The following is a 57,671-nucleotide window of genomic DNA, read 5'->3' on the forward strand; positions in this document are numbered from 1 at the left end:
GGCACGCACGATGCAGAAGATGCCGTTCATCTGGGATTTATCCGGTTGGCACAGTTGAAAGAGCTGTTGATGCCTTTTGGTGAAAACCCTGTTTATCAAGAGTTGCAAAAAGCATGTATGATTCTGGACCGGACGGATCCGGAAGATCCCCAGTTGAAATACCGGTTAAAAAAAGTGTTTTCCGGATTGATTTCCACGCTGATCACCCACGTCAAAGTGAAAAAGAACGATCTGAATGTCCGGTCGCCGCGATTGAAATATTCGGTGATGTTGCCGGATGATTTGCGGGATTTGTTGGACCGGTTAAAAGAATTGGTATCCGAGAAGGTGATTCTCTCCCAACGGGTTCAAACCATTGCATGGAAGGGGCAACAAATCATCCGTTCTTTGTTTCAGGCATTATTGTCGGAAGAGCGGTTGTTGACCGAACATGACCGGATGCTGTTAAACCAGGCTTCCACGGAAGCAGAGCGGGCTCGCGTAATCTGTGATTATATTGCCGGAATGACAGATTCGTTTGCGATGCGGATGTATGGCCGGTTGTACGGGTTGAGTCGCAATTTTTTTGATTTTTGATCATCCGTCATTGCAGGATGGTGAAAATTGGTGATATAGTAGACGTGATTTTGTCTGGCTGTCCAGGCTCTTCAACGGTTTCTGCAAGAAACAGGGGTGGTGACATGATCTTTAACGTGAAACCGTGCTCCCGTGAATGCAATCCATCCAATGAATTGGGAGAAATTTTGATCGGCATTGATGAGAGTGTCCGCCAGTTGAATGAAGTTTCGGAGTTGCACCGGAAAACGGCACAAATACGCAAGGTTCAACGGAAAGTGGAATGGATGTTGGACCAAGTTCAAAAAAGAGAATGGGAAGGCATTCATCCCCAATTGGAAGAGTTGGTGTATTACTTGGAACTATGTTGTTTCAGCTGGCTGAACATGACGGGTGAATCCTTCCAAACTTACTTGGAAGAAGTGAATCAGCGGTACCGCAAGTTGCTGTGGAGACTGATGACGTTTCACCGGCAACAGAAGAAAAACGATGATTGACAGGAAAATTTTATGTTGTTTCGTTGTATAATCACTCCTTGACAAGGGGATCGATAGTAAGTAGCATAAAATTGCTTTATCCGTTAAAATAGATCGAAAAACTTGTGTTTTGATAGGAGAGACGCTCTGTGAAGTGGTTCAGACATGGTTTGGTTTACTTGCTTGGATTGATGGTTCTTGTGCAACTGACCGGGTGCAGTGTGCAAACCGACAGGGACATGCTGAGTCAGATTAAAGAGAGGGGATCCATCCGGATAGGAACGGAAGGGACTTATAAGCCTTTTAGTTTTCATGATCCTAAAACCAATCAGTTAACCGGTTTTGATGTGGAAGTGGCACAGGAAGTGGCCCAAAGGCTCGGTGTGAAAGCGGAATTTGTGGAAATTCCGTGGGACGGGCTGTTGACCAGTCTGCAAACCGGAAAAATCGATATGGTGGCCAACCAAGTGGGGATTAAACCCGAGCGGCAGGAGAAATTTGATTTCAGCAAACCGTATACCGTTTCATATGCACAGCTGGTGGTGCATCAGGATAATCAAACCATCCGCACGATTGAAGATATCAAAGGAAAAAAAGCCGGGCAAACCCCGACAAGCAACTATGGAAAGATGGCGGAAGAGCATGGCGCTCAAATCGTGGCTTATGAAGATATGATGGGGGCGATGCAGGATGTGGCCGCCAAGCGCATCGATCTCTCCCTCAATGATAAACTGGCGATTGCGGAAATGTTGAAAACGAATGATCTGCCATTGAAAGTCATTGACATCCAAAGTGACCGGGCCGAATCGGCATTCCCGGTGCAAAAAGGCAATGAAGAATTGGTAAAGGCCATCAACAAATCTTTGGATGAAATGGAAAAAGACGGAACGCTGGCGAAAATATCCGAAAAATGGTTTGGCACCGATGTGACCAAATAATGAGAAGAAAGCCCTTTCCTGACAAAGGAAAGGGCTTTTTGTGAAGCGAAACGCCGTCCCGGCAGAAAAAGGGAAACAGGATTATTAAAAAGAGTCAAATGAAGAAAAATTTAAATGAAAAAAGAAAAAACACGCGCATCATGGATCGTACAGGACGGTTGCATTCAGGGGGACATGCAAGGGAGGTGAAGGATGACGGGGTGAAAACAGGAAAGAAGGATTCTTTTATATATTTTTTCTGTAATCAAAAAAACAAGGAGAAAGAATGTTGAGAATTATATGCTTTTCGTTCTTTGAATCCATTGGTTGATGACATTTGTTAGAATTTAAGATACGTGTTTCAGAATGACTTGATCACATGAAACACATATTAAGGATGAATGTTGGTTTCTGGTTGAAAGGAAGGGAGTAGAATGACTTCAAATAGATCTGTCGGTTCTTTTTCTTTGGTGATTTTCGGAGCGACGGGTGATTTGGCGAAACGGAAATTGTTTCCGGCATTATTCAGCTTATATAAAAGAGAGCAATTGCCGGAGGACTTTCAGGTGATCGGAATCGGCCGTTCGATCCGAAACGTCGGGGATTTTCACCAAGCGGTAAAAGATTCGGTTCATTCGTTTGGAAGAATCAAAGCCGAAAATGAAGAGGAATGGTCCCGTTTTATAAGGCACTTCCAATTTGTCACTTCCAGTGTCGACGATCCGGCTGGCTATCAACAAATGAAGGCATTGATTGATGAAAAGGAAAAAGCTTGGCAAGGGGCCGGAAATGGAAATCGCTTGTTCTATCTGGCGATTGCACCGGATTTATACGGTACGGTTTCCTCTCATTTGAAGGAATCCGGATTGACCCGGACCAACGGATGGAAACGAATCATCATCGAAAAGCCGATCGGGCACGATTATGAATCGGCAAAACAGTTGAATGAGCAGATCAAAAAAGCCTTTACCGAAGAGGAAATTTACCGGATTGACCATTACTTGGGCAAGGAAATGGTGCAAAACATCGAAGTGTTGCGGTTTGCCAATTCTTTGTTTGAACCGATCTGGAATCATCAATACATTGAATCCGTACAAATCACGGCCAGTGAAACGGTGGGCGTTGAGCAGCGGGCCGGTTATTACGATCAAGCCGGTGCGTTGAGGGACATGGTGCAAAATCATATGCTGCAGATGCTGATGATGGTCTGCATGGAACCGCCCAGCCGGTTGAAAACGGAAGCGATTCATGATGAGAAAATCAAAGTGTTGCGCTCGCTCAGACGTTACGATCAAGAGGAAGTGGGAAAATATTTTGTGCGGGCTCAATACCAAGAAGGGGTCATGGGGGAAAAACCGGTGCCCGCGTACCGGGATGAAAAAGACATCGATCCCCGTTCCATGACGGAAACATTTGTCGCTGCCAAACTTTTTGTGGATAATTTACGTTGGGCCGGTGTTCCTTTTTATATCCGGACCGGCAAGCGCATGACGGAAAAAGTGACGCAAATTGTGATTCAATTTAAGGAAATGCCCCGGATTTATTTCAACAGGCAAAATAATTTGCGTCCCAATCTGCTTGTCATCAGCATCCATCCCGAAGAAAGCGTCAAATTGGTGCTAAACGCCAAAAAAGCCGGATCCGACCATCAAATTGTGCCCGTTGCATTGGATTTTTGCCATAACTGTGAACAGCGTACGCCGGAAGCATACGAATCATTGATCTATGATGCGATTGTCGGGGATCAGACCTTCTTTACGCATTGGGAAGAAGTGGCGCTGTCATGGAAGTTTATTGATCCGGTGCATCAAGCCTGGACACAGGAACAAGATTCCCTCCATTTTTACAAAAGTGGGACCTGGGGCCCGCAAGCAGCGCATGATTTGTTGGCGGAAGAAGGACACCATTGGTGGCCGCCCATCCTTCAAAACGATCCTCAGGTGGTCACGGCCGATGAATTGAAAACTACATAACAAGGGAGAGTGTGCCATGAAAATTTATGATGTTTCCATGCCGATTGTACCGGACATGCCTGTTTACAAAAACAAAGAAACGAAGAAGCCGTTGATCCAAGTCGTGCAGGATTTTGACACGGCCGCAGCCAGAGAATCAAAAATCACGATGGATGTGCACTGTGGCACCCATGTCGATTCGCCGCTTCACATGCTTCCGGATGGAGGAACGATGGAAACCGTTCCCCTGGAACATTTGGTCGGTAAAGCAAGGGTGTTGGATTTTTCCGATGTGGAAGGAGCTATCGGCAAAGAGGATCTCGAAGCCAAAGACATCCAGCCCGGCGAGTTTTTGTTGCTGAAAACCAAAAACTCCGGGAAAGACGAATTTGATTTTGAATTTGTTTATTTAAAAGAAGATGGAGCCAAGTTTCTGGCAGAGAAGAAAGTAAGAGGCGTGGGGATTGATGCGCTCGGGATCGAACGTTCGCAACCGGGGCATCCCACTCACAAATCTTTGTTTCAAGCCGGTGTGATCATCATGGAAGGATTGCGGTTGAAAGAAGTACCGGAAGGAACTTATTTTATGGTGGCTCTGCCGATTAAATTGATGGAAACGGAAGCCGCTCCGGCGCGGGTGATCCTGATGGAAGGGATTCAGGCATAATGAAAGGGAAAGAGGCGACTTCGTGTCGCCTTTTTTGCTTTGACATGGAGTCAGGGGCTGATTATGATAGAAACATCCACCTTTAAATAAAAGTAAATTGATAGACTTATAATATATTTGCGATGGAGTGTAAAAAAATGGATGTGTTAACGCAAATTCGCTGGGAACAATTATTTGACCTTGAATTGGCGGTCGAAAGCGCGCCTTACATTTTGGAAGGGTTGGCAGCCACGATCTGGATGAGCCTGGTGTCCATGGCAATCGGGCTTTTGCTCGGCTTAATCACCGCCGTCGGCCGCATGTCCAAAAACTTTTTGTTTCAGTGGATCGCCCGCGCCTACATCTCCATTATCCGCGGGACGCCTTTGTTGGTGCAATTATTTATTTTGTACTTCGGTCTGCCGGTGATCGGCATCAAGTTAACGGCCACGCTGGCAGGGATCATTGGTTTGTCCCTCAATGTCGGGGGATACTCCGCGGAAACGATCCGGGGATCTATCCTTTCCATTCCCAAAGGCCAGTGGGAAGCCGCATCCTCCCTCAACATGACTTATTGGCAAACGATGCGTCGGGTGATTATTCCGCAGGCGGCCCGTGTGGCTCTCCCGTCTTTGGCGAACACTTTTTTAAGTTTGGTGAAGGATACTTCTTTGTTGGCGATGATCACGGTGAATGAAATGTTTTATCATGCCAAAATCGTCGGTGCCCGTGCTTTTGATTACATGACGGTGTACATTTTGGTCGCATTTTTCTATTGGGTGATTTGTACATTGCTGAACATTGTCCAGGAAAAACTGGAAAAACGATATGGACGTTATGCGGCATAGAAAGGGGGAGCAACTGTGATCGGGATCAGAGATCTTTATAAATCGTTTGGCGATGTGGAAGTGTTGAAAGGGATTCATTTGGAAGTCCGCCAGGGGGAAGTGGTCTGCATCATCGGGCCGAGCGGATCGGGAAAATCGACCCTGTTGCGTTGCTTGAACCTGCTTGAAACCCCGGACCGGGGGCAACTGACCATTTCCGATGTCACGCTGTCGTTTGGAGACCGGCAAATTGCGCCGGCGGAAGTCCGGAAGTTGCGCGAAAAAACCGGGATGGTGTTTCAGGGATTTCATTTGTTTCCGCATCGCACGGTGCTGGAAAATGTGATGGAAGGGCCGGTGGTGGTCAAAAAGGAATCAAAACAAAAAGCAAGGGAAAAAGCTAAACAATTGCTTGAAAAAGTGGGGTTGTCCGACAAAAAGCATGTTTTTCCGAGCCAGCTTTCCGGGGGACAGCAACAGCGCGTGGCCATTGCCCGGGCGTTGGCGCTGGAACCGGAGGTGCTGCTCTTTGATGAACCGACTTCGGCGCTGGATCCGGAGCTGGTCGGGGAAGTGCTGAAAACGATGAAAGAGCTGGCCCGGGAGCAACAAACGATGCTGATTGTCACCCATGAGATGTCCTTTGCCCGTGACGTGGCGGACCAAATCATCTTTATGGATCACGGACAGGTGATCGAATCGGGATCGCCGGATGAAATTTTTGTCAATCCCCGGGAGGAACGCACCCGTCAATTTCTGTCCAAATTGCTGAATCCGTGACGTGGTTTCTTTTTTAAAAGAAAAGGGAATATAATAATTTCATCATTTCATTACTCACCAAAATGGGGGATGGAGATGGACTGGAATCAAGCTTATGAAACCGGCGACTTTAAAAATTGGGATTTTGGAACAGCTTCATCGGAACTGGTTGCGTTATTTGCCGTCAAAGGTTTGCCGCCTGAAGGAAAGCGTGCGGTGGACATCGGTTGCGGCGGCGGATGGGAATCGATTTTTCTGGCGAAATGCGGATTTGATGTCACCGGGGTCGACTTTTCGTCCAATGCCATTCAATTGGCGAAAAAACGGGCGGAAGACGCAAAGGTTCAAGTCGATTTCAAACAAGGAAATGCTTTGGCGCTTCCCGTTGAGGATGAATCGATTGATTTTGCCAATGACCGGGGTTGCCTGCATGTGATTCCGGAAGAAGACCGTTCCCGGTATGTAAAAGAGATTCTGCGCATTTTAAAACCGGGCGGACAACTGTTATTGCGGGGTTGCCGCGAATTGACCGATGAGCTGAAAGCAGCAGCCGGCGAAAGGGAAATTGCCATCAAACCGTTGGCAAAGGAAACGATTGAGTCGCTGTTTTCACCCGATCATTTCACCCTCGGCCCCATTCTTCCCTTGCGCCTGATGGGAGAGACCAACGGGATTCCGGGGAATATCGTGTTGATCACAAAACGTTAAAGTTACATAAGGACAAACGGAAACAGGGGGTGTGCCGGGGTTCAAGCCACACCCTGTTTTTTCATGATTCCATGTAAAACAGTCCGGCATTGATCACTTCCGCTTCGATGCGGGGATGAAATTGCCAAACCAATTCTTGTTCCCGGTTTTTCTTTTCCTTCCGGATTTCATCGTCTTGTTTCTCCTCCCCCGGATAAAAGGCATTTAATTGCTCCAGTTCCATGTTCAATCGTTCTTTCGCTTCCTTTGCCCATGTCTGGTCTTCTTCTTTCAGCTGCTCTTCCAGATAATATTCCAATTCGCCGACGGCTTCGGTCAAAGACATTCCGTGCGCGGGGAGATAGCGGTGGGGAGGCAGGCGGTTTACCCATTTTCGTTTTTTCAGACAGTCATAAAATGACTCGGCAATTTCCCCGTTCAACAGGTTGATACCAAGCGAACTCAAGCGATTCTTTTTCTGGTCACAAACATAGGAAAGCTGATAATTCACCAACAGCCAGGGAGTGTACGGCTTGGATGGCGAATGGCTAGGTTGCCAACCGGGATCCTCGTACAAACGGACAAATTTTCCGTGTTTTTGCGCGGATTGGAGCATTTTTTGGAAACGGGGGGACCCATAATGCAAAATTTCCCCCCGGATGTCAGGAGGATGGTTCTCCGGATCGAAAATAAAGCAAAGTTGGACCGGTTTGGGCGGAATGTTCATTTTTTCAACGTACATCCAATAGAAGGGGCGGTTGAGCAAATCTTTATCGGCTTCGATCGATAATTGCGTGATCAGATAAGAAGGGCCCGATTCAATGACCGGGCATTGATAAAGCTTCAGGTATTTCTCTGTCCACTCTCTAACTTGGGCTGGATCCATAAAGCAACACATCCTCTTTGTCTTTCTGATCTTTCAGGACCGCTTTTTTCGTTTCGAAAAAGGCATCTCCCCATTTGCTCAGTTGCTTGCGGACTTCCTCGTCATCTTTTGCTTCCAGCCAAACCCGCATGATGTTTTGTTCCACGTCTTTTTCCCAATCCATTTTTTCCAAAATGACTTCCAGCTCGCCGATGACGGACCGGAACAGATCGATTTTTTCATGCAGCAACCAAATGATATGCTCCTCGATGGTGTTTAAGGTGGCAAAATTATAGATATGCACATCGCTTTTTTGCCCCAACCGGTGAATCCGGCCGATTCGTTGTTCCACCCGCATGGGGTTCCAGGGCATGTCATAGTTGATCATATGGCGGCAAAATTGGAGATTGATGCCTTCGCCGCCTGCCTCCGTCGCGACAAGGACCTGGGCCCTTTTTTGGAATAGCTCCATCATCCAGTCTTTTTTATTCCGGTTAAATCCGCCGCGAAAGGGAACGGCCTGAATCCCGGCATTGAGTAATTCACGCATCAGCATTTCCTGGGTTGCGCGGTATTCCGTAAACAACACCACTTTTTCCGGGGACAGGCGGCGGATTAATTCAACGGCGGCTTTGGCTTTGGAAGAGTATTTTATGCTTCTTAAAAGCGTGATCAGATTGGAAATCTCCGGTGAAATTTCGGATTGACCTTTTGCCTCTTTTTGCAGTAGTTTAAATAAAGTATGAAACACTGCATCCCGGCTGCTGCAAATTTCTTTTTGCAAAACCAGAAGGGAAAGCGTGTTTTGCATATCGGATGATTTGTGGTATCTTTGGCGTACGAAGTTTGTCATGCCGTCATACAGAGCCCGCTCGGCAGCGGAAAGTTCGATGGAAATGGTCTGAACATGCCGTTTGGTCAACGGCAATTGTTGATCGGACCGGCGGTTTCGGATCAACACGCGTTGAATTTCCTCTTTCAGTTGGGCCTCATTTTTGGCTTTTCGTTTTCCTGCGACATAATCACTTTTGAAATCGGATTGTTTTCCCAGGTGTCCCGGTTTTAAAAGGGTCACCAGGTTATATAATTCTTGTATCTCATTTTGAATGGGCGTTGCCGTCAGCAACAGACAATATTTCTTTTGCAACTGGTTAATAAATTGCCAGTTTTTTGTGCGCCGGTTTTTCAGTTTGTGGGCTTCATCGATAATGACAAGATCATAATGTTTCTTCAATACATGTTCGCGGTGGGGATCCCGTTTGGCGGTGTCGATGGAAGCGACTAAAAAGTCATATTTGTCCCACATCCAGACTTTTTTTTGGGCCATGACCGGGATGTCAAATTTTTGATTTAATTCCCGGGTCCATTGCAATACTAAAGAAGAAGGCACCAAAACCAAAGCCCGTTTGACCAGTCCGCGAATCAGATATTCTTTGAAAATCAAACCGGCCTCAATGGTTTTTCCGAGTCCCACTTCATCCGCCAAAATGGCGCGGCCGCGCATTTCGTTGATGACGCGCCTTGCGACTTCAATTTGGTGCGGAAGCGGTTCAAACCCTTGAATTTGTTTCAGACATTGGATAGATTCAAAAGAGGGGATGATCTTTTTTTCGGTCGCTTCCACCGCCAATTGGAAGCGTTCCCATGTGGACCAGTTTTGGTCCGTTTCCGCTTGGGTCAGAAAGGATTGAAGCCACGTTCGGTCAAAACGAATCGGGGGTGAATGCATCCGTCGATCCACCTTTCTGATAGTCATTGATCCTGTTATAGTATGGTTCAAACGAAAAAAATGGATGCATAGAAAAATAAAAAACGAACTTTTTTTATAATCATATCGAAAATAATCGTGTATTATGGCAAAATGAGGGGTAGATAACCAAATATTGTTCGGCGGTTGAAGGCGGGAGGAGAGACCACATCCGTGGCGCCGAAGGAGCAAGCCTTGGAAGAAGGCGAATCTCTCAGGCAAAAGGAGGCCCGCTGGACGCACCTCTGGAGAGTGCTGGTCTTTTGGATCACAGCCACCAAAGGGGCAACTTTGCGTTCATTTCGCAAAGCAACTCTCAGGTCGTAAGGACAGAGTGTTTTTCCCGTGACAGGGGGCATTCTGTCTTTTTTTCATGACCCATGATGTAAGGAGGAACCAGACATGAGTGAGCTGAAAAAAACTCCGTTGTATGAAGTTTACAAGGATGATGCCAAGATGGTTGCTTTTGGCGGTTGGGAAATGCCTGTCCAGTTTTCCGGCATCAAACAGGAGCACGAAACGGTTCGCACCAAAGCCGGATTGTTTGATGTTTCCCATATGGGAGAAATCATGGTCAGCGGGCCGGATGCTTTGGATCTGCTGCAAAAGCTGACCACCAATGATGTTTCCAAGCTGAAAACGGGAGCCGCACAATATACCATCATGTGCAATGAGGATGGCGGAACCATTGACGATCTGTTGATTTACCGGACAGGAGAACAAACATTCATGCTGGTGGTGAATGCTTCAAATATTGATAAAGATTACGAATGGATCAAACAACATGCATCCGGACAAGTGGTTGTGGAAAACATTTCCTGGAACGTGGCGCTTCTCGCTTTGCAGGGCCCGCTGGCGGAACAGGTGCTGCAACGCTTGACGGAAACGGACTTATCAACGATTTCATTTTTTAAATTCCAACAGGAAACCGAGATTGCCGGAGTCAAAGGATGTCTGGTTTCACGAACCGGTTACACCGGGGAAGACGGTTTTGAGATCTATTTTGCCGCTGAGGATGCTCCCGGGTTGTGGAAGGCGATTCTGGAGGAAGGAAAGCCGGAAGGAGTTTTGCCTTGCGGTTTGGGAGCACGGGATACCCTGCGCTTTGAGGCCAAGCTCCCGTTATACGGGCAAGAACTGTCCGAAACGATTACCCCGGTCGAAGCGGGATTGGGCTTTGCCGTCAAACCGGATAAAGGGGAGTTCATCGGGCGGGAAGTCCTGGCTTTGCAAAAGAAGGAAGGCGCTCCCCGCAAACTGGTCGGACTGGAAATGACGGAGCGGGGAATCCCGCGCACCGGCTACCCTGTCTATCGGGGAGAAGAAAAAATCGGGGAAGTCACCACGGGAACACAGTCCCCCACGTTAAAAAAGAATATCGGGCTGGCATTGATCCGTTCGGAATATGCCAAAACCGGTGAAGAGGTTGAAGTGGAAATCCGCAAGAAAAAACTGAAAGCGAAAATCGTCAAAACCCCTTTTTATAAGCGCGAGAAGTAAAAGAGAAAGGCGGAGGTCGGATATGACAAAGTTTCGTTATTTGCCGATGACGGATCAGGATCGGAAAGAAATGTTGAAAACCATTGGAGTCGGATCGGTTGAGGAATTGTTTGCAGAGATTCCCGAAGAGGTGCGCTTTCAAGGTGAATTAAACCTTCCCGAAGCGATGAGTGAGCCGGTTTTGGTGAGGCATATGGCCCGTATGGCGGGAAAAAATGCTTCGCTGGACCAATATGTTTCTTTTTTGGGAGCCGGCGTGTATGAACACCATATTCCCAGTGTGGTGAATCATGTCATCTCGCGGTCTGAATTTTATACCGCTTATACTCCTTACCAGCCGGAAATCAGCCAAGGGGAACTGCAAGCCATTTTTGAATTCCAAACCATGATTTGTGAACTGACCGGCATGGAAGTGGCCAACTCATCCATGTATGACGGATTTACCGCCTTGTCGGAAGCAGCCAGTGTGGCAGCGGGGGCATCCCGTCAGAAAAAAATGATCGTTTCCGAAACCATCCATCCGGAGGCCGTCCAGATTCTTCAAACCAATGCCAAAGGATTCGGATGGGAGATCGTCATGGTGCCGACCAAAGACGGGGTCACCGACATCGAAGCCCTGCGGCAGCTGGCGGATGAAAAAACGGCGGCCGTCCTTGTCCAATCCCCGAATTTCTTTGGGAATATTGAAGACTTAAAGGGGATTGAAGAAATTGCCCATGCGCATAAAGGTTTGTTGATTGTCAGCACCAATCCGTTGTCTCTCGGCATTTTGAAACCGCCCGGCCATTATAAAGCGGACATTGTTGTCGGGGATGCACAGCCTTTGGGAATCCCGGCTTCCTTCGGAGGTCCCCACTGCGGGTTTTTTGCGACGACGAAAAAGTTGATGCGCAAGATTCCCGGACGGATTGTGGGACAAACCGTGGATGAGGACGGAGTGCGCGGATTTGTTCTCACCTTGCAGGCCAGGGAACAACACATCCGCCGCGACAAAGCGACATCCAATATTTGTTCCAATCAGGCGCTGATGGCCCTGGCGGCGAGTGTTTACATGTCGGCATTGGGGAAAAAAGGCATGCAGGAAGTGGCCTGGTTAAACACCAAAAAGGCTCATTACGCGCAAAAACGCCTGTCGCGAGTTCCGGGGGTTCGCCCGGTTTATCAGCAACCTTTCTTCAATGAATTTGTGATTGAACTCAGCCGCCCGGCCGGAGAAGTCAATCAAGCCCTCCTTCACCACGGAATGATCGGTGGATATGATCTTGGCAAGTTAAACCCGGCTTGGGAGAAACAGATGCTGATGGCAGTGACCGAAGTGCGGACCAAAGAAGAAATCGACCAGTTGGCAGAAAGATTGGAGGAAATCTTATGAAGAGCAAAGAGAAAGCCTTGATTTTTGAAATGAGCCGCCCGGGGCGTGTGGCATACAGTTTGCCGGAGTCCGATGTGCCCGACGTGGATGATCTGCCAGCAGAGTTGCTTCGGGAAGAACCGGCGGAACTCCCGGAAGTGTCCGAACTGGATTTGATGCGTCACTATACGGAATTGTCCAGACGCAACCATGGTGTGGACAACGGCTTTTATCCCCTGGGATCTTGCACCATGAAATATAATCCGAAAGTGCATGAGGACGTGGCCCGTTATCCCGGATTTGCCAAAATTCATCCTTATCAGCCGGAAGAAACGGTTCAAGGCGCTTTGCAACTCTTGTATGAATTGCAAAACGACTTGGCCGAGATTACCGGAATGGATGCTGTGACGTTGCAATCGGCCGCCGGAGCGCAAGGGGAATGGACCGGCTTGATGATGATTCGCGCTTACCATGAATCGCGGGGGGAAAACGGGAGAAACAAAGTGATTGTTCCGGATTCGGCACACGGAACCAACCCGGCCAGTGCTTCCGTTGCCGGATTTCAAACCATCACCATCCCTTCCAACGAAAAAGGCCTGGTGGATGTGGAAGAATTGAAAAAAGTTTTGGGGGAAGATACGGCAGCCCTGATGTTGACCAATCCCAACACCTTGGGCTTGTTTGAAGAACAGATTCAGGAGATTGCCGATTTGGTCCATGAAGCGGGCGGGTTGCTGTATTATGACGGAGCCAATGCCAATGCGATTTTGGGGATTGCCCGTCCCGGGGACATGGGATTTGACGTGGTGCACTTAAACTTGCACAAAACGTTTACAACCCCGCATGGCGGTGGCGGCCCGGGAGCCGGACCAGTCGGGGTGCGCAAGGAATTGACGCCGTTTTTGCCCACCCCGGTCGTTAAAAAGGATGACGAGGGAACTTATTATCTCGATGAAAATATTCCCGGCTCCATCGGCCGCATCAAAGGGTTTTACGGAAACTTCGGGATTTTGGTCCGTGCGTATGCCTATATCCGGACGATGGGGCCCGCCGGTTTGCGCCGGGTGTCGGAAGATGCCGTATTAAATGCCAATTATCTGATGCGCCGGCTCGAGCCTTATTTCGACCTGCCATATCCGCAACATTGTAAACATGAATTTGTCCTGTCCGGCAAAAAACAGAAGAAATTGGGGGTACGGACCCTGGATATGGCCAAACGATTGCTCGACTTCGGCATGCATCCGCCGACGATTTATTTCCCGCTGATCGTGGATGAGTGCCTGATGATCGAACCGACCGAAACGGAAAGCAAAGAAACATTGGATGCCTTTGTGGAGGTCATGATTCAGATTGCCAAAGAAGCAGAAGAAAATCCGGAGATCGTGCAAGAAGCCCCGCACCATACCGTATTGAAAAGATTGGATGAAGTGCAGGCGGCAAGAAAGCCGGTCGTACGTTGGACGAAACCGGATCAATGAACAAAATGAAAAAGCACAAACGGGGGAGTGCCCTTCGTTTGTGCTTCTTTTTTAATTTAAAAAAACAAAGATTAATAATAATTAAATTAATACCGAAATCCTGATTTTCCAGAGTCTCCGCAATTTCACGTTTATTTGTTGTAAAAAGAGGTATATAAATGGTTGGGAAGGTGAACGGGATGAATGTACCAGCACAAAGAAAATCAACAGGGTTTGGATGCAGGGACACTGGATCGATGGTTGGATCGCAAGGCGGAAAGTCGTTTCAGGCGCAAGTGGCAATCCGTTTCCCGGGGGATCTTTGGCGGTGGCGATTTGCTGAAGAGTCAAATTGGATAAACCAATCAGGTTTTGAGGACGGAAGAGCCCTTTCCAATCGGAAAGGACTGTTTTTTTTGACCGGGGTTTGCCGGTTAATTCTTTTGAAATGCGGATACATTAAGATTAACTGACTGCCAAAAGGAGGAATTGCCGGTTGGAAGAAAAAATGGAGCAAAGAAACCGATTGAGAAAAAAGTTAAAGATGAAGCTGAAAAAAGACGACATTACCGTGGTGGATGCCAAGGAATCCAAGCGTGCGGTCATGGCCACTTCCGCCGGGAATGCGATGGAATGGTTTGACTTCGGGATTTATTCCTACCTGGCAGCCACCATCGGACAAGTATTCTTTCCGGAGGCAAGCGGGGTCATGCAATTGGTCTATTCGTTTGCCACATTTGCCATCGCTTTTCTCGTGCGGCCCGTCGGCGGGATCTTTTTCGGGATACTGGGAGACCGGTTCGGAAGAAAAAATATTTTGTCGGCCACTTAGATTATCATGGCTGTTTCGACATTGAGCATCGGTTTGATTCCTGGCTATGCATCCATCGGATCCACCGCAACGATTTTGTTGCTGTTGGCGCGTTTGGCCCAAGGTTTTTCCACCGGCGGAGAATATGCCAGTGCCATGACGTATATCGCCGAGTCCACGCCGGATAAAAAAAGAGGGTTTATGTCCAGCGGTTTGGAAGTGGGAACCCTCGTCGGATATATTGCCGGGGCCGGATTGGTCACGGCGCTGACTTATCTTTTGGGGGAAGAGACCATGTTGGCGTGGGGATGGAGAATTCCGTTTTTTGTTGCCGCGCCGATCGGACTGATTGGATTTTATCTTCGGAACAAGTTGGATGAAGCGCCGGTTTACGAGGCGATGGAAAGTGACAAACCGGAGGAAGAAAATGATGAACATGCATCTGTCAAAGAGATTCTCCGGCTTCATTGGCGCCCGATTCTCATTGGGTTGTTTGTGGTGTTCTCCTATAATGTCATCAATTATACGGTTTTATCCTACATGCCGTCGCATTTGACCGCCGTGCTTGGATACGGGGAAGCCGAAGGGCTGCTGTTGATTGTGGTTGTGATGCTGATCATGATTCCGATTGTATTGTTGATGGGATATGCCAGTGACCGGATCGGAGCCAAAAAAATCGTACAAGGCGGTCTGGTCGGGTTGATTCTCTTGTCCGTTCCGGCATTTTTGTTAATCGGAAGCGGCAATGCCATCCTTGTATTTGCAGGATTGATGCTGTTGGCGGTCTTTTCTTCCACATTTCAGGGAACCATGCCGTCGGTCTTGCCTTCTTTGTTTTTTACCAATGTACGCAACGGGGCATTGGCCATCACTTATAACATTTCGACCTCCTTGTTCGGAGGGACGACACCGCTTGTTGTTTCCTGGCTCATCAGTCAGACCAATAACCGAATGGTTCCGGCGTATTACCTTATTTTCGCCTCGGTGGTGGGAATTCTGGTGGTCACTTGGTTTGTGAAGGAAACATCCGGAAAAGCGCTCCGGGGATCGTTGCCGGTTGTGGAAGAACATCACGAAATCAAGGAAATTCTGGAAAATCCTGAAGAAGCATTATGGTGGCAGGAAGAAGCCCGTCAAATCCATGAAAAGAAAGAAGAACTGACCGAACAACCATAACGTTTTCCTTGAATTCATCTTGTTCATTTTCCCGTTTGGAAAAAGTTCCTTTCAGGGTGGTTTCCTTGAAAGGAACTTTTTTTATTATCGAGTATGGTTACACTGTTATTGAAAAGAAAATCATGTTCACGTATACTCAAAGCACATAGGCAACGAGTAAAGTGAGGATGGAAAGAGTGAGCGGATTGTTTCGTATAAAAAAAATATTGAATAACAATGTGGTCATTGCCGTTCACCCGGTCTTTGGAGAAACAGTTTTAATCGGGAAAGGCTTGGGATTCCATAAAAGAGCCGGCGCCGTGATCGATGAAAAAACAGTGGAGAAATGTTTTGTCTTATATGATCCGAAGGAACAAGAACAATACAAGCAATTGCTGAACCAAGTGGATGATCGGTTGGTGGAAGTGATGAATGAAGTGGTTCAGCATATTCAGGACCGGTTTCAATCCCCTTTGAATGAGCATATTCATGTCGCTTTAATGGACCACATTGCTTTTGCGATCAAGAGAACCGAGCAGGGACTTTCTTTTCACAACCCTTTTCTGATCGAAACGCGAACGTTATATCAAAAAGAATATCAGGTTGCCGAAGAGATTGTCCGGTGGATCAACCGGCGGCTGGATGTGCATCTGCCGGAAGAAGAAATCGGTTTCATTGCCCTTCACATTCACAGCGCTTTGACGAGGCGGCATTTGGCGGAACTTCAGAAATATTCCAAATTAATCTTAAAATTGATTCGATTTGTTGAAAATACGCTGGGTCAAAAACTGGACAAGCAAAGTTTATCCTATATGCGCTTGGTCACACACTTGCGTTATGCCATTGAACGGACGGAAAAAGGGGAAAGCATTTCCGAACCCGAAGGGATGAATGAAATGTTGCGAACTCAGTATCCTTTGTGTTACACTATGGCTTGGAAACTAGCCAAAGTGATGGAAAAGGAACTGAATAAACCGGTGTATCCTGCAGAGATCAGTTATTTGACCTTGCATCTGCAACAACTTTGGTCTGATAAAAAGTAAATCTTCCTGTTTTTGTTCTTTTACCACGTGTTACTGATTCGATCAGGCATGAGTGGAAAAAGCCGAGAGGGCGGTTTGCACCTTGTGCAAGCGCTTTCCGTCTGCTTTTTTTGCTCATGCCTTTTTGCGTGGAAAGGGCAAAATAGGAGAATCAGAGGAGGTAATTTGCATGTTTAAAAATTTGTTTGGCGTCCTGCAACGAATCGGAAAAGCATTGATGCTGCCCGTTGCGATTTTGCCGGCTGCCGGATTGCTTTTGGCATTCGGGAATAAGCTGGACATCAGCATTTTGGAAAGTGCAGGAGACATCATTTTTCAAAACCTTGCATTGATTTTTGCCATCGGTGTGGCGATCGGTTTGTCCGGCGGGGAAGGGACAGCCGGGTTGGCTGCCGTCGTCGGGTATTTGGTGATGAACACCACCCTGGGGGAAATGGCAAAGTTAAATCAAGTGGAAACCGTCAGTGTGCTGGGGATCCCCACTTTGCAGATGGGTGTGTTTGGAGGAATTATCATCGGGGGGGTTGCCGCCTATTTGTATAACCGTTTTCACGATATCGAACTGCCTTCGTTCCTCGGCTTTTTCGGAGGAAAACGTTTTGTTCCGATTGTAACGGCTGTTTCGGCGTTTTTGCTTGGACTGATCTTCTTCTTTGTATGGCCGCCGATTCAGGAGCAAATTGACAACCTGTCCAGAATCGTGACAACCCAAAATACGGCGGTTGCGGCTTTCATCTTCGGTTTGATCGAGCGTTCTCTCATTCCGTTTGGACTGCACCATATTTTCTATTCGCCGTTCTGGTTTGAGTTTGGACAATTTGTCACCGATTCCGGCGAAGTGATCAAAGGGGATTTGAACCGTTTCATGGCCGGAGACCCGACGGCCGGAACGTTCATGTCCGGGAAATTCCCGTTCATGATTTTCGGTTTGCCGGCAGCTGCGTTGGCAATTTACCACACGGCCCGCAAAGAAAAGAAAAAATTGGTCGGCGGGCTCATGTTATCGGCCGGTTTGACTTCATTTTTGACCGGGATTACCGAACCGATTGAGTTTTCGTTCTTGTTTGTGGCTCCGGTTCTTTATGCCATCCACTGTGTGTTTGCAGGTTTGTCCTTCATGATGATGGATATTTTGGGTGTCAAAGCCGGAATGACCTTCTCCGGCGGTGTGATCGATTTGATCATGTTCTGGGAACAGGATACCAAACCGTGGTTAATCATTCCGGTCGGGCTGGTCTTTGCGGTGATCTATTACTTTGGATTCCGCTTTGCCATCCAGTTCTGGAATCTGAAAACACCGGGCCGGGAAGATGATACGGAAAGTGCGGATGCAACGGATGCGGCACCGACCGGGGAACTTGCGGCCAATGTCTTGGAAGCGTTGGGCGGAAAAGAAAACATCGCTAACCTGGATGCATGCATCACCCGACTCCGGATTTCGGTCCATGATGCCGGTCAGGTGGACAAAGATCGCCTCAAAAAACTGGGAGCTTCCGGTGTTTTGGAGATGGGAAACCACTTCCAGATCATCTTCGGGCCGAAGTCGGATAACATCAAAGAACAAATGAAGCGCATCATGATGGGGAAAAAACCGCAAGAAGCGAAGAAAGACAAAGAAACAGACACCAAGAAAGAAGAAGCGGCACCGGTTCAGAACGACCAAGAGGAGACGTTGGTTTCTCCCATGACCGGGAAACTTCTGCCGATAGAAAAAGTTCCGGATGAAGTGTTCTCGCAAAAAATGATGGGAGACGGATTTGCCGTCGATCCGGCTGAAGGAGTGGTTGTTTCCCCCGTTGACGGTGAAATTATCAATCTTTTCCCGACCAAGCACGCCATCGGCATCCGGACTCCGAACGGCCGTGAAGTGCTGATTCATATCGGAATTGATACCGTGAAGTTGGAAGGAAAAGGGTTTGAAAGCTTTGTTAAGGAAGGCGATTCCGTCAAAGCTGGTCAAAAATTGCTGGAGTTTGATCTCGATTTTGTGAAGGAAAATGCGCCATCGCTTATTTCTCCAATCGTATTTACCAACCTGGAAGAAGGAAAAACCGTTCACATCGAAAAAGAAAATGTAAACCGGGGGGACAAAGAGATCATCTCCTTCAAGGGTTAAGGAAAGGCAAAGCGCTGCATGCACAGGAATGCGGCGCTTTGTTTATTGTCGCTTGTTTTTTGCACAGGACGAATATGAAATAATGGATCTTGGAATATCTTGAATGGGAGGGGTTTGGATGAAAGTGTTGGTCACGGGCGGCACCGGTTTTGTGGGGAGGAATCTAGTGCATTATTTATGTGAACAAGGTTATGATGTAACCGTCCTGCATCGGGAAACATCCCGTTTGCGTGATCTCCCGGAAAAGATTTCGCTTCGCACCGGGGACTTGACCCGTCCGGATACGATTGCCGGTTGTTGTGAAGGGATGGATTGGGTTTTTCATGTTGCGGGGGAAGTGGCGTGGGGAAAAGCCGGGAAAAAGCACATGTTCAAGATTAATGTCAACGGGACACAACATATTGTGGAAGAAGCACTGAAAAGCGGTGTGAAAAAGTTTATCCACACCAGTTCGGCGGCTGCGGTGGGGCTGCCTTTCAATGAAATTGCCGATGAATCCTACCTGTTTAACGGGGACCGCCTGAAGGTCGGGTATTCCATGGCGAAAAGAGCAGGCGAAGAGGTCGTGCTTCAGTATGTCAAAAAAGGGCTCTGTGCGACAATTGTCAATCCCACGGTTATCCTTGGCAGAAGGAATTATGCTTCGAATTTTGTCCGTTCCGTGTTGCAAGGGCGTTTGTTTGTCGCACCGGAAGGCGGCATGAATGTTTGTGATGTGGATGATGTGGCAAAAGGCCATCTTTTGGCAGCATTGCACGGCAAAAAGGGAGAGAGGTATCTTTTGGGAGGAACCAATCTTCCCCTGCGGGAGCTTTTTCAGAGGATCGCCGGCCTCGCAGGAAGCAACCGGACGATTTATACGGTTCCGGCCCCGTTGGTGAAGGGAATTTCGTGGCTGGGTGAAGGTTTTTCCTGGCTGATTGGAAAGGAGCCGCCTTTTGCTTGGGATTTGGCCAAACTGACCGGGAGAAACATTTATTATTCCTCCCAAAAAGCGGTTCAAGAGCTGGGCTATCGCATGACACCGCTGGATGAAATGCTGCAAAAGGTGTTGGAATGGGAGAAGCGGCACCGGTCGCATGCAGATTTCGCATAAGTGTTGTATCATGAAAAGTAAACGGATTTGATGACAAAGGTGTGATGGAAATGACAACATGGCGATTTTTACCTTATCAAGCGTATTCCGCCGCGGAAAATATGGCGATTGATCAAGCGGTCATGGAGCTTGTCTCCGAGAAGAAGGTTCCACCGACTTTGCGTTTTTACGGTTGGCGGGTTCCGACCTTGTCGATCGGCTACTTCCAAAAAGCCAAAAAAGAAGTCAACCTGTCTTACATAAAGGAAAAAAATCTGGGCTTTGTCCGGCGGATGACCGGGGGACGGGCAGTTCTCCATGACAAGGAGTTGACCTACAGCGTGATCGTGCCGGAAGAGGATCCGATCATGCCCAAAACCGTCAGCGAGTCCTACCGGGTCATCAGCCAGGGGCTGTTGGAAGGATTTAAAGCGCTGGGATTGGATGCTTATCTGTCCGATCCGCAAAAGACCAAAAAAGAACACATGTCGGCAGCTTGTTTTGATTCCCCCTCGGATTATGAATTGGTGATCGACGGAAAAAAAGTGGCGGGAAGTGCACAAACCCGGCAACACGGAGTGGTTCTTCAGCATGGTTCGATTTTGATGGACTTCGATGAAGATCTGTTGTTTACCTTGTTGGTATTTCCTTCCGAACGGGCCCGGCAAAGGCTGAAAGAGCAATTTTTGCAAAAAGCGGTGGCCATCAACCGGATTTTGTCTTATCCGGTTTCTTTGGATGAAGTCATCCAGGCTTTTTACGAAGGATTCCAAAAAGGAATCGGCGTCGAATTGCAACCGGGAGAATTGACACCGGAAGAAAAAGAACGGGTCCAAGCCCGTATCCGGGAACGCTATGATTCCGATGATTGGAACCTCCGCAGATAAGAGAGGATGTACGTTTTCGGCTTTCCAACAGAAACGGTTGGAAAGCTTTTTTGTGCGAATATGAAATTTTCATGAAATTTATGTTGCTATTTCTTCTTATTTCGATATATGAATTGATTTATTTTTTTGGACAGAGTATCATCATAATCGTAAGTTTTTTTCTGAATTTTCCTTTGAGATTAATTGGGACAGGCGATATCATCCTGCTTGATTTTTCGAGTTCTTATGATAGCATATAGATTGCTGATTATAATTGCTCTAATTCATTTTTTGATCATAATAAAACTTATATAAGTTAGGGGAAAATGCTGTTGAAACAGGGAAGTCGATTAAATCGTCGTTATTACGAGAGATTTCAAGTAGAAGACGTGATTAATTTCTTTTCCGGACAACTTCTACAAGCAAAATCCCCAGATGGTGCTCAGGTATTCCTGCAATCCATCAAAATCACCCGTCGACCTTTACCGTCCGGTTATCGCGAATCCTTTCGCCGTTTGCAGCATCCTAACTTGGCACCAATTCTGGATGTCATGGAAGAAAAGGACCAAATCATTTTGGTTCATCCGCCGTTTTCTGGGGATCCTTTGCCCTTGATCGTGAATAAAGAGCGGGCGATGGAGCCGGAAGTTGCCGTTCGTGTGGTGAACCGGTGCTTTAAAACGTTGCTTGATTTGTCCCGTTTGCCACTTCCGTTAAGCGCAACGCTGGATCCGAAAAACATTTTGCTCAACGGGCAAAAACCGCTGTTATTGTTCTACTACATGAAAGATCCGGAAAAGCCAAGATATGATGAGAAATGGCGTGAATTGTTATTCTATTTGTTGACCGGCCAGTCACCGATTGGGGGACATAAGTCCGCTGAAAAGATATTAAACGAAAAGAAAATTCCGCAGAAAATTGCGAAATTAGCTTTGTTTGCCTTGAACCGGCAACGTAATTTTGAAGAAGTTGCCGAAAGCATCGAGAATTATCTTCAGCATCATGCGGATGAGGCCGGATTGTCCCGCGCAAGAAAAGAAAAGAATAACCGGAAGAAAGTTTATGCTACCGTGACGGTGGCTGCGGCGGCTTTGGTTCTGGTATCCTTGGCGGTGGCCCAATGGCAGCCGAAGGAAAGCTATTCATCCGACAATCCTTTGGCCGGTTTGTTTGCGACAAGCGGGGAGAAAGCAAATCAGGCAAAAGGGGAAAATCAGGTGATCCAGTTCACGAAAGAAAAGGATCAGTATACCATGTCCGAAAGCATCCAGGGCAACTCCGTTTTAAAAGGGGATTTCATCCTGAAAGAAACCAACACGTTCCTGGGGTATCTGGAAGCGGAAGACAAGTCTTCCATTTACGGTCTGTATATTGATGAAAAAGGGGAAATCGGTCTGTTCCATCAGGTTGGCGGAGATAAAGTCACGACGATTGCAAATTCCGGCAATCAATATCGTATTTCACCCAACAAGAAATATCATTTCGAGATCTATTATCTCTCCGGAAATCCTGTACATATCTCGCTTCAGGAAGAAGGGAAAAAAGAGAAATGGATCGCGGTCGGAATCACTCCGATGCGTGGGGAAATGAAGCTCAAATTCCGTGGCGATGAAGGGGCCCGGCTGAATGCGCCGAAAGTGGATGGCATCAGCGATAAATCATCCGCATTGCGTAACTGGTTGAACCATCAGCCTTGGATCATTGATTTTGGTCAGGCCATTTTGTCGGTGGATGAGCAAAACCGCAATTACTTGGATGTGTTCCCGAAATCCCAGGTCCGGTTGGATGCGGGTGCAGCTTCCGGCTTTTTGATCCAGCCTCCGCCAAATGATTCGTTTGCCATGGATATTCAGTCTGTGGGGGATGAGCGGTTCCGGTTGGTGTGGTCGGATAAAAAAGATCAGGTGGAGCTTTTTGATGTTAACGGGAATATGAAAAAAGTGGCCGAACAGCGGTTGGACAATTATGATGGCAAAACTCCCCTTGAGGTGGCCGTCACAACGACGCTGAATATTTTGAACATCCAGTTGACTCATGGTTCGAATGTCACCGAGCTCAACCATACGGCGGAAAATCCTGTATTGATCAAAGATGTCACGCTCCGGAATACCGGGTTTAAAATCATTGAGGCGAAAAAATAAAAATGATCCAGAAACAGCCAAGGAAGACCAATAAAATCCGGTCTTCCTTGGCTGTTTCTGGAGAAAGTGTGATTTTTCATCTTTTTTGTCATTTGCGGAGCCTCATGAGAAACCGGGCAGGGAAAGCGGGCATTCAAGCTTCGGTTTTTGACGGGATCAGCCGCTTAAAAGCTTCTTGCAATTGTCGGGTAAGCGGACCGGGGCGCCCGTCGCCGATGGTTTTTCCGTCCACTTCCACCACCGGGCAGATTTCCATGGTGGTACTGGTGATAAAGATTTCATCGGCATCAGAAAGGGATTCTTTGCCAAATTTCTTTTCGCTGACAGGAATTTGCAATTGATCCGCTAATTGTAAAGTGATCTTTCGGGTGATTCCGTGTAAAATGAAATGGTCGGCCGGATGTGTGAGGAGCATGCCGTCTTTTACCATAAAGAGATTGGTGGAGCTTCCTTCCGTGACGATGCCGTCCCGGATAAAGATGGCTTCCTTGCAGTGCTTGTCATAAGCTTCTTGCTTGGCCAATACGGCTCCGAGCAGGTTTAAGCTTTTGACGTTACACCAAAGCCAGCGGATGTCTTCCGCCGTGATGGCACGGATTCCTTCCGTTTGTTCTTTGACGGGGCGTTCGGCCGGTTGGGTGTATGCGATGAGAAGAGGGGCGCTGTTTTTCGGGAAAGCGTGGTTTCTCGGAGCGGTTCCCCGGCTTACTTGTAAATAAAGATTTCCTTGTGTAAAATCGTTTTGTTTGATTAATTGATTTAACCGATCCTCCAGCTCATCCAGGGAATAAGGGAGATTTAATCTTATTTTTTTGGCACTTTTTTCCAGTCTTTCTAAATGTTCGTTCAAATAAAAAGGTTTTCCATCATACACCCGGATCACTTCATAAATTCCATCGCCGAATTGATAGGCACGGTCCTCAATGTCAATACGGACATCTTCGCGTTTTTTGAATTGATCATTGTACAAGATCATCATGAGGTTTCATCCTTTCGCGTGTTATATGTATAGTTTGCAAGACAGAAAAAAAAAGAACAAGATATTTCACTATTTTTTTATTTGATGTCTTTTGATTTTCAATATATAGTAGTATTATACTGTTTTTGATACTACATATAGTAGAAAGAAGAGAGGGAAACAATGAAGATCACAAGGTACTTCACCAAAAAAGGCCAAAACCCATATGACACGATTGAATATACAAAACGGGACAGCCGCATCACCAATCCGGACGGAACGGTTGTTTATGAGATGAAGGGTGCCGAAGTTCCGAAGGATTGGTCGCAGGTTGCCACCGATATTTTGGTTTCCAAATACTTCCGCAAAGCGGGAGTTCCCCAAACGGATGAAGAGGGAAATGAAATCCTCGATGAAAATGGAAACAAAGTTCTCGGACCGGAAAGAAGCGTCAAACAAGTTGTGCACCGTTTGGCCGGATGCTGGCGGAAATGGGGGGAAGATCACGGATACTTCGATACGAAGGAAGATGCCCAGGCCTTTTATGATGAATTGGTGTACATGCTGTTGCACCAAATGGCCGCGCCAAACTCCCCCCAATGGTTTAACACGGGTTTAAGTTATGCTTATGGCATTACCGGAAAACCGCAAGGCCATTATTATGTGGATCCCAAAACGGAAGAATTGAAGAAATCGAAAAGTGCATATGAACGTCCACAACCGCATGCCTGCTTTATTCTTTCGGTGGAAGACGATCTGGTCAATGAAAATGGAATCATGGATTTGTGGGTGCGGGAAGCACGGTTGTTTAAATATGGAAGCGGTACGGGGAGCAACTTCTCCAATATCCGCGGGAAAGGGGAAACCTTGTCAGGCGGAGGCACTTCATCCGGACTGCTTTCTTTCCTTAAAATCGGGGACCGCGCAGCCGGGGCGATCAAATCGGGAGGCACCACCCGGCGGGCGGCGAAAATGGTGTGCCTGGATATTGATCACCCGGATATTGAAGAGTTTATCAATTGGAAATTGGTCGAGGAGAAAAAAGCCAGAGCATTGATTCAAGCCGGATATGATTCCTCATTCAACGGAGAAGCTTATGAAACCATTTCCGGGCAAAATTCCAACAACTCGGTCCGGGTTCCCCATTCGTTCTTCATGAAACTGAAAAACAATGAAGACTGGGAGCTGACGTACCGGACGACCGGTGAAGTGTGCAAAAAAATCCCGGCCCGTTCCTTGTGGGAACAAATCGGAAAAGCCGCTTGGGAATGTGCGGATCCGGGAATCCAATATGACACCACCATCAATGAGTGGCATACCACTCCCGCCGGAATGGACGGAAAACTCGGGGCAAGGCACAACCGGATTAATGCTTCCAATCCTTGTTCCGAATACATGTTTTTGGATAATACCGCTTGTAACCTGGCTTCATTGAACCTGGTGAAATTTTTTGATGCCGAAACCGGCAAGTTCGATATTCCCGCTTTCCGTCATGCTTGCCGTTTGTGGACCATTGTTCTGGAAATCTCTGTGTTGATGGCACAATATCCGTCCAAAGAAATCGCCAAGCTTTCTTATTTGTATCGCACCTTGGGGCTTGGATATGCCAACATCGGAACGTTGCTGATGATTTCCGGCATTCCCTATGATTCCAAAGAAGCCTTGGCGATTACGGGAGCAATCACTGCCATCATGACCGGGGTGGCTTATTCCACATCGGCGGAAATGGCCAAAGAGTTGGGGACATTCAAAGCATTCCCGCAAAACCGGGAGCATATGCTCAGGGTGATTCGCAACCATCGCCGTGCGGCATACAATGCACCGGAAGAGGAATATGAAAACCTGGAAGTCAAGCCGATGGGCATTGATGAAAAAGTTTGCCCGGAATATCTGTTGAAAGCGGCCCGGGTTGCTTGGGACGAAGCCCTTGCCATGGGAGAAAAATACGGTTATCGCAATGCGCAAACAACCCTCTTGGCTCCGACCGGAACCATCGGTCTGTTGATGGATTGCGACACAACGGGAATTGAACCGGATTTTGCGTTGGTGAAATTTAAAAAGCTGGCCGGCGGCGGATACTTTAAAATTGCCAACCATTCCATCCGCCCGGCCTTGAAAAAGCTGGGTTACAGCAAAGAACAAATCGACGACATTCTCACTTATGTAACGGGCACGTTATCGCTTGACAATGCGCCTCACATCAACCGTGAAACTTTGAAACAAAAAGGGTTTACCGATGAAGATCTGAACCGGGTGGAAGAAATCCTGCCGACGGTGTTTGAGCTTTCATTTGCTTTCAACCGTTATACATTGACGGATGATTGCTTAAAACGTTTGGGCTTTTCACCCGAGCAGTATGAAAAACCGGATTTTGACGTTTTAAGGTCGTTGGGCTTCACCAAGAAACAGATCGATGAAGCCAATGATGTGATTTGCGGCATGATGACGATTGAAGGAGCGCCACATCTGCGTGAAGAGCATTACCCGGTTTTTGACACGGCCAACCCATGTGGAAAACATGGCACCCGCTTTATCCACTACATGGGACATCTGCGGATGATGGCCGCGGCACAGCCTTTCTTGAGCGGAGCCATTTCAAAAACCATTAACATGCCGAACAGTGCCACCGTTGAGGACATCCTCCATGCTTATGAAGAAGGATGGAAACTGGGCTTGAAGGCCGTGGCCTTGTACCGGGACGGATCCAAAAGCTCCCAGCCGCTCAATACCAAAGGGGACGATCAAAACGATGAGGAAGCCGCGGAAGAAGAGGCGCTGTCTGCCGGCCATGAGTCAAGACAAGCGGTTTCCCAAGGCCGTGTGTCCGGTGTCCGTCGCCAGTTGCCGCGGAAACGGGACGGATTTACTCAAGAGGCAAGAATCAACGGGCAGAAGATCTATGTGCGCACCGGGGAATATGAAGACGGCTCGCTGGGAGAAATCTTTATTGATATGCACAAAGCGGGAAGCACGATGCGGGGCATGCTGGATGCATTTGCCGTTGCCGTTTCTCTCGGCTTGCAATACGGGGTGCCGCTTGAAAAATATGTCAATTCGTTGACGTTTACCCGGTTTGAACCGGCCGGAATGGTGGACCATCCCAATATCAAAATGGCCACTTCGGTGATTGATTACGTCTTCCGTTTATTGGGCATGGAATATCTGGGAAAAACGGATTTTGTTCAAGTCCCGCCGAAGAAAGAAGAATTGCGCTGTTACCTGAACAAGGAGAAGAAAGAAACGGCCGCTGATGCAGCGGAAGCGGAAGCGAAGGCAGGTGAGGAACGGAAAGAATCATCCCAACTGTCGGCCGCGTCCGTGGAAAACAGCAATCTCGATGCCATCCGTGCCAGCAGTGGAGCCCCCTTGTGCATTGAATGTGGCGGAATGACCAAACGGAACGGATCCTGTTATGTTTGCCTGGATTGCGGTGCCACCACCGGTTGCTCCTGATCACCAAAAAAACACCTCCCGATGCGGGAGGTGTTTTTCTTCCGTTTGTTGTGAAAAATTGCTCAAGTGACCGGGTTTTTGTATTATACAATCATAACCGACAAACCGTTACAAGAAGAAAAAGGTGTGAAGATGATTGGCCATTTACGCATTAAGTGATTTGCATTTATCTTTTAACAGGGAAGTCAGTTTGTATGACATTGATCCGGAAAAAGACATCGATAAACCGATGGATGTGTTTGGATGGGATCGGCACTATCATCAAATTCGCGATCATTGGTTAAATACTGTCAATCCGGAAGATACCGTTTTGATTCCCGGGGATATCAGCTGGGCGATGAAACTGGAAGTGGCCCGTTACGATTTTGGCTGGATCCATCAGCTTCCCGGCAAAAAAGTGCTGTCGCCGGGAAATCATTGTTATTACGCCCAGAGCAAAAAGAAAGTCCGCCAGATGCTCCCGGAAGGCATGGAGTGGATTGATGCCGATTATACGCTGGTGGAAGGAAAAGTGGTTGCCGGCACGAGAGGCTGGACGCTGCCGGGAGATAAGTTTTACAACGAAGAAGAAGACCGGAAAATTTATGAGCGCCAAGTGGGAAGGCTGGAGATCGCTTTGGGCATGGCGGAGCGTGAACATCCGGATAAAGAAAAAATCGTGATGCTTCATTATCCTCCGGTCACGCCGATGGCCAGCGAATCGGGATTTATGGATCTCATGAAGAAATATGGCGTGAAACTGTGCGTTTATGGTCATTTGCACGGCAGGGCGCAAGAAGACGCGATGGAAGGAAATGTCGACGGAATCGAATTGCGCTTGGTTTCATGCGATGCCGTCGGGTTTTGCCCGGTGAAGATTTGGGATTGATGACGCAAAAGCAACGGAACAGGAAAGTCCGTTGCTTTTTTATTTGCAGGTCAAACTTCCAGCCTGATCCGGCTTTGGATCAAATCGGTCAGTTGTCCGCTTTGGATGAGGCGGTCGGCCCATTCAATTTCCCGGTAACCTTCCCGGTCTTTTTCCAAGGGAGGGATCGATTGGCGCAGCAGATCGTAAGCCAGCTGAGTGCTTCTGCCCGGTTTTTTCGACTGAAATTCCAAGGCTTGGGCGGCACACAGATATTCGATGGCCAGCACTTTGCGGGTGTTTTCGATCACATGCCGGCATTTTCGGGCACTGATCGATCCCATGCTGACGTGGTCCTCCTGATTGCCGGAGGAGGGGATGGAATCGACGGAGGCCGGATGCGCCAAGGTTTTGTTTTCCGAAACCAGGGAAGCGGCGACATATTGAAAAATCATGTAACCGGAGTTTAAGCCCCCGTTCGGGACCAAAAACGCAGGGAGACCGCTGAGTTGCGGATTGACGAGCCTTTCCGTGCGGCGTTCGGAGATGTTGGCGATCTCGGCCATCGCCATGGTTAAGAAATCCAAAGCCAAAGCAAGGGGCTGCCCGTGAAAATTCCCTCCGGAGACGACTTCTTCTTCATCAGCGAAAAGAAGCGGATTGTCGGTTGCGGCATTCATTTCCCGGAGCACAATCTTTTCGACATAATGGAAGGCGTCTTTGGAAGCGCCGTGCACTTGCGGGATGCAACGAAGACTGTAGGCATCCTGAACCCGTTTTTTCCCGGGCTTGCTGATGCATTCGCTGTCTTGAAGCAGTTTGCGCAAGTTATCCGCGGTGACCATTTGGCCGGATTGCCCGCGCACTTGTTGCAAGCGGGGATGAAAGGCATGCGGGATGCCTTCCAATGCTTCCAAAGTCATGCAAGAAATAATGTCTGCAGCCAGCAAAAGTTTTTTGGCTTCCATTACGGCCAAGGCTCCGAGGCTGCACATCATTTGCGTTCCATTGATGAAGGCCAGCCCCTCCTTGGCTTCCAGTTTGAGCGGCGACAGGCCGATTTCTTTCAATACATCCGACGCGGGCCTTCGTTTTCCCTGATACATGACTTCCCCCTTTCCCAAAAGCGGAAGGCACATGTGGGCGAGAGGGACCAGATCTCCGCTGGCACCGAGCGACCCTTGCGAAGAGATGACCGGATACACTTCCCGGTTCAACAACGTCACCAGAGCTTGCACCGTGGAAGGGCGGATTCCGGAATAACCTTTGGCCAAAGCGTTGATCCGAAGTAGCATCATTCCGCGAACCACCGGCTCCGAAAGCGGTTCACCCGTCCCGCAGGCATGGCTTTGGATTAAATGGTGTTGAAGCCGGGAAGCCTGGCCGGGATCGATGAAACGGCTGCATAACCGGCCAAATCCGGTGGTGATCCCGTAAACCGCTTCTCTTTTTTGAATCAACCGCTTGACAAAATCCAGGGAAGCTTGCATCCGTTTGATGGCTTCATTGTCCAATGTAACCGGGGTTTTTTTAAAAACAACAGCTGAAAATTGAGAAAAATTCAATCCATCCCCTTTAATTTTTACTGTTTGGCTCGCTGTCATTTTATCGCTTTCTCCTTTCATTGTATTATAGTGATCAAGAGAAAGGAGGGTTGGGGAGAATCCCAACCCTCCTTTCATTTGAAGTATTTTTATTATATTTCTATAAAGAAAAGAATGAGCCTGCACCATCTTGGAGAAAGGAGAATACAATGAATTGATCTGAAACAGAAAAGAGGCTGGCAAAGATGGCATGTTCCGGACGGAATATTTTAATCAACGGAGGCTTTCAAAAAGGAAGTGCTCCATGGACGGGAAAACGGATACGCCGGATGAAAAACCCTCTTCGCGCCGGGGATTATTCCATGTGGATGGGGGCAACGAGGGCAGGGGGCGATTCCATCTTGAAACAGACCATTCGCGGTCCTTTCGAAAGAGGTTGTGCTTATTATCTGTACTTTCGCCTGCTGAACGTGACCCCTCCGCAAAGCAAAGCAGAGTTGTATGCCGCGGTTGCTTATTTAAACGAAAAGCGGCAGATGATCCGATCCACTCCGCTTCTCATTCGTCCTTCTTACTTGGGAAACAAATGGTATTCGTATTTTACCATTGTCCCGTCTCCTCCTTTAAACGCCCGGTATGTTTCGGTGGTGTTCTTGCTCAGAAAAGGCTTGTTGTTTGTGGATTATATCCGTTTGGCTTCGCATGACATTTGACGGAAAGGTTCCATGACAGGTATAATGTTTTCGCTTTTCAGAAAAAGCTACTCTTTAAGAGATAGCTTTTTGTTTTTGTAGAAAAGATCGGATGAATTAGGTATACTGAAACGTGCTAAAATGAAACAATACAGGTCTTTTTCAAGGGACATCAATGGCAAGAGGATACATAGAAATGACGGGGGTGCTGATATGGTGAAAATCTTGGCTGTTCCCGGCAGCTTGACGGAAGATTCGACCACCCACAAAGCAGTGGCGATTGTGGCTGAAGCTGCAAGGCAAACCGGAGCCGAAGTGGAAATCTTTGATTTGCGAAAGTATCCGCTTCCCATTTATGATGCCCGCTCCGATGAATCGACGTATCCGGAAAATGTTCACCGGTTTAAACAAAAGATGTTGGAAGCTGAAGGATATATCCTGGCTTCCCCTGAATATCACGGTTCGGTCTCGGGTGTGTTGAAAAATGCACTGGATTTTATCGGAGCGAGAGAATTGGAAGGAAAATTTGTTGCACTGTTGGGAACTTCGGGAGGAGCCTTGGGAGCCACCAATACCTTAAACACCTTAAACATTATCTGCCGGACATTGCATGCCTGGCCGTTGCCATCCATGCCGTCTGTTCCTCAGGCTTACCAGGCATTTCATCCGGATGGCTCGTTGAAAGACGAAAAGCTGGAAAGGCGTCTGAAGAGTTTGGGTGTTGAGCTGGTCAAAACGATCGAGCGGCATTGTGCGTGTATGAATAAGGATAGATAGGGGGCCTCTTCATGCCTACACCAAGCATGGAAGATTATTTGGAAAACATTTATAAGTTGATTGAACAAAAAGGTTATGCACGGGTTTCGGATATCGCCGAGGCTTTAGAGGTTCACCCTTCTTCTGTAACTAAGATGGTGCAAAAACTGGACCAAAATAAATATTTGGTTTATGAGAAATATCGTGGTTTGATTCTCACGCCGAAAGGGAAAAAGATTGGAAAGCGCTTAATGGACCGGCATGATCTCTTGGAACAATTCTTGCGATTGATCGGAGTCAGTGAAGATAAAATTTATCAGGATGTCGAGGGCATTGAACATCACTTGAGCTGGGACTCGATCACATGCATCGAAAATCTTGTGGAGTACCTGGAAAAGAATCCGGAATTGGTCAAGTTTCTCCATTCGTTGAAAAAAGAAGAGCAAGTGGATTCAAAACCCTAAAAACCTTGGACATGTTTCCAGGGTTTTTTCTACTGAGAGACATATTTATGGGAAAAGGAGAATTTTTTCAGGAGGGATCGTATGTGGGCTGATGCTGTGTTTGAAGGCGGCGGTGTCAAAGGAATCGGGCTGGTGGGGGCTTTGTCTGTCGCTGAAAGCAACGGTTATCGCTGGAAAAAAGTTGCCGGTTCTTCGGCTGGTTCGATCATCGCCACGTTGATTGCTTCCGGCTACACCGCCCAAGAAATGGCTGAAATCATGATGGAAAAAGATTTCAGTGATTTTTTGACCCCGAAATGGCCGGAATATTTGCCGTATGTGGGATCCGCCATCCGGTTGTGGTTTAAAAAAGGATTGTTTTCCGGGAATGAATTAGAGAAATGGATTGCCCGGCTCCTCGAGCAAAAAGGGGTATATACGTTTAAAGACTTATCCCGGGAAACGGAGCTTCACATCATTGCTTCAGACATCACGCGGGGACAACTGTTGGTCTTGCCACGGGATTTGGAGGATTATGGCTATCAGGCGGAATATTTTTCGGTGGCCAGAGTGGTTCGCATGAGTTGCAGCATTCCGTTCTTTTTTGATCCGGTGAAATTAACGTACAAACCGACAGGGGAGACTTGCTACATCGTCGACGGAGGCGTGTTGAGCAACTTTCCGGTCTGGCTGTTTGACAAGGAGAATCCCCGTTGGCCCACTTTCGGTTTCCGGTTGTTTTCGGAAAAAGATCATGAGTTTAACAAGATTTCCGGTCCGTTTTCCATGTTGCTTTCCCTGTTTTTTACCATGTTGGAGGCCCATGACAACCGTTATATTGAGGAATTGGAGCAAGTGCGTTCAATCCAGGTTCCTTCCTTGGATGTCAAATTGACTGATTTTTCATTATCGAAAGAAAAAAAGAGGGAATTGTTCTTGTCTGGGGTCAAAGCGGCCGAACTCTTTTTCAACCATTGGACATTCGACGAATATTTGAAAGCAAGGGGCAAGCGAAACAGTCTCCGGAAAAAACGCACGGATCAAGCGGGAAGCTGACAAAAACAAGTCTGAATATTTTAAAATCCACCCCGGAGTCAAGGCCCCCGGCGGATGAGGGCCTGACTTATTTTTTATTTCCGTTGATGACTTGAAACCGGTGTTTTTTACGCTTTTTTTTCGGCGGCTTTTTAGAGGCGCGGGGGCGGGAAGGGCTGACGAGGCGGATGAACCAGCGGGGAGGCGCCTTGTAAAAATACCAGACCAACCCGATGACAAGCACCGGGATGATAAAAGATGTGGGAGAATGGACAAGTCTAGAGATCAAACCGATGGCGGCAAGCCCCAAAATCAGATAATACCATGGAAATTGCGTTCGCCTTGGCACTTTGTAGCCTCCTTTTAATGTATTGGAGAGTTCACCGGGGGTTTCAACGGGGAAGCGGGTGTTTTCTGTTTTTCCAAAAGCGCATCCATTTCCCGCATGCGTTCAAAGGCTTTGATGGCCACTTCCACCTGATCATCGGTCGGTTCTTTGGTCGTCAGTTTTTGCAGCCATAGTCCCGGATAGCCCAAATATTTGAGAACCGGCAAATGGCGCAGAGAATTGGTGAATCTTAACCATTCATAAGATAATCCGATCACCACCGGAATCAAAAGAATCCGGATTCCGATTCTTTCCCATACATTGTCATAACTGAAAAATGAATAGACAATGACTCCGATGATAATGGTGAAAACCAAAAAGCTGCTTCCGCACCGGTAATGAAGCGTGGAATATTTTTGCACGTTTTCCACGGTTAAATTCTCTCCGTGTTCAAAGGCGCTGATCACTTTGTGTTCCGCCCCGTGATATTGAAAAACGCGTTTGACAAGCGGAGTTTGGGAAACGGCCCAGAGATAGCCCAACAGCAAAAAGGTTTTGATGGCACCTTCGATCAAGTTTTGCACGATGAGATTTTGGGTGAAACGGTCAAACAGGATGCTTGCCAGATAAGCGGGCAAAGCGGTGAAGATGACCTTCCCGATCAGAAAAGACAAAATCCCGATGAGGGTGATGCTCACGATCATTTCCCATTTGGATCCGGATTTCGGCTCTTCTTCTGTTTCTTCCAGTTCTTCGGGATCCAGATGATCCAGATCATACTTTTCGGAGGCATATTGCATATGTTTGGCCCCCAGTGCGCTGGATTCAATCAGCGAAACCAGCCCGCGGATGAATGGAAGATGTTTCAGCGGCTTCAGCCAAGCGATTTCATTTTTTTCTATTTCAAAGCACTCAATTTCTCCGTTTTTCCGCCGGATTGCCGTGACTTGTGCATAACGGCCGCCGAACATGACGCCTTCGATGACGGCTTGTCCGCCATAAGCGATTTTGTTTTCGGACACGAAAGGTTGCACCACCTTGTTTTTATGGAATGTTCACAGAAACAGAACGAATGCCGGACGAAGAGGCGGACACGCCACCGGACGGTCCGCTTCTTGCCGTTTGGAGTCCATTCTAACTTGAATTGGGCAAATGAGTAAATAGACAGAGAATGAATCTTACCAACGGTCCCCCTGCGGAATGTCCCAACCTTTGGGGTAAATGAGGTAGACGGTGCCGTTGGAGTGGTTGAGAAAAGCTTTTTCAAATGCTTCGCGCGGATAGGTGATGCGGACTTCCCCGTCGCTGGGGCCGGCCGGGTCATTGGTCAGGACATCCCCTTTTTCGTCAAAACCTCGAATCACCAGCAGATGCCCGTTGGAAGAGGGGATCGGGCTCCCGGGCAGTTCCCCTTTGCCATAAGCAATGCTGGCGATGACGGGGACACGGTGTGCGATCCATTGTTCCGCATCCGCCAGGCTTTTCAGCCGCACCACTTTGGCTTCCAGCCCTGCAGAAGCGGCATAGGCCGTGTTAAAAGCCCAGTTTCCCCCTCCGTCATAAACATAATCCCACACTTTTGTGACAACCTGTGGTACGGGTTGATCCCAACCGGGTTGATTCATCACTTTTGCCCAATAAGCCATCACCATGGAAACAGAGGTGGGGGAACACCAGACTTCTCCGCCGTCCGGATAAACCATTTGGGAACGCATGGGAACATCCAATGAGCTGGTCAAGCCGGTTCCGGGCACTTGGCCGGGCTCATCTTTGCCGGAGGCAACCGAGAGGCCCAAGGAAGTCAGGACGGGGCTTCGGCCGGGCTCGGTCGTAAAGAGGGTGACCCGGGCTTGAACGGCTGAAGCCGTCTGATTTAAAACCAGCGTGTCAACAGAAACCCGTCCGAATTCATCTGATTGGCCGCTGACCGAATGGCGCCGGAAAGGAAGGTCGTTTTCATGCCAAACCCCCATGCTGTACCACGAACTCCAGCGGTTTCCGCTTTGGACGCGAAGCTCCACTTCGATCCAAGTGTTTAAAGGGGTGTTGGCTTCCCATGAGGCGATCGATTCAAGAAAATTCTCATTAATCACAGGAGAAGTCCATGTACCGTAATAGTAAGTGCCGGAATGGTATTTTCCGGATGTGTCCGTTCCTTGTTTGAGATGAGCGGGATGTAAACGAAGCGCAACACCGTCGTAAAAAGTGCCGTCAAAGTTTCCATGGTGAAGTCCGGATGCAAGAGAAATGAACCGTTTGTGGCTGACGGAGGCGCTTGCGGCAAAGACAGCGGAAGGTATAAAGGACAAGACAAGTAAAACAATAAAAAGGGTGGAAAAAAAACGGAGCAAAATGAGGATCCCTCCCAGAATTTTTTGATTAAACAATTCGATTTTTAAAGGGGTTTTCCTCTTCTCCGGGAAGAAACGTAGACAAAAAAACGGGATCATGGGAAAATATAATATTGCGAAGAAATGACTTCTCCTCTGTGGTACAATACGAATATCTACATAACACCAATTGCGGGGCGTTTATCCGTTAAAAAGGGGGAACAGGATGATACGGCGAATTCAACGTTTGCGCGAAGAGATGGCGGCAAAAGGCCTGGAAGCCATTCTGATCAGCCATCCAATCAACCGGCGCTATATGACAGGTTTCACGGGAACGGCGGGAGTTGCTTTGCTGACGGAGAAAGAAGCTATGTTCATTACCGACTTCCGGTATGTGGCCCAAGTCAAAGAACAATGTCCGGATTATACATTGGTCCGGCACGAAGGAAACATTTTCGATGAGGTGGCGGCTTGCTGCAAAAAACTGGGGATTCAACAGCTGGCTTTTGAACAGGATCATTTGACCTATGCCCAAGTGTCCAAGCTGAAGGCACGGTTGAATTCCATCCGCCTGGAGCCGGTCAGCGGACTGATCGAAAAGCTTCGTCTGGTCAAAGAACCCGAGGAGCTTTTGCTGATCAAAGAAGCGGCCAAAATTGCGGATCGTGCTTTTGAACAGATCTTGCAACAGATCCGCCCCGGTATGACGGAAAAGGAAGTGGCTCTGCGTTTGGAAGTGATCATGAGGGAACACGGGGCAACTTCTTCCTCCTTTGACACCATTGTCGCATCCGGTTGGCGCTCGGCTCTCCCCCACGGGGTTGCCAGTGACAAAGTGATTGAAAAAGGGGATCTTGTCACATTGGATTTCGGAGCTTATTATCAAGGATATGCGTCCGATATCACCCGCACCGTCATGATGGGCAAACCCACCGAGAAACAAAAAGAAATTTATCAAATTGTCCTGGAAGCGAACAAAAAGGCGATTGCCGGGGTTCAACCCGGCAAAACCGGGAAAGAAGTGGATGCCATCGCCCGCAATTACATTAATGAGCATGGTTATGGAGATTATTTCGGACACAGCACCGGCCATGGCTTGGGAATGGAAGTCCATGAGGAGCCGCTCGTTTCCACGAGGGGAGAAGAAGCACTGGTTCCGGGAATGGTGATCACCATTGAACCGGGTATTTACATTCCTGATTTGGGTGGCGTTCGGATTGAAGACGATCTGATTGTTACCGAATCCGGATATGAAAACATCACAAACGTTTCCAAAGAAATCATCATGATTCATTAAAGTTTGGGAGGAAAAGAAGGATGATCAGTGTCAACGATTTTCGTACAGGATTAACCATTGAACTGGACAACGATGTTTGGCAAGTGATGGAATTTCAACATGTGAAGCCGGGTAAAGGCGCGGCGTTTGTCCGTTCCAAATTGCGCAATTTGCGAAATGGAAACATCCAGGAACGCACCTTCCGGGCTGGTGAGAAAGTTCCCCGCGCGATGGTGGAAACACGTGAAATGCAGTACTTGTATGAAAGCGGCGGCGAATATACCTTTATGGATAACGAAACCTATGAGCAAATCACCTTGCCGAAGGAACGGCTGGAGTATGAACTCAACTTTTTGCAAGAAAACATGAACATCCAAATCATGGTTTACAAAGGGGAAACCATCGGAATCCAATTGCCCAACACCGTGGAGTTGGAAGTGGTGGAAACCGAACCAGGAATCAAGGGAGACACGGCCACCGGCGGAAGCAAACCGGCAAAATTGTCCACCGGGTTTACCGTGCAGGTTCCCTTGTTCATCAATGAGGGAGACCGTCTCATCATTGATACGCGCAGTGGTGAGTATGTATCCCGTGCCTGAGGGGAAGATGAGACCTCTGTAGCTTTGCTATGGGGGTTTTATCCGTTTTTTAAAGGATTATTTGAAGCAAAGGATGGGATAACATGAGGATCGTATCCATTGAACCGACCCCCAGTCCCAACGTGATGAAGTTAAATATGGATGAGGCGCTTCCGGACGGAGTCAGTTACAATTTTTCCAAGAAGAAAGCGGATGAAGCGCCGGACCACATCCGGGAGCTGCTGGCGATTGACGGAGTGACAAGCGTTTTTCAGGTATCGGACTTTTTGTCTTTGGAACGGCATCCCAAAGCGGATTGGCCGGCGGTTTTGGCCGAAGCGCGCAAAATCCTCGGGGAGGCCGAAGGCAAAAGTGAAGGACAGAGTGAACAAACGGTGGAGGAAGAATCGTCTTCTTTCGGGGAAATCACGGTTTTAATTCAAAAGTTGAAAGAGATCCCCATGCAAGTGAAACTGTTGAAAGACGGGGAAGAGTATCGTTTTGGATTGCCGGATCGCTTTAAAGAAGCAGTGATGAAAGTCCAGGGAACGACCTCCAATTTGATTTTTGAACGGCAATGGGTTGAACAAAAGCCGCGATACGGGGAGATTGAAGAAGTCGGAAACCAAATCGTGGAAGAAATTTCTGCCGCCTATGACAAAGAGCGGCTGGAAAATCTGGTGAAACGGGCGTTTTCCGGGGAGACGGAGACAAAAGATAAAGGAATCAGCCGGGAAGAAGTGGAAAAAGCATTCACTTCTCCAAAGTGGGAAAAACGGTATGCCGCTTTGGAACAATTTGAACCGGAACTCGGGGATCTTGATTTGCTGGAAAAAGCGCTGAAAGACGAAAAGCCGGCAATTCGCCGCCTGGCCGTGGTGTATCTCGGGTTTTTGGAAGATGAGCGGGTGCTTCCGTATCTGGAAGAAGCCCTGAAGGACCGATCGGCCATTGTCCGCCGCACAGCCGGCGATACGATGTCGGATCTGGGGAATCCCAAAGCCATTCCGGCGATGTGTGAAGCGTTGAAAGATCCGAACAAACTGGTGCGCTGGCGTGCCGCCCGGTTTTTGTTTGAGGTCGGCGATGAAAGCGCGATTCCTGCTTTGGAAGAAGCTGTGAATGACGCCGAATTCGAAGTGCGGTTACAAGCCCAAATGGCTTTGGAACGCATTAAGCGGGGAGAAGAAGCCAGCGGAACGGTTTGGCAGCAAATGATGAAGCGGATGGAAGAAGAAAAAAAATAAAACACGGCGCGGATTTTTTTCCTGAAGAAGGCAGAAAGCGGATGGATGCTCAGAGTATGAACATCTCATCCGCTTTTTTTATCTTCATGGCGTTTCTAATCTCCGCCCGGACACCGGTTCTTTCCGGACTACACCGCTTTTTGGGATCCCCGTTTTTTTAGATGGCCGGACGGAAGCGGACGATGCCGTAAGTTCCGGAACATAAGATGATACATAAATGCCCCGGTAAAAGCAATCAAACCCAAAATGGCAAAGGTCCACGGATATCCCACCCATGCCGACAGGGGAATGGCGGCGGGAGCAATGGTTTTTCCGATGGAAAACCGGAGACTGGCCGCGGCAAAATATTGTCCGCGCATGGACTCCGGAGCCAGTTTCGAAATAAAGCTGTCCTGCAATCCGACCACCAGGATTTCAGCGATGGTGAAAATAAAAATGGCCAAAAAGGCGAGCCACCACAGATGTGTCATGCCAAGTAAAATCATGGAAAGGCCGTACAGCAGAGACGAGGTGACAAAAACGTTCTTTTCGTGAAAAGAGCGGATCATTTTGGTGATCCAAACCGTAAAAAGAACCACCATCAAACCGTTTTCCGTAATCAGCCAACTGAAAAATCCAGCGCCTCCCGTTTCGACTTTGAAAGAACCCCATTGAAGCAGGGTTTGAACCGGAATGGATTCTGTGACATAAACGGCAATGATCAAATCCAGTTGCATGAAGGTTTGGGAAACCAGGATGCCTGCCAGGATAAAAAGCATGAAGTTAAAGTCGGAAAAAATAATCCGGTAGTCCCGCAAATTTTGTTTGGCAAATGCAATCCATCTCCCGTTTCCGGACGCAGGGGCGTTTCCTTCCCGGAGCCGGGCCGTTTCCCGGACATATTTTTGGATCAAAACAGATAAAAACAGAGTGGCCAGGCCCGATGCCAGCAACAATTCAAACCGGTGTTGAAAAAAGAAAAATCCGCCCAAGACCGGTCCGACGACCACGGCCAGATTGGACGCGGTGTAAAAGGTGGCAAAAACTTGGTTCCGGTCCTCTTCGGCCACCACATCCGCAATCATGGCGTGACTTGCCGGCCAATAAATGGATTGAAACGCCCCTAAAACGGTAAAGCAGACAAATGACCAACCCGGTGAGGAAAACCAGGGCGAATTGGCCAGTGCAAAGGAGAAAAAGGTGACGGCTTCCCCGACGGAGGCGATAACCATCATTTTTTTCCGTCCGTAGCGATCGGCACAATAACCTCCGGCCAGATTGGCCAGGACACTGACCAATTGCGACAGAATCAACGAGATCCCGGCGGTTTTTTTCCCGTAAGCGTCGGCGAAGAATATGGACATAAACGGGATATACATCCAAAAAAGGATGTGAATCAGCCCTTCTCCGAAGAGCCGGACTTTTAAATTTTGGTCCCAATCTCGAATTCGCACAGCACTCCCCCTTATAAAAAGAAAAAGAAGCCACAGGCAAGAAAATCCTTACCCATGGCTTCTTTTGGAGATAAAAGTCCCAGCAAAAGAAGAATTTATCCGTCATCGGGGCGGAAAGGATTTAATTTGCCTACAGGGGCCTTGCCTTGATGGATCTGTTTGATCACCGGTTTTTTCAGGGGAAACACGTCCGCAATTTGCAGATTTTTCATAATCCTTTCCGCCTCCTTGATTTTTTTGAAAATGATGTACTTTTATTTTAGTGAAAGATCAAACCGGTTGCAATCTTTTTTTACCGGATTCAAAAAAGCCATTTCAAAAGCCGGAGCAAAAAAGCCGTGATTCCTGCGGCCATCAAAGGGCCGACCGGAATGCCGCGCATAAACAAAATGCCGAAGATGGAGCCGATCACAAGCCCCACGATGAGTTGCGGATCCACTTTTAAAAGGTCCAATCCTTTTCCGTTCATATATGTAGCCAAGGCCCCGCCAATGAGTGCCAAAATCCCGGGAAGCGTGATAAAAACGGATAGAACATCTTTGCTTTGGATTCGTCCGGAAGCAAAAGGGACCAAAACGGAAATGGTTAAAAATAACAATCCGAATTCCAGCCCTCTTCGTTCCAAAGCAGGGAAGTACCGCTCCAAATGAATCAATTTAAGAATGAGCAACAAACTGGATGCCGTTGCGATCAACGGCGATCGTCCGATGACGCCAATGATGATAAGGGTCACTAAAAGAAGATCGGGATTCATTCGGTTAACCCCTGTCCTGTCAAGTTTGTACTAAAAATATGTGGGACAGGGTTGATTTATGAATGTTTAAGTGCGGGGGTCGCCCGGCCGGAAGGTATCGGCCCGAAGGCCTCTGCGCAAGCATTCCAGTGACAGGATGTCATGGGGTGAAATGTTTCCCAGATTGGCATTCGGGCCGAGGAGATGAAGAAGTTGGATTTGCTGATGGGTTTGGGGAGCTTCCCATAAAATGGTGTCGGGATCGGTTTGGTTCCGGATGTATTCCAGAATGGACCGCCGGATTTGCCCGTTTTCATCATAGATCCCGACATTTTTTCCTGATTCTCTTCCTTCCACGATCACAAAGGCGGCTCCCGCCTCCCGGTCCCGTTCATAGATGTTTGAAAACGCTTTCAAATCAAGGGGGACGCCTGATGCTTTTTTTCCGATTTCAGTGATGACGCGAAAACCCATTTCTTGCCCCAGTTGGATCAGGCGCGAGCGCTCGGCCGGGGAAAATTCCATCAATCCGTCGGAAACTTCAATCCATTCAAACCCTAATCCGGCGAGGGTCTCCAAGTACGGTTGGAGCTTATTTTGGGCATGGGCAATTTCCAAAAATGTGCCGCCCGGGTAAATGGATACATTGGATTGCCGGGCGAGTTCTATTTTTTTGCGTAAGATACCGGGCGGAGTGATTCCGGCGGTGCCAAAGCCCAACTTGAGAAAATCAATATATTCGCCGGCGAGCTGGAGCAAATCGCAAAAAGCGCTCAACCCCAACCCCTTGTCAATCACCATGGTCAAACCGTTCTGACGGGGTTTTGGCGGGCGCTTTCGGGATGAAACGAGTGCATCCGGCCATAATGACTGATTCATGGATTTCGCCTCCTGAAATGAATTACATCTTATTTTTATGCGCGGCGAATCCGCATGTAACACTTCAGACAGGCGAAAGCTTCTTTTTCCGCAGCAACAACCGGGTTCTTCCGTCTTTTCCCCGCAACCGCTGAGGACGGTCGATAAATTTCCGGGTCAGGAAAATCATGACAAACAATATGGCTGCCAGCCCGAGAAACAAAAGATACGGATGGGATGACAAAGCGCCGAAAACCGGCGGGCCGAGGGCCACTCCGAAAAAGCGGACGCTGTTGTATAACGAAGTGATGATACCGCGCTCCTGCATGCCGACGGCGGAGGTGATCAACGTATTTAAACAGGGGAGGATCAATCCGCTTCCGATGCCGATGGCAAAAGAGCAGAGGATCAGCCAATAGACATTGGGCCACCAGGGAATGGCCGCAGTGGCGATGGTGGTGATGATCAAACCGATCACAATCAAATGATTCATCTGGTGCGTTTTTTCTTTGACATGAGTTCCCGTGAAGTATGCGGTTAAACACAAGGCGAGCAACGGGATGGCCAAAATAAACCCTTTGACCACGCCACCGATGCGGAAGGATTCCTCAAGGAAATCAGAGAGGTAAAACAAAACCCCGAACATGGTGAACATGATCAAAGACCCGGACAAAAAGGTAATGACAAGCCAGGAACCCCTGCGTTGAAAGACTTGGCGGATATGTTGTTTGTATTCCCGCAAAGGTTGGGGCTTTTCTTTTTTGGACGGTTCTTCGATCACTTTCCACAAGGCGATGGCCACCGGCACACACAAGAGAGGAAAAATAAAAAACATGGCATACCAGGTAATCAGTGCAATGAGTGAACCGAGAATGGGACTGATCACTTTCCCGAATGCGTTGGAGGCTTCCAAAATGCCAAGCGATTTACTCCGGGCTTGCCCTTGGTACAAATCCCCCAACAAGACCATGGCAATCGGAGCGGTTCCGGCGGCACCAATTCCCTGGATGATCCTTGAAATCAAAACCATGGTGTAAGATCCGCCTTGAACGATGGACGAAAAGCCGGCCAACAACCCCCCAAAGCCATATAAAAGCAAACTGTAAAAAACAATTTGTTTGCGGCCGATCCGGTCCGCCAGAATCCCGGCAACGGGAATGACGATGGCTGCAGGGATGGAAAACAAAGTAATGAGCAGGCTGACTTGGAATGAATTTACATTCAGTGCTTTTTCGGCTGTCGGCAATACCGGAATCAGCATCGAGTTTCCGATCACCATAATAAACGGAATGGTGCTTAATGTGAGTAAAACCGCAGAATCAGCCGCGGCATTTTTTTCTTTTGACGCCATTTGATGATGAGGCATTCGGTTCACCTCTTTTGTTTTTTATTGGTTTAGAATGTCCCGTTTTCCGAAAAAACTTGTTTCCATTTATTGATTTGTTTGTGTCTCCGGTGAAAAAGACACACTAAGGAAAAATCATCAGGGACGATGAGGTGATTGTATGTATGTCAACTTAAAACGGGATTTGTCTTATATTGAGGGACTTTTGGAAGGTGATGAAAATCACCGGGATCACGTGGAATCCAAAGCGTTGCACCGTCTGTTGGACATTGTGGATCAGTTGGTCGAGTCCGTTGAGCAATTGGACCGGCGACAGTCGGAATTGGAAGAATATGTGGAAGCCGTGGATGAAGATTTGAATGATCTGGAATTATTGGTTTATGACGATGAAGATGACGAAGAGTTTGATGAACCGGTGTATGTGGTTTGCCCCGAATGCGGGGAAGAAGTCGTGGTGGAAGCGGAAGATTTGGAAGACGACTCCATTGAACTTCTTTGTCCCAAGTGTAATACGGTGCTGGAATTACAAGACATACACGATGAAGAAGCCAAAGAAATCATGGATGGCGGGACGGACTGAAAAAGGGCGCCCCGCTCTTTTTTTGCTTTTACGGTCGCGGTGATTTTGTCCGCATTGCTTGTCATATTCAAAACAAGTCCACATATGAATGGGAATAAGAAAAAAGGTTTGGGACAGGAGGTGCTCCATGTCTTTTCAGCCGGTTCTTCAAGTTCTTCCGCTTTCCCTCCGTGAGGTGATCCGGGCGCTTCCTTCTCCGGTATTGGAGTGTTTGGAAGAAGTCAGAGTCCGCCAGGAGAGGCCGCTGGAAATCGTCACCAATGAAGAGTCGTGGTTTGTCAGCAGGTCTTCGCGCCTTTCCAAACAGCCGCACGATGCCATGATTCCGAACAAGGAAGATTGTCTGAATCTCTTAAATCTGATCAGCAACCATTCTTTGTACACCATGGATGAAGAGTTAAGGCAGGGATATGTGACAGTGAAAGGCGGGCATCGGATCGGACTGGTCGGAAAGGTGATTGTGGAGGGAGGGAAAGTCAAATATCTCCGCGACATCACCGGTTTTAATGTCCGGATCGCCCGGCAGGTTCCCGGCGTGGCAGATCCGTTGCTCCCTTATATGTTTCATCACAAAAAAGCGGAAAACGTTTTGATTGTGTCTCCTCCCCAATGCGGGAAGACCACACTGATCCGTGACCTTGCCCGCCGGGCCAGTGAAGGGAGCACGTTGTTTCCGGCATTCAAAGTCGGCATTGTGGATGAACGGTCGGAAATAGCCGGTTGTGTGGCAGGGATCCCCCAGCATGATGTCGGTCCCCGGACGGATGTGTTGGACGGGTGCCCGAAAGCGGAAGGAATGATGATGATGATCCGCTCGATGTCACCGGATATCCTGGTGGTGGATGAGATCGGGCGAAAGGCGGACAGCGATGCCATCCATGAAGCGATTTATGCGGGGGTTCACATCTTTGCCACGGTTCACGGGCAATCCATCAAGGAGATCGCCGCGCGTCCGGTGTTGAAGGAACTTTTGCAGGAAAAGGTTTTCACCCGGATTGTCTTGTTAAGCAGGAGAAAAGGCCCCGGAACGGTGGAAGGCGTTTTTAATCAATTTTTTGAGCGGCTGGATACAAGGCAAAGGGCAGGAAGGCCGGGAACGTTATGTTGAAAGTTTTGGGAGCGGTTTTGATCCTCATGGCGACGTCAAAGCTTGGGTTTGACTCGGCCCGGCAACTCCGGAAGCGTCCGCGGCAAATACAAGAACTCCGTTCCGGTTTGGCAATTTTAAAAACCGAGATCAATTATGGGACAAGGCCGCTCGCCGAGGCATTCGAACGCATTGCCGAAGCGGCAAGCGGCGAATTAAAGCCGGTCTTCCTTGAAGCGGGCCGGAATTTAAAATCTTCGGATGGCAAATCCACCTATGAATGCTTGAAAAAGGCCATTGAGGATAAGTGGAAAAAAACCGTGATGGGGGAAGAGGAGAAAGGCATCGTCCTTAAACTGTGTCAAGTGTTGGGCAGTTCCAACCGGTCGGATCAATTGCATCACTTGGATTTGGCGCAAGAAAACTTGCAAATGGAAGAAAACAAAGCCCGGGAAGAACAAGAAACCTATGAAAAAATGGTGAAAACACTCGGAGTATTGTCCGGAGCCCTTCTGGTGATTTTGATGTTTTAAACTTGGATGAAGGGGTGGTGCTGGCTTTATGCCTTACCATTTGGATTCGGTATTCCAGATTGCGGGGATCGGAATCATCGTGGCCATGATTCACACGGTGTTAAAACAAATGGGCAAGGAAGATTTCGCTCATTGGGTGACCTTGTTTGGTTTTGTCGTCGTTTTGTTTATGGTTGCAATGTTGCTTCAGGATTTGTTTCAAACCATTAAAAATGTCTTTTTGTTTCGTACTTGATGGGAGGCGATCCGCTTGGAAATCATCCAGGTGGCGGGCCTTGGCCTCATCACCACATTCCTTGTCCTGGCCGTAAAAGAACAAAGCCCCGTTTTTGCATTCTCATTGGCGCTGTTTGTCGGCGTGGTTATTTTTATCTTCCTGGCAACCAAAATCGGGGAAGTGATCGGCATCTTGAAGGATCTGGCGCATCTGGCCAAGGTGAATGACCTGTTTTTGGAAACCATCTTGAAAATCATCGGAATTGCTTACATTGCCGAGTTTGGGGCGCAAGTGACAAGGGATGCCGGACAAGATTCCATTGCTTCCAAGATTGAACTGGCAGGAAAAGTTTTGATCATGGTCATGGCCATCCCGATCATTACCGTGATGATTGAGACCATTATCCAAATTCTGCCCGCGTAAGGATGAAGGGGAATGAAGAAAAAGATTTTGCTTGGATGGATTTTGATTTTGATCACAGGCTTTCCTCTCTTGGCTGCGGCTGAAAGCGAGGGGGATTCCCGGATGGTCCATGAGATGATCCGTTCCCGCCTCGATCAGTTGCAAACCGAACAAGTCGAGGATTTTTGGAAACAAATTGCGCAAGATTATGAAAAATATTTGGACGGGCAGAGTTCAAAGGATATTTTTGATTTGATTCTCTCGGGGGAAAACGGTCTCAGCCTCAAGAACGTTTTAAGCGGTTTGATCCGGTATTTTTTCGATGAAGTCCTGTACAACGGGAAATTGTTGGGCAGCATCATCATCCTTACGGTTTTCAGCATGATTTTGCAAACGCTCCAGACGGCGTTTGAACAAAATCAGGTCAGTAAAGTGGCCTATGCCATCGTGTTTATGGTGGTGATCATTTTGGCGGTGAACAGTTTTTATGTCGCCGTCGATTCGGCCAAGCTGGCGATCGGGCGAATGACCGATTTCATGCTGTCGCTGGTTCCGTTGATGATGACGCTGATGGTGACGATGGGCAACGTGGTGTCCGTATCCCTTTTTCATCCCTTGATTGTTTTTATGATCCACATCATCGGAACGTTGATCTATACCGTGGTTTTTCCGCTGTTGTTTTTTTCGGCGGTGCTCAGCATCGTCAGCAGCATCACGGAGAAGTACAAAGTCAATCACTTGGCGGGATTGTTGCGCAAAACCGGTATCACTTTATTGGGAGGGCTGTTGGCCGTCTTTTTGGGGGTGATTTCCATTCAGGGAGCCACCAGTGCGGTGACCGACGGGATTACGCTTCGAACCGCCAAATACATCACGGGGAATTTTGTGCCGGTGGTGGGAAGAACCATTTCCGAAGCGGCAGACACCGTCATGAGTGCTTCTTTGCTGGTGAAAAACACCGTGGGGCTTTCCGGAGTGCTGATCCTCCTGTTTATTTGCGCTTTCCCGGCGTTGAAGATACTATCGCTTGCTTTTATCTATAATTTTTCGGCTGCCGTCATGCAACCTTTGGGAAGCAGTCCCATCATCGAAAGTTTAAACACGATCGGCAAAACACTGATCTATATCTTTGCGTCTTTGGCAACCGTCGGGCTCATGTTTTTTCTCTCCGTAACCATATTGGTAGCGGCCGGTAACATCTCCGCCATGATCAGGTAGGTGAAACAGATGGTCTCCTGGATGAGTGATTGGTTGAAGCAAATTGTCCTCTTGGTTTTGATCGCCACCTTTATTGATTTATTATTGCCGAATAATCGTCTGGACAGATATGTGAAATTGGTGATGGGGCTGCTCATCATTTTGGCGATGTTGTCACCCGTTTTCCAATTGCTCTCGGAAGACCATGATTTAAGATCCTTTGCCTTTCTCAGTTCAAGCCCGGCACTGTCCAAGGAAGTTTCGATGGAAGAAATAAAAAAACAAGGGGAGGCCCTCAAGCAGGAACAACAACAATGGATCCGGCAAGAAGCCGAATCAAGGGCCGGGGAACAGCTGAAAGACGAATTGCAACAGCGCTTCCAAGCCAAAGTGGAAAAAGCGGAAGTGAAATTAAAAATGGACGGAAACGAGCAGGCGATTGAAGGCATCGTGGTGGTCATGCGGCCCCTGGCTTCCCCGGCGACGCAATCGGACCGGTCCGTTGAACCCGTTGAAATCAATGTGGGAAAATCCGGCGATGGTACGCAAGAGAAAGATCAGGAAGCAAACCGGAAAAAACTGCAATGGGATGTGATACATTACCTTGAAAACCATTGGAATGTACCCAGGGAAAACATTCATGTGGAAGTGCAGGGGGAGTAGATGTTTGCCTGTTACGGTCATGGCCACCGGCTTTACATAACCATCAAAGACGGAGGTGAAAAGCAAACATGTTCAAAAAGCTTTTCCAAAACACGGCAGGGGACGGGGAGAAGTCGAAGCGCTTGGGATGGATTTTGATTTTGGGGGCTTCGGGGGTGGCGATCATGATTCTTTCATCCTTCATCCAAGTGAGAGAAGCTTCGTTGCCGCCGGATAAAAAGGATTCTCCCCAAGCGGAAGCCGATGCCAAACCGGCGGCCGTGACCTCTTCCTCAGATGATGCCCTCAGCATGATGGAATACGAGCAGAGGTACGAAAAAGAACTGGAGGAAGTGTTGAGCAAAATCGTGGGGGTGGAAGATGTTTCCGTCATCGTCAACTTGAATTCGACGGTGGAAGAGGTTTTGCAAGTGGATAAAAGGGAATCGCGCCAAGTGACGACGGAAACGGATAAAAACGGCGGGAAACGTTCCGTCACCCAAGACACCGAAGATCAAAAAACCGCTTACTACCGCGGTGAAAACGGGGAGAAGCCCGTGGTCATCAAGAAGTTAAAACCGCAAGTGCGGGGGGTGTTGGTCGTTGCGCGCGGAGTGGAAAACCTGAAGGTGAAAGCGATTGTGATTGAAGCGGTCCAACGGACGTTGGATGTTCCGGTGCATCGAATTTCTGTATTACCGAAAGGATAAAAAAGGAGGAAGTCTGAATGTCGGTGAACAAACAAACGGTATGGCTGGTGACGATGTTGTCCGTCATGGTCGTTTTGTCTGCCTATTATATCGTGACGGGTCCGGTTGAACCGGCTGATCAGGTGGCACAAACCGCCAAGGAAAAACAAGGGGATATCAAAGTGGATATCAAGCCGGTCGATGAACCGTCTTCTTCCGGCCAAAAATCGGCGGAAGTTCTGGAGAACCAGTCCAATGATTTTTTTGTCGGTTATCAGTTGCAACGGAGCACGTTGCGCCAAAAAATGGTCGAAGAATACATGCAAGTGCTGACCAATCCGGAAGCACCCGAGAAGGAAGTGGAAGAGGCCAATCAGAAAATCCAGCAATTGATGAAAATTGACAATCAGGAGACCGTGTTGGAAGAACTGATCCGGAAAGAAGGTTATCAGGATGCCGTGGTCATTACCAATCTTCCGCACGTCGATGTGATTGTCCAAAGCGAAAAGCTGGACAAAAAACAAGTGGTGAAATTAATCAGTCTGGTCCGCCAGCATCTGCAAGTCGATCCGCATCATGTGACCGTCGCATACCGCTGAAAAAAAGAAATGATCAAAAAACCGGTTTCAACAAGGAAACTGGTTTATTTTTTTACATACGGACATTTGGTAAAACCGGGTCGGTTGTTTTACTATGTAAAGAGGTGGTCAAACCACTGAAAATGCGTTATGCTATTAGCGTTATCATGGATTTTGCTTTGGGCAGAAATTAAGGGAGGAAATTAAAGATGAATTTTAAACCGTATGAGATTCGCGAACTGATCCGATTAATTGATGAATCTCAAATCGATGAGTTTGAACTCGAGTTTGAAGGAAACAAAATTTATATGAAAAAGTCCGGCACAAACAGCGGAGCTTCTGCAACGCTCACGACATCCGAACCGGCTGCTCAAGCGTCACCTGTACAAGCTGTCCCGACCCCCAAAGCAGTGGTTCCGGAACCCGTCGCGGCGCCAAAGGAACAGGAGGCTCAGGAACCGGCACCGCAAGCGGCGGAGGAAGATGATCCGACTTTACATAAAATTGTTTCGCCCATGGTTGGCACCTTTTACCGCGCTCCGGCTCCGGATGCCGATCCTTATGTAAAAGAAGGAGACACCATTCAAAAAGATACAGTGGTTTGCATCGTGGAAGCGATGAAATTGATGAATGAAATTGAAGCGGAAGTAAACGGTACCATTGTGAAAGTATTGGTGGAAAACGGACAACTGGTGGAATACGGCCAACCCTTGTTCTTGGTGAAAACCACATAACGGCCGCGGAAGGAGGATGACGATGTTTAAAAAGCTCTTAATCGCTAACCGCGGTGAAATTGCTGTGCGAATTATTCGTGCCTGCAAGGAGCTCGGAATTTCCACGGTGGCCGTTTATTCCGAGGCAGACCGGGAAGCATTGCATGTGACGCTGGCGGACGAAGCTTATTGCATCGGTCCGGCTCCAAGCAAAGACAGCTATTTGAATATGACCAACCTGATGAGCACGGCAACACTGGTCGGAGTGGATGCCATTCACCCGGGATACGGTTTTTTGTCTGAGAATGCCGATTTTGCCGAGTTATGCGCTGCTTGCAATATTACGTTTGTGGGCCCTTCGCCGGAAGCGATTCAAAAAATGGGGGATAAGACGACGGCCCGTGATACCATGAAAGAGGCCGGGGTGCCGGTCGTGCCGGGGACCGAGGGAGTGATTGAGGATGTGGATGAGGCCGTGCAGACCGCCAAAGAAATCGGTTTCCCGGTGATTGTGAAAGCAACCGCCGGCGGGGGCGGAAAAGGAATGCGTGTGGTCCATCACGAAGAAGAGCTGAAACGGGCGATTGCACTTGCGCAGAAGGAAGCCGAAGCCAATTTCGGCAATCCGGGTGTTTATTTGGAAAAATACCTGGTGGAACCCCGTCACATTGAGATCCAGGTATTGGCGGACCAGCACGGAAATGTGATTCACCTCGGAGAACGGGATTGTTCGATCCAGCGGCGGTATCAAAAACTGGTGGAAGAAGCACCTTCTCCCGCATTGTCTCCGGAATTGCGGGAAAAGATGGGGGAAGCGGCAGTGAAAGCAGCCCGGTCCGTCCAATATTCGGGAGCCGGCACAGTGGAGTTTCTCCTGGATAAAGAAGGAAACTTCTATTTCATGGAAATGAATACACGTATCCAGGTGGAGCATCCGGTTACCGAGCTGATTACAGGTGTGGATTTGGTGAAAGAGCAAATCCGGATTGCCGCCGGCGAGAAACTTTCGCTTCGTCAGGAAGATGTCCGGATCAACGGTTGGTCGATTGAATGCCGGATCAATGCCGAGCGTCCGGAAAAAGATTTCATGCCTTCACCGGGAACCATCCAATTCTACCTGCAGCCGGGAGGAAACGGAGTGCGGGTGGACAGCGCTTGTTATCAAGGCTTTAAGATTCAGCCGTTCTATGATTCCATGGTGGCAAAGTTGATTGTATGGGGAAAAGATCGCAATGAAGCGATTGAGCGGATGAAACGGGCATTAAATGAATTTGCGATCGACGGAATCCATACAACCATTCCGTTCCACCTGAAACTGATGCAACATCCGAAATTTGCCGAAGGGGATTTTGACATTCTTTTCTTGGAGAAGAATCCATTAAATAAGGAGAGTATGGATCAATGAACGAAATCTACGAGTATGATCAAAATGCGATTGGCAAGATTGAGATTGCGCCGGAAGTGATCCAAATTATTTCGGGGATTGCAGCGGCTTCCGTCGAGGGCGTCATCGGATTGAGCGGGGGAACCGCCGCGAATATCAATCAGTTGTTGGGCCGCAAAAATTTGAAAAAAGGAATTCATGTGGATTTGGGAGAACAATTGGCAGTTGACTTGTCCATTGTGGTACAATATGGTTTCAGTATTCCTGAACTGGGTCGTAAAGTGCAGGAGGAAGTAAAACAAGCCATCGAAAACATGACCGGGCTTCAAGTGGATCAAGTTTCCGTGAAAATCAGCGGCATCAAGATGCCGGCAAACGATTCCGGGGATGAAAATAATGAGCCAAACCCGCCACGTGTGAAATAAGAATGGCTTGTGCAGTTTTTTGGTTAAAATAAAGTGGGAAGATCGAAGACCGGGCTGAATGGCTCGGGCTTCTTTTTGGGGGATTGTTGATGAGCAGGAGAGAGATCAGGGAAAAAGTGATTCAAACATTGTATGAGTGTGAATTTCGCCCGGATGAGCGGGAGGAAATCGTGTCTGTGCGCAGTACCGAACTCGCGGGGGAAGAGCGCTCGCATTTTTTGCATTTAACGGAAGGGGTTTTGCAAAATGCTTCCAGTCTGGATGAAGTGTTTCGCCCCTTGTTGAAAAAAGGCTGGTCATTGGAACGGATTCCCACCGTGGATAAAATGATCTTGCGCTTGGCCATATTTGAATTGTCATATGAAAAAGATGTGCCCAAGGCCGTGGTGATCAATGAAGCGGTCGAACTGGCCAAATCTTTTTCCGGCGAAGAATCCGGCCGGTTTATCAACGGGATTTTGGGAAGAGTGGCAAAAGAAGAAGCCGGGCAAATAACCGAACAATAAATTTGAATAAAGAGGAGAGGGGATGGGGCCTTCCCTCTTTTTTATATATGAAAACGCTTGTATTTTAAGTGTTTGCGGAAGGTCTTTACATCAAAGTATTTAGCATATAAACTGAACATTAATTAATTATTAACCTTTAATGTTAAGGGAGTGAGCGCGTTGTCTTATCAATTGATTGATGGAAAACAAATCGCCAAAGAAATTCGTGCGGAGTTGAAAAAGGAAGTCGGCCAATTAACCGAAGAGGGGTTGAAACCGGGATTGGCCGTCATTCTGGTGGGAAACAATCCGGCATCCGAAACTTATGTGCGGAGTAAAATCCGGGCATCGGAAGAAATCGGCCTCCACTCCCGGTTGATCCGGATGGAGGAAACCGTTCAAGAAGAAGAGTTGTTGAATCAAGTGAAAGAATTGAATGAGGATCCGGCCATTCATGGAATTTTGGTGCAACTGCCCCTACCTGCTCACATCGACCCGGATAAAGTGATTGCAACCATTTCCCCGTCCAAAGATGTGGACGGCTTTTCCCCCGTCAATATGGGAAAGATGATGATCGGACAAAACGGTTTGTTGCCGTGCACCCCTTACGGAATCATGCAATTGTTTAAACGGACGGGAATTTCTCTCGAAGGGAAACATGCGGTTGTGGTTGGAAGAAGCAATATTGTCGGCAAGCCGATGGCCATGTTGTTGCAACAGGCCAATGCCACTGTGACATTGTGCCATTCGAAAACGGTGGATCTGGCTCATCACACCCGCCAGGCGGACGTTCTTGTCGCCGCTGTGGGAAGAGGCGAAATGATCACCAAAGAGTTTGTCAAACCCGGAGCCGTGGTGATTGATGTGGGGATGAACCGGAATGAAGCCGGCAAATTGGTGGGAGACGTGAACTTTGAAGAAGTGGCGCCGGTTTGTTCGGCGATTACTCCGGTGCCGGGCGGCGTCGGCCCGATGACGGTGGCAATGCTGATGAAAAACACCGTCATGGCGGCGAAAAAGCTGTGGCAACGTGCAAATTAAATGAAAAAGAAAGAGGCTTCCTCTGTTGGAGGAGAGCCTCTTTCTTTTATAATGGAAAAGATAAGTGATTTAAAAAGGCAAAGTGAGGGGAAGTTATGTTCCGTGAACCGGAACGCGATGTCTGGTCAGTCACTGACCTGGTGGAATACCTTTATACGTCGCTGAATCTGGATGAAAATTTGAAAAAGATCTGGCTGGAAGGAGAAATTACAAATTTCTCCCAAAACCGGAAAAGCCGCCATATGTATTTCACCATCAAGGATGATCAAGCCGCCATCGATGCGGTCATGTTTGCGGGAAACAACCGCCGTTTGCGCTTTGTGCCCAAAAACGGGGACCGGGTGTTGATCCGCGGGTATGTTTCTTTATACATGAAAAACGGTCATCTGCAGATTTATGTGCAGGATATGCGGCTCAGCGGAACCGGGGATTTGTACATCGCTTTTGAGCGTCTGAAAGAAAAACTTTCGGCGGAAGGACTGTTTGACAAAGAAAAAAAGCCCCTGCCCAAGTTTCCGGGAAAAGTGGGGGTAATTACCTCTGCCAGCGGAGCCGCTGTTCGTGATATTATTGTAACGATTCGCCGGCGCTATCCGATTGCATCCATTCTTTTATATCCGGTTTCGGTTCAAGGGGATGAAGCGGCACGGGAAATCGCCAAAGCCATTGATCACATGAACGAAATGGATGAAGTGGATGTATTGATTGTCGGAAGAGGAGGCGGCTCGTTGGAGGAATTGTGGGCATTCAATGAAGAAGTGGTTGCCCGGAGCATTTATCGTTCCAAATTGCCGGTGGTATCGGCGGTCGGGCACGAAACCGATGTGACCATCAGCGATTTGGTGGCCGATTTACGGGCTCCCACTCCGACGGCAGCTGCGGAGTTTGTGGTCCCCGAGCTGTTGGAGCTGAAAAATCAAACCACTCAGTTAACCCGGCGTTTGATTCAGTCTGAGCAGTCGGTCTTGGATCGGATGAAAGAACGGGTCAAAAACCAAGTCAACCGGGCTGTCTTTCTGGATCCGAAAGCACGCCTCTATCAATACACCCAACGGCTTGATCATTTACAGACGCGGCTGGAAAATGCCATGCAAACATCGCTTGAAAACAAAAAACGGGATTTTTCAGAAGCGAAGTTTCAATTAAAGGCTTGCCATCCGTCGCAAAAATTGTCTAAACTGAGTGAGCAGTTGGCGTTATTGATCAAAGACAGCCGGGCCCTGATGCGTCAGCGGTTGAAAACCGAAAAACAACGCTACCATCATCAACTGGCCCAATTGGATGCACTGAGTCCGTTAAAGGTGATGCAACGCGGATATTCTCTCGTTTACCGACTTCATAAGAATGAACTGATTAAATCCGTCCGGCAAGCGGAGCCCGGGGATTTGATTCAAGTCCGTCTCGCTGACGGGCGGTTGAGATGTCAAGTGTACAGAGCGGAGGAGGAGAACAATGACTGAATCAAAAGATCTGTCCGCATTCGAGTCCCTGCCGTTTGAAGATGCATTGAAACGGCTGGAACAAGTGGTGCAACAGCTGGAAAAAGGCGACACTCCTCTGGAGCAGGCGATTCAGTTGTTTGATGAAGGGATGAAGTTGGCCCATGTCTGCGGAAAAAAGCTGGAATGGGCGGAACATCAGGTCGAGATGCTGGTTAAGGAGAATGGAGAGTGGCTGAAAAAACCGTTTGAAATAGAGGAGGATTTGGAGTAAGTGCAATCCATTACATCATATATCAAGGAACAAGCGGATCGGGTCCACCGGGCTTTGGACCAATATTTGGACCAGATGGACAGCCTGCCCGATGTGTTGCGGCAATCCATGCGGTATTCGCTTTTGGCCGGGGGGAAACGGTTGCGTCCGGTGTTGACGCTGGCCACCGTGGAGTCGCTTGGAAAAGATCCCGAAAAAGCCATGCCATTTGCATGTGCCATTGAAATGATTCATACGTATTCCCTGATTCATGATGACTTGCCGAGCATGGATGACGACGATTACAGACGGGGTAAACTGACCAACCACAAAGTGTTTGGGGAGGCTCAGGCCATTTTGGCCGGGGATGCCCTGTTGACGGAAGCATTCGGTTTAATGGCCGCCGCGGCCAAAAAGGAAGGATTGCCTGCGGAAGTGGCCCTGACGATGATTGAAGAAGGGGCCCGCAGTGCAGGGGCGCGCGGAATGGTCGGAGGCCAGTCGGATGACCTGTTGAGCGAAAACCGGAAGATCAGCTTGGAAGAACTGGAAAGCATTCACAAAAGAAAAACCGGGGATTTGATCGCCTTTTCGGTGCGCATGGGAGCGCATTTTTGCCAGGCTGAATCCTCCGTGCTTGATGCTTTGACGCGTTTTGCTTATCAAATCGGTCTTGCGTATCAAATCCAGGACGATATTTTGGATGTGACCGGCACCACCGAAGTGATTGGAAAACCGGCCGGAAGCGACATCAAATCCAATAAAGCAACTTATCCGTCATTGCTCGGTCTTGAAGAATCCAAAAGAAGACTGAAATTGCTCACGGAGGATGCCAAAAACACGTTGATGGCCCATCCGGGGATTGAACCGTCCCGGTTGTTGGAAATCGCCGATTATTTATTGTCCCGTGATCATTAACGCCAATGTATGATAAAGAGAGAGCCTTGTGCTATAATAAAATATGTTTTCAGCAAGTGGGTCTCTTGAAAAGGGAAAGGGATGCACATCGGGAACCGTCAGATGACAAGCAGGCTGTATTTTGCCGGAAAAGCCTGCTTGATGCGGTACTCGTCCCCAGGGGTACCACTTGCGAGAACCGGGAAAAATACATATCCATCGTTGGAGAAACGATGAACGGCACCGGTCCTTGCGGCCGGCATTTTTCTGAATGGATTCGGGCAAAGGAAAGATGACGGATGTTCAGGATGTCACTGCATTTTTAAAGGGATCAGGACTCATCTGTATCGGATCATATTCATGATGGCAACGATGGCGGAGGAAATCCCGTGAAAGCGGGGATAGGCTGCTGTGAAAAGCGGACTTGACCTTGTGGTGTCGTAATCGCTTCCAACCTCTCTCTTTTTTCGCAGTGATTTTTCGGACCAAAGCCACTTGTCAATTTCCTTTGCTCATCTTATTATTTTTCAAGTAAGTCATGTAAACCAAAATGAAAAGAAAGCGAAAGCGAGGCGTTTTTCGTGCACCTCGAGCAGATTAATTCGCCAGATGAATTAAAAAAATTACCTGTGGAAGAACTTCCGAAATTGGCGGAGGAAATCCGCCGGTTTCTCATTGAAAGTTTGTCGAAGACCGGAGGACATTTGGCCTCCAATTTGGGTGTGGTGGAACTGACGATTGCCCTTCATTATTTGTTTGACAGTCCCAGAGACAAAATTTTGTGGGATGTCGGCCATCAGGCTTATGTGCATAAAATTTTGACGGGCCGCCGGGAAATGTTTTCCACTTTGCGACAGTACAAAGGGTTGTGCGGTTTTCCGAAGATGAGAGAATCGGAGCATGACTGTTGGGAAACCGGACACAGCAGCACATCCTTGTCTGGGGCGATGGGGATGGTTGCGGCCCGGGATTTGAAAGGGGAAGACTACAAAGTCATCCCGGTGATCGGGGATGGCGCCCTGACTGGCGGCATGGCTTTGGAAGCACTCAACCATATCGGGGAATCCCAAAGCGATATGATCGTCATTTTAAATGACAATGAAATGTCCATCAGCCCGAATGTCGGTGCCATTCACAATCATTTGGCCCGTCTTCGCACAAACAAAAGCTATAACAAGATGAAAGACGAAATCCAGCATCTTTTGAAGAAGATTCCGACCGTCGGCGTGCCTTTCGCCAAAACATTGGAAAGAATAAAAGACAGTTTGAAATATTTGGTGGTATCCGGAGTCTTTTTTGAACATCTGGGCTTTACTTATATCGGGCCGGTAGACGGCCATCAATTGGATGAATTGATGGAAAGCCTGCGTTTGGCCGGCAAGACCAAAGGGCCGGTGTTGGTCCATGTCATCACGAGAAAAGGATACGGGTATAAGCCCGCTGAAGATGATTCCGTTGTGTACCACGGAGTCGGAACGTACAAAATTGAATCCGGTGCTTTTCAAAAGAAAGCAGGAGGTCCTCCGAATTACCCCTCGGTTTTTGGAAAAACCCTGGTGAAGCTGGCTGAAAAAGACGAGCGCATTGTCGCGATCACCCCGGCGATGCTGACCGGTTCCAAATTGGAAGCTTTTCAGAAAAAGTTTCCGCAGCGTTGTTTTGATGTGGGAATCGCGGAACAACATGCCGTCACTTTTGCCGCAGGCCTTGCAACCCAAGGGATGAAACCGGTGCTCGCCATTTATTCCACCTTTTTGCAAAGAGGTTATGATCAACTGGTTCACGACGTTTGCCGGCAGAACCTGAATGTGGTTTTTGCAGTGGATCGGGCCGGATTTGTCGGTGAAGATGGGGAAACCCATCAGGGGATTTATGACATCGGATATATGCGCAGTCAGCCGAACATCGTGATCATGATGCCAAAAGATGAAAATGAATTGCAGCACATGATCCATACGGCCGTCCAATACAACGACGGGCCTGTCGCCGTCCGGTACTCCAAAAGCGCCGGGGTCGGGGTTCCCATGGATGATGAATTGAAGTTGTTGCCCATCGGGAAAGCGGAAGAGGTGAGACCCGGAAAAGATGTGGCCATTTTGGCACTGGGTCCGATGGTTCAAACCTCTTTGGAAGCGGCTGAACAGTTGAAAGAAAAGGGCATTGATGCGCGTGTGATCAACGCCCGGTTTGCCAAGCCGCTGGATACCGGGCTTTTGGATCAGCTGGCTGACGAAAACATCCCGTTGATCACGGTGGAAGAAGCCGCGGTGATTGGCGGTTTCGGCAGTGCCGTGCTGGAATATTACC

General features: G+C 48.2%; 55 protein-coding genes, 2 pseudogenes and 1 riboswitch (2 of these 58 only partly in view). Of the genes and pseudogenes, 46 read left to right on the top strand and 11 right to left on the bottom strand.

Annotated features, from left to right (window positions below):
- The 8 genes from I8U23_RS00575 to I8U23_RS00610 form a co-directional block, all read left to right on the top strand.
- A protein-coding gene (locus I8U23_RS00575; RefSeq protein WP_232335423.1) for an anti-phage deoxyguanosine triphosphatase crosses the window boundary here: on the top strand, positions 1 to 576 show its 3' end. Its footprint begins 747 nt before the window's first position; 576 of the gene's 1,323 nt are visible here — the last part of the coding sequence; its start codon lies off the left edge, out of view; it ends in the stop codon at positions 574 to 576.
- A 104-nt stretch (positions 577 to 680) separates the two neighbouring features.
- Positions 681 to 1,052, top strand: a complete 372-nt coding sequence (locus I8U23_RS00580) for a hypothetical protein (RefSeq protein WP_198050598.1) — start codon at positions 681 to 683, stop codon at positions 1,050 to 1,052.
- Between the two features lie 128 nt (positions 1,053 to 1,180).
- Positions 1,181 to 1,969: an amino acid ABC transporter substrate-binding protein gene (locus I8U23_RS00585; protein WP_370526862.1), complete on the top strand. Its 789-nt coding sequence runs from the start codon at positions 1,181 to 1,183 to the stop codon at positions 1,967 to 1,969.
- Between the two features lie 413 nt (positions 1,970 to 2,382).
- Complete coding sequence (zwf, locus tag I8U23_RS00590; protein WP_198050599.1) at positions 2,383 to 3,921, top strand: glucose-6-phosphate dehydrogenase; 1,539 nt, start codon at positions 2,383 to 2,385, stop codon at positions 3,919 to 3,921.
- 16 nt (positions 3,922 to 3,937) lie between these two features.
- Complete coding sequence (locus tag I8U23_RS00595) at positions 3,938 to 4,567, top strand: cyclase family protein (protein WP_037993939.1); 630 nt, start codon at positions 3,938 to 3,940, stop codon at positions 4,565 to 4,567.
- A gap of 143 nt (positions 4,568 to 4,710) precedes the next feature.
- Positions 4,711 to 5,394 carry an amino acid ABC transporter permease gene (locus tag I8U23_RS00600; RefSeq protein WP_231564574.1) on the top strand — a complete coding sequence of 228 codons (684 nt, stop codon included), beginning with the start codon at positions 4,711 to 4,713 and terminating at the stop codon, positions 5,392 to 5,394.
- A 15-nt stretch (positions 5,395 to 5,409) separates the two neighbouring features.
- A complete protein-coding gene (locus I8U23_RS00605) occupies positions 5,410 to 6,153 on the top strand; it encodes an amino acid ABC transporter ATP-binding protein (RefSeq protein WP_037993933.1) in 744 nt (247 codons plus the stop codon).
- A gap of 75 nt (positions 6,154 to 6,228) precedes the next feature.
- A complete protein-coding gene (locus tag I8U23_RS00610; RefSeq protein WP_198050600.1) occupies positions 6,229 to 6,840 on the top strand; it encodes a class I SAM-dependent methyltransferase in 612 nt (203 codons plus the stop codon).
- A 61-nt stretch (positions 6,841 to 6,901) separates the two neighbouring features.
- Here I8U23_RS00610 and I8U23_RS00615 read toward each other — a convergent pair whose 3' ends face one another.
- Both I8U23_RS00615 and I8U23_RS00620 read right to left on the bottom strand, forming a co-directional pair.
- A complete protein-coding gene (locus I8U23_RS00615) occupies positions 6,902 to 7,705 on the bottom strand; it encodes a YqhG family protein (RefSeq protein ID WP_037993930.1) in 804 nt (267 codons plus the stop codon).
- Positions 7,686 to 9,413: a DEAD/DEAH box helicase gene (locus I8U23_RS00620; protein ID WP_037993928.1), complete on the bottom strand. Its 1,728-nt coding sequence runs from the start codon at positions 9,411 to 9,413 to the stop codon at positions 7,686 to 7,688. Before I8U23_RS00620 ends, I8U23_RS00615 begins: the two co-directional genes overlap by 20 nt.
- A 165-nt stretch (positions 9,414 to 9,578) precedes the next feature.
- Positions 9,579 to 9,671, top strand: a riboswitch (glycine riboswitch).
- 162 nt (positions 9,672 to 9,833) lie between these two features.
- Between I8U23_RS00620 and gcvT the strand changes: the two genes are divergently transcribed.
- The 10 genes and pseudogenes from gcvT to I8U23_RS00670 all read left to right on the top strand — a co-directional run bounded on the left by gcvT (position 9,834) and on the right by I8U23_RS00670 (position 22,946).
- Entirely contained in the window at positions 9,834 to 10,931 is a 1,098-nt protein-coding gene (gcvT, locus tag I8U23_RS00625; protein ID WP_037993926.1) for a glycine cleavage system aminomethyltransferase GcvT, read from the top strand.
- A 22-nt stretch (positions 10,932 to 10,953) separates the two neighbouring features.
- Positions 10,954 to 12,303 (top strand): aminomethyl-transferring glycine dehydrogenase subunit GcvPA, encoded by a 1,350-nt coding sequence (gcvPA, locus tag I8U23_RS00630; RefSeq protein WP_049719922.1) that lies wholly within the window; start codon positions 10,954 to 10,956, stop codon positions 12,301 to 12,303.
- Positions 12,300 to 13,760 (top strand): aminomethyl-transferring glycine dehydrogenase subunit GcvPB, encoded by a 1,461-nt coding sequence (gene gcvPB, locus I8U23_RS00635; RefSeq protein ID WP_049719923.1) that lies wholly within the window; start codon positions 12,300 to 12,302, stop codon positions 13,758 to 13,760. The genes gcvPA and gcvPB overlap by 4 nt, the downstream gene beginning before the upstream one ends.
- A 183-nt stretch (positions 13,761 to 13,943) precedes the next feature.
- Positions 13,944 to 14,099: a hypothetical protein gene (locus I8U23_RS00640; protein WP_156097710.1), complete on the top strand. Its 156-nt coding sequence runs from the start codon at positions 13,944 to 13,946 to the stop codon at positions 14,097 to 14,099.
- Between the two features lie 148 nt (positions 14,100 to 14,247).
- Positions 14,248 to 15,726 (top strand): annotated as a pseudogene (locus tag I8U23_RS00645) (MFS transporter).
- Positions 15,727 to 15,902: 176 nt separating this feature from the next.
- A complete protein-coding gene (gene glcT / locus I8U23_RS00650) occupies positions 15,903 to 16,748 on the top strand; it encodes a glucose PTS transporter transcription antiterminator GlcT (RefSeq protein ID WP_131470941.1) in 846 nt (281 codons plus the stop codon).
- Between the two features lie 169 nt (positions 16,749 to 16,917).
- Complete coding sequence (gene ptsG, locus I8U23_RS00655; RefSeq protein ID WP_198050601.1) at positions 16,918 to 18,864, top strand: glucose-specific PTS transporter subunit IIBC; 1,947 nt, start codon at positions 16,918 to 16,920, stop codon at positions 18,862 to 18,864.
- A gap of 118 nt (positions 18,865 to 18,982) precedes the next feature.
- Positions 18,983 to 19,960 (top strand): NAD-dependent epimerase/dehydratase family protein, encoded by a 978-nt coding sequence (locus I8U23_RS00660; RefSeq protein WP_198050602.1) that lies wholly within the window; start codon positions 18,983 to 18,985, stop codon positions 19,958 to 19,960.
- Positions 19,961 to 20,010: 50 nt separating this feature from the next.
- Positions 20,011 to 20,826: a lipoate--protein ligase family protein gene (locus tag I8U23_RS00665; RefSeq protein ID WP_483316378.1), complete on the top strand. Its 816-nt coding sequence runs from the start codon at positions 20,011 to 20,013 to the stop codon at positions 20,824 to 20,826.
- Between the two features lie 311 nt (positions 20,827 to 21,137).
- Positions 21,138 to 22,946, top strand: a complete 1,809-nt coding sequence (locus I8U23_RS00670) for a serine/threonine-protein kinase (protein WP_156097709.1) — start codon at positions 21,138 to 21,140, stop codon at positions 22,944 to 22,946.
- 133 nt (positions 22,947 to 23,079) lie between these two features.
- On the opposite strand, the gene dat is transcribed toward I8U23_RS00670, so the two are convergent.
- Positions 23,080 to 23,925 (bottom strand): D-amino-acid transaminase, encoded by an 846-nt coding sequence (gene dat / locus I8U23_RS00675; protein ID WP_198050603.1) that lies wholly within the window; start codon positions 23,923 to 23,925, stop codon positions 23,080 to 23,082.
- A 159-nt stretch (positions 23,926 to 24,084) separates the two neighbouring features.
- Between dat and I8U23_RS13660 the strand changes: the two are divergent.
- The 3 genes and pseudogenes from I8U23_RS13660 to I8U23_RS00685 form a co-directional block, all read left to right on the top strand.
- A pseudogene (locus I8U23_RS13660) lies at positions 24,085 to 26,586 on the top strand (vitamin B12-dependent ribonucleotide reductase); the annotation flags it as partial.
- 138 nt (positions 26,587 to 26,724) lie between these two features.
- Positions 26,725 to 27,357 (top strand): TSCPD domain-containing protein, encoded by a 633-nt coding sequence (locus tag I8U23_RS13785; RefSeq protein ID WP_483316379.1) that lies wholly within the window; start codon positions 26,725 to 26,727, stop codon positions 27,355 to 27,357.
- Positions 27,358 to 27,493: 136 nt separating this feature from the next.
- Positions 27,494 to 28,225: a metallophosphoesterase gene (locus I8U23_RS00685; protein ID WP_037993900.1), complete on the top strand. Its 732-nt coding sequence runs from the start codon at positions 27,494 to 27,496 to the stop codon at positions 28,223 to 28,225.
- 50 nt (positions 28,226 to 28,275) lie between these two features.
- Here the strand turns inward: I8U23_RS00685 and hutH are convergent, their stop codons facing one another.
- The gene (gene hutH, locus I8U23_RS00690) at positions 28,276 to 29,808 is read right to left on the bottom strand and encodes a histidine ammonia-lyase (RefSeq protein ID WP_198050605.1); all 1,533 of its coding nucleotides are present in this window, start codon (positions 29,806 to 29,808) and stop codon (positions 28,276 to 28,278) included.
- A 185-nt stretch (positions 29,809 to 29,993) separates the two neighbouring features.
- Here hutH and I8U23_RS00695 point away from each other — a divergent pair, with 185 nt between their 5' ends.
- The 4 genes from I8U23_RS00695 to I8U23_RS00710 all read left to right on the top strand — a co-directional run bounded on the left by I8U23_RS00695 (position 29,994) and on the right by I8U23_RS00710 (position 32,695).
- On the top strand, positions 29,994 to 30,461 hold the full coding sequence (locus tag I8U23_RS00695; RefSeq protein ID WP_037993895.1) for a hypothetical protein: 468 nt from the start codon (positions 29,994 to 29,996) through the stop codon (positions 30,459 to 30,461).
- Positions 30,462 to 30,653: 192 nt separating this feature from the next.
- Entirely contained in the window at positions 30,654 to 31,217 is a 564-nt protein-coding gene (locus I8U23_RS00700) for an NADPH-dependent FMN reductase (protein ID WP_206759950.1), read from the top strand.
- Positions 31,218 to 31,228: 11 nt separating this feature from the next.
- A complete protein-coding gene (gene mntR, locus I8U23_RS00705; RefSeq protein ID WP_037993892.1) occupies positions 31,229 to 31,660 on the top strand; it encodes a transcriptional regulator MntR in 432 nt (143 codons plus the stop codon).
- A gap of 81 nt (positions 31,661 to 31,741) precedes the next feature.
- A complete protein-coding gene (locus I8U23_RS00710; RefSeq protein ID WP_037993891.1) occupies positions 31,742 to 32,695 on the top strand; it encodes a patatin-like phospholipase family protein in 954 nt (317 codons plus the stop codon).
- Positions 32,696 to 32,762: 67 nt separating this feature from the next.
- Here I8U23_RS00710 and I8U23_RS00715 read toward each other — a convergent pair whose 3' ends face one another.
- From I8U23_RS00715 to I8U23_RS00725, 3 genes are all read right to left on the bottom strand, one after another.
- A complete protein-coding gene (locus tag I8U23_RS00715; protein WP_037993889.1) occupies positions 32,763 to 33,023 on the bottom strand; it encodes a hypothetical protein in 261 nt (86 codons plus the stop codon).
- Positions 33,024 to 33,037: 14 nt separating this feature from the next.
- Complete coding sequence (locus tag I8U23_RS00720) at positions 33,038 to 33,973, bottom strand: DUF1385 domain-containing protein (RefSeq protein ID WP_049720039.1); 936 nt, start codon at positions 33,971 to 33,973, stop codon at positions 33,038 to 33,040.
- Positions 33,974 to 34,180: 207 nt separating this feature from the next.
- Positions 34,181 to 35,353, bottom strand: coding sequence for a C39 family peptidase (locus I8U23_RS00725; RefSeq protein WP_198050606.1), 1,173 nt, complete (start codon positions 35,351 to 35,353; stop codon positions 34,181 to 34,183).
- 208 nt (positions 35,354 to 35,561) lie between these two features.
- Here I8U23_RS00725 and I8U23_RS00730 point away from each other — a divergent pair, with 208 nt between their 5' ends.
- The 3 genes from I8U23_RS00730 (at position 35,562) to I8U23_RS00740 (ending at position 38,433) form a co-directional block, all read left to right on the top strand.
- Positions 35,562 to 36,629, top strand: a complete 1,068-nt coding sequence (locus I8U23_RS00730; protein ID WP_037994022.1) for a M24 family metallopeptidase — start codon at positions 35,562 to 35,564, stop codon at positions 36,627 to 36,629.
- Positions 36,630 to 36,649: 20 nt separating this feature from the next.
- On the top strand, positions 36,650 to 37,207 hold the full coding sequence (efp, locus tag I8U23_RS00735) for an elongation factor P (protein WP_049719931.1): 558 nt from the start codon (positions 36,650 to 36,652) through the stop codon (positions 37,205 to 37,207).
- An 83-nt stretch (positions 37,208 to 37,290) separates the two neighbouring features.
- Positions 37,291 to 38,433 carry a conserved virulence factor C family protein gene (locus I8U23_RS00740; protein WP_049719932.1) on the top strand — a complete coding sequence of 381 codons (1,143 nt, stop codon included), beginning with the start codon at positions 37,291 to 37,293 and terminating at the stop codon, positions 38,431 to 38,433.
- A gap of 128 nt (positions 38,434 to 38,561) precedes the next feature.
- Here the strand turns inward: I8U23_RS00740 and I8U23_RS00745 are convergent, their stop codons facing one another.
- The 4 genes from I8U23_RS00745 to I8U23_RS00760 all read right to left on the bottom strand — a co-directional run bounded on the left by I8U23_RS00745 (position 38,562) and on the right by I8U23_RS00760 (position 42,823).
- Positions 38,562 to 39,866 (bottom strand): MDR family MFS transporter, encoded by a 1,305-nt coding sequence (locus I8U23_RS00745; RefSeq protein ID WP_049719933.1) that lies wholly within the window; start codon positions 39,864 to 39,866, stop codon positions 38,562 to 38,564.
- A gap of 301 nt (positions 39,867 to 40,167) precedes the next feature.
- The gene (locus tag I8U23_RS00750; protein ID WP_037993879.1) at positions 40,168 to 40,620 is read right to left on the bottom strand and encodes a DUF441 domain-containing protein; all 453 of its coding nucleotides are present in this window, start codon (positions 40,618 to 40,620) and stop codon (positions 40,168 to 40,170) included.
- 66 nt (positions 40,621 to 40,686) lie between these two features.
- Positions 40,687 to 41,478, bottom strand: coding sequence for a phosphosulfolactate synthase (comA, locus tag I8U23_RS00755; protein ID WP_049719934.1), 792 nt, complete (start codon positions 41,476 to 41,478; stop codon positions 40,687 to 40,689).
- Positions 41,479 to 41,542: 64 nt separating this feature from the next.
- A complete protein-coding gene (locus I8U23_RS00760; protein WP_049719935.1) occupies positions 41,543 to 42,823 on the bottom strand; it encodes an MFS transporter in 1,281 nt (426 codons plus the stop codon).
- A 139-nt stretch (positions 42,824 to 42,962) separates the two neighbouring features.
- Here I8U23_RS00760 and I8U23_RS00765 point away from each other — a divergent pair, with 139 nt between their 5' ends.
- From I8U23_RS00765 to dxs, 18 genes are all read left to right on the top strand, one after another.
- Positions 42,963 to 43,382: a CD1247 N-terminal domain-containing protein gene (locus tag I8U23_RS00765; RefSeq protein WP_049719936.1), complete on the top strand. Its 420-nt coding sequence runs from the start codon at positions 42,963 to 42,965 to the stop codon at positions 43,380 to 43,382.
- A gap of 127 nt (positions 43,383 to 43,509) precedes the next feature.
- Positions 43,510 to 44,490, top strand: a complete 981-nt coding sequence (spoIIIAA, locus tag I8U23_RS00770) for a stage III sporulation protein AA (RefSeq protein ID WP_049719937.1) — start codon at positions 43,510 to 43,512, stop codon at positions 44,488 to 44,490.
- On the top strand, positions 44,484 to 45,002 hold the full coding sequence (spoIIIAB, locus tag I8U23_RS00775) for a stage III sporulation protein SpoIIIAB (protein WP_037993873.1): 519 nt from the start codon (positions 44,484 to 44,486) through the stop codon (positions 45,000 to 45,002). The genes spoIIIAA and spoIIIAB overlap by 7 nt, the downstream gene beginning before the upstream one ends.
- Positions 45,003 to 45,030: 28 nt before the next feature.
- Positions 45,031 to 45,237: a stage III sporulation protein AC gene (spoIIIAC, locus tag I8U23_RS00780; RefSeq protein WP_037993870.1), complete on the top strand. Its 207-nt coding sequence runs from the start codon at positions 45,031 to 45,033 to the stop codon at positions 45,235 to 45,237.
- Between the two features lie 15 nt (positions 45,238 to 45,252).
- The gene (gene spoIIIAD / locus I8U23_RS00785) at positions 45,253 to 45,642 is read left to right on the top strand and encodes a stage III sporulation protein AD (RefSeq protein WP_049719938.1); all 390 of its coding nucleotides are present in this window, start codon (positions 45,253 to 45,255) and stop codon (positions 45,640 to 45,642) included.
- A gap of 12 nt (positions 45,643 to 45,654) precedes the next feature.
- Positions 45,655 to 46,839: a stage III sporulation protein AE gene (spoIIIAE, locus tag I8U23_RS00790; protein WP_049719939.1), complete on the top strand. Its 1,185-nt coding sequence runs from the start codon at positions 45,655 to 45,657 to the stop codon at positions 46,837 to 46,839.
- A 21-nt stretch (positions 46,840 to 46,860) separates the two neighbouring features.
- Positions 46,861 to 47,481 carry a stage III sporulation protein AF gene (spoIIIAF, locus tag I8U23_RS00795; RefSeq protein WP_165489748.1) on the top strand — a complete coding sequence of 207 codons (621 nt, stop codon included), beginning with the start codon at positions 46,861 to 46,863 and terminating at the stop codon, positions 47,479 to 47,481.
- A 68-nt stretch (positions 47,482 to 47,549) separates the two neighbouring features.
- Positions 47,550 to 48,170, top strand: a complete 621-nt coding sequence (gene spoIIIAG / locus I8U23_RS00800; RefSeq protein WP_049719941.1) for a stage III sporulation protein AG — start codon at positions 47,550 to 47,552, stop codon at positions 48,168 to 48,170.
- A gap of 17 nt (positions 48,171 to 48,187) precedes the next feature.
- A complete protein-coding gene (locus I8U23_RS00805) occupies positions 48,188 to 48,748 on the top strand; it encodes a SpoIIIAH-like family protein (RefSeq protein WP_049719942.1) in 561 nt (186 codons plus the stop codon).
- 188 nt (positions 48,749 to 48,936) lie between these two features.
- Complete coding sequence (accB, locus tag I8U23_RS00810; RefSeq protein WP_049719943.1) at positions 48,937 to 49,461, top strand: acetyl-CoA carboxylase biotin carboxyl carrier protein; 525 nt, start codon at positions 48,937 to 48,939, stop codon at positions 49,459 to 49,461.
- 22 nt (positions 49,462 to 49,483) lie between these two features.
- The gene (gene accC, locus I8U23_RS00815; protein WP_049719944.1) at positions 49,484 to 50,845 is read left to right on the top strand and encodes an acetyl-CoA carboxylase biotin carboxylase subunit; all 1,362 of its coding nucleotides are present in this window, start codon (positions 49,484 to 49,486) and stop codon (positions 50,843 to 50,845) included.
- Entirely contained in the window at positions 50,842 to 51,249 is a 408-nt protein-coding gene (locus I8U23_RS00820; protein ID WP_037993857.1) for an Asp23/Gls24 family envelope stress response protein, read from the top strand. Before accC ends, I8U23_RS00820 begins: the two co-directional genes overlap by 4 nt.
- Before the next feature lie 89 nt (positions 51,250 to 51,338).
- Positions 51,339 to 51,755, top strand: coding sequence for a transcription antitermination factor NusB (nusB, locus tag I8U23_RS00825; RefSeq protein WP_198050607.1), 417 nt, complete (start codon positions 51,339 to 51,341; stop codon positions 51,753 to 51,755).
- A 159-nt stretch (positions 51,756 to 51,914) separates the two neighbouring features.
- Positions 51,915 to 52,775: a bifunctional methylenetetrahydrofolate dehydrogenase/methenyltetrahydrofolate cyclohydrolase FolD gene (gene folD / locus I8U23_RS00830; protein WP_037993853.1), complete on the top strand. Its 861-nt coding sequence runs from the start codon at positions 51,915 to 51,917 to the stop codon at positions 52,773 to 52,775.
- Between the two features lie 95 nt (positions 52,776 to 52,870).
- Positions 52,871 to 54,235 carry an exodeoxyribonuclease VII large subunit gene (gene xseA / locus I8U23_RS00835; RefSeq protein WP_037993851.1) on the top strand — a complete coding sequence of 455 codons (1,365 nt, stop codon included), beginning with the start codon at positions 52,871 to 52,873 and terminating at the stop codon, positions 54,233 to 54,235.
- Complete coding sequence (xseB, locus tag I8U23_RS00840) at positions 54,228 to 54,488, top strand: exodeoxyribonuclease VII small subunit (RefSeq protein WP_037993848.1); 261 nt, start codon at positions 54,228 to 54,230, stop codon at positions 54,486 to 54,488. Before xseA ends, xseB begins: the two co-directional genes overlap by 8 nt.
- On the top strand, positions 54,489 to 55,385 hold the full coding sequence (locus tag I8U23_RS00845; RefSeq protein ID WP_049719945.1) for a polyprenyl synthetase family protein: 897 nt from the start codon (positions 54,489 to 54,491) through the stop codon (positions 55,383 to 55,385).
- 560 nt (positions 55,386 to 55,945) lie between these two features.
- Positions 55,946 to 57,671 carry the 5' portion of a 1-deoxy-D-xylulose-5-phosphate synthase gene (gene dxs, locus I8U23_RS00850; protein WP_037993843.1) on the top strand. It continues 164 nt past the right edge of the window, so the window shows 1,726 of its 1,890 coding nt (coding positions 1-1,726); the start codon lies at positions 55,946 to 55,948; the stop codon falls past the right edge of the window.

This window comes from Thermoactinomyces sp. CICC 10735 (genome assembly GCF_016055175.1).
Classification (GTDB): domain Bacteria; phylum Bacillota; class Bacilli; order Thermoactinomycetales; family Thermoactinomycetaceae; genus Thermoactinomyces; species Thermoactinomyces vulgaris.

Bases quoted from the DNA above. Each gene is read 5' to 3' on its own strand.
- dat (WP_198050603.1), bottom strand. From the start codon at position 23,925: ATGATGATCTTGTACAATGATCAATTCAAAAAACGCGAAGATGTCCGT.
- I8U23_RS00805 (WP_049719942.1), top strand. From the start codon at position 48,188: ATGTCGGTGAACAAACAAACGGTATGGCTGGTGACGATGTTGTCCGTC.
- accC (WP_049719944.1), top strand. From the start codon at position 49,484: ATGTTTAAAAAGCTCTTAATCGCTAACCGCGGTGAAATTGCTGTGCGA.
- hutH (WP_198050605.1), bottom strand. From the start codon at position 29,808: ATGACAGCGAGCCAAACAGTAAAAATTAAAGGGGATGGATTGAATTTT.
- I8U23_RS00640 (WP_156097710.1), top strand. From the start codon at position 13,944: ATGTACCAGCACAAAGAAAATCAACAGGGTTTGGATGCAGGGACACTG.
- xseB (WP_037993848.1), top strand. From the start codon at position 54,228: ATGACTGAATCAAAAGATCTGTCCGCATTCGAGTCCCTGCCGTTTGAA.
- nusB (WP_198050607.1), top strand. From the start codon at position 51,339: ATGAGCAGGAGAGAGATCAGGGAAAAAGTGATTCAAACATTGTATGAG.
- I8U23_RS00760 (WP_049719935.1), bottom strand. From the start codon at position 42,823: ATGCCTCATCATCAAATGGCGTCAAAAGAAAAAAATGCCGCGGCTGAT.
- efp (WP_049719931.1), top strand. From the start codon at position 36,650: ATGATCAGTGTCAACGATTTTCGTACAGGATTAACCATTGAACTGGAC.
- accB (WP_049719943.1), top strand. From the start codon at position 48,937: ATGAATTTTAAACCGTATGAGATTCGCGAACTGATCCGATTAATTGAT.
- spoIIIAA (WP_049719937.1), top strand. From the start codon at position 43,510: ATGTCTTTTCAGCCGGTTCTTCAAGTTCTTCCGCTTTCCCTCCGTGAG.
- xseA (WP_037993851.1), top strand. From the start codon at position 52,871: ATGTTCCGTGAACCGGAACGCGATGTCTGGTCAGTCACTGACCTGGTG.
- ptsG (WP_198050601.1), top strand. From the start codon at position 16,918: ATGTTTAAAAATTTGTTTGGCGTCCTGCAACGAATCGGAAAAGCATTG.
- I8U23_RS00580 (WP_198050598.1), top strand. From the start codon at position 681: ATGATCTTTAACGTGAAACCGTGCTCCCGTGAATGCAATCCATCCAAT.
- I8U23_RS00660 (WP_198050602.1), top strand. From the start codon at position 18,983: ATGAAAGTGTTGGTCACGGGCGGCACCGGTTTTGTGGGGAGGAATCTA.
- I8U23_RS00710 (WP_037993891.1), top strand. From the start codon at position 31,742: ATGTGGGCTGATGCTGTGTTTGAAGGCGGCGGTGTCAAAGGAATCGGG.
- comA (WP_049719934.1), bottom strand. From the start codon at position 41,478: ATGAATCAGTCATTATGGCCGGATGCACTCGTTTCATCCCGAAAGCGC.
- spoIIIAB (WP_037993873.1), top strand. From the start codon at position 44,484: ATGTTGAAAGTTTTGGGAGCGGTTTTGATCCTCATGGCGACGTCAAAG.
- I8U23_RS00750 (WP_037993879.1), bottom strand. From the start codon at position 40,620: ATGAATCCCGATCTTCTTTTAGTGACCCTTATCATCATTGGCGTCATC.
- spoIIIAC (WP_037993870.1), top strand. From the start codon at position 45,031: ATGCCTTACCATTTGGATTCGGTATTCCAGATTGCGGGGATCGGAATC.
- I8U23_RS00610 (WP_198050600.1), top strand. From the start codon at position 6,229: ATGGACTGGAATCAAGCTTATGAAACCGGCGACTTTAAAAATTGGGAT.
- spoIIIAF (WP_165489748.1), top strand. From the start codon at position 46,861: ATGAGTGATTGGTTGAAGCAAATTGTCCTCTTGGTTTTGATCGCCACC.
- I8U23_RS00720 (WP_049720039.1), bottom strand. From the start codon at position 33,973: ATGTTCGGCGGCCGTTATGCACAAGTCACGGCAATCCGGCGGAAAAAC.
- gcvT (WP_037993926.1), top strand. From the start codon at position 9,834: ATGAGTGAGCTGAAAAAAACTCCGTTGTATGAAGTTTACAAGGATGAT.
- I8U23_RS00620 (WP_037993928.1), bottom strand. From the start codon at position 9,413: ATGCATTCACCCCCGATTCGTTTTGACCGAACGTGGCTTCAATCCTTT.
- spoIIIAE (WP_049719939.1), top strand. From the start codon at position 45,655: ATGAAGAAAAAGATTTTGCTTGGATGGATTTTGATTTTGATCACAGGC.
- I8U23_RS00700 (WP_206759950.1), top strand. From the start codon at position 30,654: ATGGTGAAAATCTTGGCTGTTCCCGGCAGCTTGACGGAAGATTCGACC.
- spoIIIAG (WP_049719941.1), top strand. From the start codon at position 47,550: ATGTTCAAAAAGCTTTTCCAAAACACGGCAGGGGACGGGGAGAAGTCG.
- I8U23_RS00615 (WP_037993930.1), bottom strand. From the start codon at position 7,705: ATGGATCCAGCCCAAGTTAGAGAGTGGACAGAGAAATACCTGAAGCTT.
- mntR (WP_037993892.1), top strand. From the start codon at position 31,229: ATGCCTACACCAAGCATGGAAGATTATTTGGAAAACATTTATAAGTTG.
- I8U23_RS00740 (WP_049719932.1), top strand. From the start codon at position 37,291: ATGAGGATCGTATCCATTGAACCGACCCCCAGTCCCAACGTGATGAAG.
- zwf (WP_198050599.1), top strand. From the start codon at position 2,383: ATGACTTCAAATAGATCTGTCGGTTCTTTTTCTTTGGTGATTTTCGGA.
- gcvPB (WP_049719923.1), top strand. From the start codon at position 12,300: ATGAAGAGCAAAGAGAAAGCCTTGATTTTTGAAATGAGCCGCCCGGGG.
- gcvPA (WP_049719922.1), top strand. From the start codon at position 10,954: ATGACAAAGTTTCGTTATTTGCCGATGACGGATCAGGATCGGAAAGAA.
- I8U23_RS00820 (WP_037993857.1), top strand. From the start codon at position 50,842: ATGAACGAAATCTACGAGTATGATCAAAATGCGATTGGCAAGATTGAG.
- I8U23_RS00695 (WP_037993895.1), top strand. From the start codon at position 29,994: ATGGCATGTTCCGGACGGAATATTTTAATCAACGGAGGCTTTCAAAAA.
- I8U23_RS00595 (WP_037993939.1), top strand. From the start codon at position 3,938: ATGAAAATTTATGATGTTTCCATGCCGATTGTACCGGACATGCCTGTT.
- I8U23_RS00765 (WP_049719936.1), top strand. From the start codon at position 42,963: ATGTATGTCAACTTAAAACGGGATTTGTCTTATATTGAGGGACTTTTG.
- I8U23_RS00665 (WP_483316378.1), top strand. From the start codon at position 20,011: ATGACAACATGGCGATTTTTACCTTATCAAGCGTATTCCGCCGCGGAA.